Annotated in this window: 45 protein-coding genes and 3 tRNA genes (2 of these 48 running past the window's edge); 30 read left to right on the top strand and 18 right to left on the bottom strand. The window is 74.1% G+C overall.

All coding sequences use genetic code 11. The annotated features are described in order from the left end of the window. The 8 genes from QSK22_RS15435 to QSK22_RS15400 all read left to right on the top strand — a co-directional run. On the top strand, positions 1–7452 hold the 3' portion of the coding sequence (locus tag QSK22_RS15435) for a non-ribosomal peptide synthetase (RefSeq protein WP_285494845.1). 159 nt of this gene lie to the left of the window's left edge; 7452 of the gene's 7611 nt are visible here — the last part of the coding sequence; the start codon falls outside the window, past its left edge; the stop codon is at positions 7450–7452. After that, entirely contained in the window at positions 7446–12092 is a 4647-nt protein-coding gene (locus QSK22_RS15430) for a non-ribosomal peptide synthetase (protein ID WP_285494844.1), read from the top strand. Before QSK22_RS15435 ends, QSK22_RS15430 begins: the two co-directional genes overlap by 7 nt. 8 nt (positions 12093–12100) lie before the next feature. Continuing rightward, entirely contained in the window at positions 12101–12922 is an 822-nt protein-coding gene (locus QSK22_RS15425) for a sulfotransferase domain-containing protein (protein ID WP_285494843.1), read from the top strand. Between the two features lie 31 nt (positions 12923–12953). Further along, positions 12954–14198, top strand: a complete 1245-nt coding sequence (locus tag QSK22_RS15420; RefSeq protein WP_285494842.1) for a cytochrome P450 — start codon at positions 12954–12956, stop codon at positions 14196–14198. An 11-nt stretch (positions 14199–14209) separates the two neighbouring features. Next, positions 14210–15232, top strand: coding sequence for an ABC transporter ATP-binding protein (locus QSK22_RS15415; RefSeq protein WP_285494841.1), 1023 nt, complete (start codon positions 14210–14212; stop codon positions 15230–15232). Continuing rightward, positions 15229–16062 carry an ABC transporter permease gene (locus QSK22_RS15410; RefSeq protein WP_285494840.1) on the top strand — a complete coding sequence of 278 codons (834 nt, stop codon included), beginning with the start codon at positions 15229–15231 and terminating at the stop codon, positions 16060–16062. Before QSK22_RS15415 ends, QSK22_RS15410 begins: the two co-directional genes overlap by 4 nt. 256 nt (positions 16063–16318) lie before the next feature. After that, positions 16319–16933 (top strand): RNA polymerase sigma factor, encoded by a 615-nt coding sequence (locus QSK22_RS15405; protein WP_285494839.1) that lies wholly within the window; start codon positions 16319–16321, stop codon positions 16931–16933. Continuing rightward, positions 16930–18048 (top strand): anti-sigma factor family protein, encoded by a 1119-nt coding sequence (locus QSK22_RS15400; protein ID WP_285494838.1) that lies wholly within the window; start codon positions 16930–16932, stop codon positions 18046–18048. The genes QSK22_RS15405 and QSK22_RS15400 overlap by 4 nt, the downstream gene beginning before the upstream one ends. 142 nt (positions 18049–18190) lie before the next feature. Here QSK22_RS15400 and QSK22_RS15395 read toward each other — a convergent pair whose 3' ends face one another. After that, entirely contained in the window at positions 18191–18886 is a 696-nt protein-coding gene (locus QSK22_RS15395) for an LmbU family transcriptional regulator (RefSeq protein WP_502872314.1), read from the bottom strand. A 9-nt stretch (positions 18887–18895) separates the two neighbouring features. Here QSK22_RS15395 and QSK22_RS15390 point away from each other — a divergent pair, with 9 nt between their 5' ends. The 3 genes from QSK22_RS15390 (at position 18896) to QSK22_RS15380 (ending at position 24045) form a co-directional block, all read left to right on the top strand. Beyond that, positions 18896–19708, top strand: coding sequence for a hypothetical protein (locus tag QSK22_RS15390; protein WP_285494837.1), 813 nt, complete (start codon positions 18896–18898; stop codon positions 19706–19708). Positions 19709–20050: 342 nt separating this feature from the next. Then, positions 20051–22756, top strand: coding sequence for an ATP-binding protein (locus QSK22_RS15385; protein ID WP_285494836.1), 2706 nt, complete (start codon positions 20051–20053; stop codon positions 22754–22756). Positions 22757–23013: 257 nt separating this feature from the next. Next, complete coding sequence (locus tag QSK22_RS15380; RefSeq protein WP_285494835.1) at positions 23014–24045, top strand: ParB/RepB/Spo0J family partition protein; 1032 nt, start codon at positions 23014–23016, stop codon at positions 24043–24045. A 19-nt stretch (positions 24046–24064) separates the two neighbouring features. On the opposite strand, the gene QSK22_RS15375 is transcribed toward QSK22_RS15380, so the two are convergent. After that, entirely contained in the window at positions 24065–24664 is a 600-nt protein-coding gene (locus QSK22_RS15375) for a TetR/AcrR family transcriptional regulator (RefSeq protein ID WP_285494834.1), read from the bottom strand. A gap of 331 nt (positions 24665–24995) precedes the next feature. On the opposite strand from QSK22_RS15375, the gene QSK22_RS15370 reads away from it, so the two are divergent. Together QSK22_RS15370 and QSK22_RS15365 are read left to right on the top strand one after the other, a co-directional pair. Next, positions 24996–25196 (top strand): SDR family oxidoreductase, encoded by a 201-nt coding sequence (locus tag QSK22_RS15370; RefSeq protein WP_285494833.1) that lies wholly within the window; start codon positions 24996–24998, stop codon positions 25194–25196. Between the two features lie 192 nt (positions 25197–25388). Then, on the top strand, positions 25389–26138 hold the full coding sequence (locus QSK22_RS15365; RefSeq protein ID WP_285494832.1) for an SDR family oxidoreductase: 750 nt from the start codon (positions 25389–25391) through the stop codon (positions 26136–26138). A gap of 140 nt (positions 26139–26278) precedes the next feature. Here QSK22_RS15365 and QSK22_RS15360 read toward each other — a convergent pair. The 5 genes from QSK22_RS15360 to QSK22_RS15340 all read right to left on the bottom strand — a co-directional run bounded on the left by QSK22_RS15360 (position 26279) and on the right by QSK22_RS15340 (position 28570). Next, positions 26279–26353, bottom strand: a tRNA-Val gene (locus tag QSK22_RS15360). Between the two features lie 30 nt (positions 26354–26383). Continuing rightward, positions 26384–26454, bottom strand: a tRNA-Cys gene (locus QSK22_RS15355). A 36-nt stretch (positions 26455–26490) separates the two neighbouring features. Further along, a tRNA-Gly gene (locus tag QSK22_RS15350) sits at positions 26491–26563 on the bottom strand. A 43-nt stretch (positions 26564–26606) separates the two neighbouring features. Beyond that, positions 26607–27572, bottom strand: coding sequence for a CHAP domain-containing protein (locus QSK22_RS15345; protein ID WP_285494831.1), 966 nt, complete (start codon positions 27570–27572; stop codon positions 26607–26609). 194 nt (positions 27573–27766) lie between these two features. Then, positions 27767–28570: a universal stress protein gene (locus QSK22_RS15340; RefSeq protein ID WP_285494830.1), complete on the bottom strand. Its 804-nt coding sequence runs from the start codon at positions 28568–28570 to the stop codon at positions 27767–27769. A 162-nt stretch (positions 28571–28732) separates the two neighbouring features. On the opposite strand from QSK22_RS15340, the gene QSK22_RS15335 reads away from it, so the two are divergent. From QSK22_RS15335 to QSK22_RS15325, 3 genes are all read left to right on the top strand, one after another. Beyond that, the gene (locus QSK22_RS15335) at positions 28733–29308 is read left to right on the top strand and encodes a YceI family protein (protein ID WP_285494829.1); all 576 of its coding nucleotides are present in this window, start codon (positions 28733–28735) and stop codon (positions 29306–29308) included. A 312-nt stretch (positions 29309–29620) separates the two neighbouring features. After that, positions 29621–30724 (top strand): LLM class flavin-dependent oxidoreductase, encoded by a 1104-nt coding sequence (locus QSK22_RS15330; RefSeq protein WP_285494828.1) that lies wholly within the window; start codon positions 29621–29623, stop codon positions 30722–30724. Further along, entirely contained in the window at positions 30721–31380 is a 660-nt protein-coding gene (locus QSK22_RS15325) for a CE1759 family FMN reductase (RefSeq protein ID WP_285494827.1), read from the top strand. Before QSK22_RS15330 ends, QSK22_RS15325 begins: the two co-directional genes overlap by 4 nt. Before the next feature lie 35 nt (positions 31381–31415). Here QSK22_RS15325 and QSK22_RS15320 read toward each other — a convergent pair whose 3' ends face one another. Both QSK22_RS15320 and QSK22_RS15315 read right to left on the bottom strand, forming a co-directional pair. Next, a complete protein-coding gene (locus QSK22_RS15320; RefSeq protein WP_285494826.1) occupies positions 31416–31919 on the bottom strand; it encodes a hypothetical protein in 504 nt (167 codons plus the stop codon). 351 nt (positions 31920–32270) lie between these two features. Further along, positions 32271–32447 carry a hypothetical protein gene (locus tag QSK22_RS15315; protein ID WP_285494825.1) on the bottom strand — a complete coding sequence of 59 codons (177 nt, stop codon included), beginning with the start codon at positions 32445–32447 and terminating at the stop codon, positions 32271–32273. 236 nt (positions 32448–32683) lie between these two features. Between QSK22_RS15315 and QSK22_RS15310 the strand changes: the two genes are divergently transcribed. Next, positions 32684–33451, top strand: a complete 768-nt coding sequence (locus QSK22_RS15310; RefSeq protein ID WP_285494824.1) for a bestrophin-like domain — start codon at positions 32684–32686, stop codon at positions 33449–33451. A gap of 892 nt (positions 33452–34343) precedes the next feature. On the opposite strand, the gene QSK22_RS15305 is transcribed toward QSK22_RS15310, so the two are convergent. Further along, positions 34344–34553 (bottom strand): HGxxPAAW family protein, encoded by a 210-nt coding sequence (locus QSK22_RS15305; protein WP_285494823.1) that lies wholly within the window; start codon positions 34551–34553, stop codon positions 34344–34346. Positions 34554–34759: 206 nt separating this feature from the next. On the opposite strand from QSK22_RS15305, the gene QSK22_RS15300 reads away from it, so the two are divergent. From QSK22_RS15300 to QSK22_RS15270, 7 genes are all read left to right on the top strand, one after another. Continuing rightward, positions 34760–36583, top strand: coding sequence for a methylmalonyl-CoA mutase subunit beta (locus QSK22_RS15300; protein ID WP_285494822.1), 1824 nt, complete (start codon positions 34760–34762; stop codon positions 36581–36583). Beyond that, complete coding sequence (gene scpA, locus QSK22_RS15295) at positions 36583–38793, top strand: methylmalonyl-CoA mutase (protein WP_285494820.1); 2211 nt, start codon at positions 36583–36585, stop codon at positions 38791–38793. Before QSK22_RS15300 ends, scpA begins: the two co-directional genes overlap by 1 nt. Continuing rightward, positions 38790–39794 carry a methylmalonyl Co-A mutase-associated GTPase MeaB gene (meaB, locus tag QSK22_RS15290; RefSeq protein ID WP_502872312.1) on the top strand — a complete coding sequence of 335 codons (1005 nt, stop codon included), beginning with the start codon at positions 38790–38792 and terminating at the stop codon, positions 39792–39794. Before scpA ends, meaB begins: the two co-directional genes overlap by 4 nt. 261 nt (positions 39795–40055) lie before the next feature. Then, positions 40056–41024: a GNAT family N-acetyltransferase gene (locus tag QSK22_RS15285; protein ID WP_285494819.1), complete on the top strand. Its 969-nt coding sequence runs from the start codon at positions 40056–40058 to the stop codon at positions 41022–41024. A gap of 66 nt (positions 41025–41090) precedes the next feature. Next, positions 41091–41972, top strand: a complete 882-nt coding sequence (locus tag QSK22_RS15280) for a hypothetical protein (protein ID WP_285494818.1) — start codon at positions 41091–41093, stop codon at positions 41970–41972. Between the two features lie 131 nt (positions 41973–42103). Next, the gene (locus QSK22_RS15275) at positions 42104–42544 is read left to right on the top strand and encodes an HNH endonuclease (RefSeq protein ID WP_285494817.1); all 441 of its coding nucleotides are present in this window, start codon (positions 42104–42106) and stop codon (positions 42542–42544) included. A 1321-nt stretch (positions 42545–43865) separates the two neighbouring features. Further along, entirely contained in the window at positions 43866–44810 is a 945-nt protein-coding gene (locus QSK22_RS15270; protein WP_285494816.1) for a VldE C-terminal domain-containing protein, read from the top strand. Between the two features lie 457 nt (positions 44811–45267). Here QSK22_RS15270 and QSK22_RS15265 read toward each other — a convergent pair whose 3' ends face one another. Continuing rightward, a complete protein-coding gene (locus QSK22_RS15265; protein ID WP_285494815.1) occupies positions 45268–46317 on the bottom strand; it encodes a Gfo/Idh/MocA family oxidoreductase in 1050 nt (349 codons plus the stop codon). Positions 46318–46493: 176 nt separating this feature from the next. On the opposite strand from QSK22_RS15265, the gene QSK22_RS15260 reads away from it, so the two are divergent. The 5 genes from QSK22_RS15260 to QSK22_RS15240 all read left to right on the top strand — a co-directional run bounded on the left by QSK22_RS15260 (position 46494) and on the right by QSK22_RS15240 (position 50602). Then, positions 46494–46739, top strand: a complete 246-nt coding sequence (locus QSK22_RS15260; RefSeq protein WP_285494814.1) for a response regulator — start codon at positions 46494–46496, stop codon at positions 46737–46739. An 80-nt stretch (positions 46740–46819) separates the two neighbouring features. Then, a complete protein-coding gene (locus QSK22_RS15255; protein ID WP_285494813.1) occupies positions 46820–47581 on the top strand; it encodes a hypothetical protein in 762 nt (253 codons plus the stop codon). 155 nt (positions 47582–47736) lie between these two features. Beyond that, the gene (locus QSK22_RS15250) at positions 47737–48996 is read left to right on the top strand and encodes a hypothetical protein (RefSeq protein ID WP_285494812.1); all 1260 of its coding nucleotides are present in this window, start codon (positions 47737–47739) and stop codon (positions 48994–48996) included. Beyond that, on the top strand, positions 48993–49604 hold the full coding sequence (locus tag QSK22_RS15245; RefSeq protein WP_285494811.1) for a hypothetical protein: 612 nt from the start codon (positions 48993–48995) through the stop codon (positions 49602–49604). Before QSK22_RS15250 ends, QSK22_RS15245 begins: the two co-directional genes overlap by 4 nt. Before the next feature lie 134 nt (positions 49605–49738). Next, a complete protein-coding gene (locus QSK22_RS15240; RefSeq protein WP_285494810.1) occupies positions 49739–50602 on the top strand; it encodes an LLM class flavin-dependent oxidoreductase in 864 nt (287 codons plus the stop codon). A 27-nt stretch (positions 50603–50629) separates the two neighbouring features. Here the strand turns inward: QSK22_RS15240 and QSK22_RS15235 are convergent, their stop codons facing one another. From QSK22_RS15235 to QSK22_RS15220, 4 genes are all read right to left on the bottom strand, one after another. Beyond that, positions 50630–51172: an MBL fold metallo-hydrolase gene (locus QSK22_RS15235; protein WP_285494809.1), complete on the bottom strand. Its 543-nt coding sequence runs from the start codon at positions 51170–51172 to the stop codon at positions 50630–50632. A 46-nt stretch (positions 51173–51218) separates the two neighbouring features. Next, positions 51219–52073, bottom strand: coding sequence for a helix-turn-helix domain-containing protein (locus QSK22_RS15230; RefSeq protein WP_285494808.1), 855 nt, complete (start codon positions 52071–52073; stop codon positions 51219–51221). Between the two features lie 41 nt (positions 52074–52114). Then, positions 52115–52894 (bottom strand): hypothetical protein, encoded by a 780-nt coding sequence (locus QSK22_RS15225; protein WP_285494807.1) that lies wholly within the window; start codon positions 52892–52894, stop codon positions 52115–52117. Between the two features lie 155 nt (positions 52895–53049). Beyond that, positions 53050–54456: an aldehyde dehydrogenase family protein gene (locus tag QSK22_RS15220; RefSeq protein ID WP_285494806.1), complete on the bottom strand. Its 1407-nt coding sequence runs from the start codon at positions 54454–54456 to the stop codon at positions 53050–53052. 231 nt (positions 54457–54687) lie between these two features. Here QSK22_RS15220 and QSK22_RS15215 point away from each other — a divergent pair, with 231 nt between their 5' ends. Beyond that, the gene (locus tag QSK22_RS15215) at positions 54688–55131 is read left to right on the top strand and encodes a hypothetical protein (protein ID WP_285494805.1); all 444 of its coding nucleotides are present in this window, start codon (positions 54688–54690) and stop codon (positions 55129–55131) included. 42 nt (positions 55132–55173) lie between these two features. On the opposite strand, the gene QSK22_RS15210 is transcribed toward QSK22_RS15215, so the two are convergent. The 3 genes in view from QSK22_RS15210 to QSK22_RS15200 are tightly spaced (at most 19 nt apart) and all read right to left on the bottom strand, a layout consistent with a single transcriptional unit that may run on beyond the window. Beyond that, the gene (locus tag QSK22_RS15210) at positions 55174–56142 is read right to left on the bottom strand and encodes an ABC transporter ATP-binding protein (RefSeq protein WP_285494804.1); all 969 of its coding nucleotides are present in this window, start codon (positions 56140–56142) and stop codon (positions 55174–55176) included. A gap of 19 nt (positions 56143–56161) precedes the next feature. Beyond that, complete coding sequence (locus tag QSK22_RS15205; protein WP_285494803.1) at positions 56162–56989, bottom strand: ABC transporter permease; 828 nt, start codon at positions 56987–56989, stop codon at positions 56162–56164. Continuing rightward, positions 56982–57671, bottom strand: partial view of an ABC transporter permease gene (locus QSK22_RS15200; RefSeq protein ID WP_285494802.1) — the 3' portion only. The gene runs 99 nt beyond the window's last position; only the last 690 of its 789 coding nucleotides appear in the window; the start codon falls outside the window, past its right edge; it ends in the stop codon at positions 56982–56984. The genes QSK22_RS15205 and QSK22_RS15200 overlap by 8 nt, the downstream gene beginning before the upstream one ends.

The following is a 57671-nucleotide window of genomic DNA, read 5'->3' as shown; positions in this document are numbered from 1 at the left end:
GCCGCAGAACTGCTGCGCCGCCATGGCAACCTGCGCGCCGGCTTCCGCACGCTGCGGTCCGGCGAACCGGTGCAGGTCGTCCCGCGCGGCGTCGAGCTGCCCTGGCAGGAGATCGACCTGAGCGACCGGGCCGGGGCCGCGGCCGACGAAGCGGTCGAGGAGATCCTGACGGCGGACTGGAACCGCCGGTTCGACCTCGCGCGGCCGCCGCTGCTGCGGTTCACCCTGCTGCGGCTCGGCGACCGGCGCCACCGCCTGCTGTTCACCGTGCACCACATCCTGGCCGACGGCTGGTCCACCCAGCTGCTGGTCGGCGAGCTGTTCGAGCTCTACCGGCGCGGCGGCGACGGCACCGGACTGCCCGCGCCCCCGCAGTACCGCGACTACCTGGCCTGGCTGGCCGAACAGGACGAGCAGAAGGCCATGGCCGAGTGGGCGCGGGTGCTGGACGGCGCCGAACCCACCCTCGTCGCGCCCACCGAGGCCCCCCGGCGGCTCGGCCAGGCCGCGGAGATCGAGTTCGAGCTGCCCGCCGACCTCGCCGCCGCGCTGCGCGACCACACCCGCCGGTACGGCCACACCGGCGCCACCCTCGCCCAGGGCGCGTGGGCCGTCGTCTTGGGCCTGCTCACCGGCCGGACCGACGTGGTGTGCGGGGTGACCGCCGCCGGACGGCCGCCCGAGCTGCCGGACGTGGAGGACATGGTCGGCCTGTTCATCAACACCGTGCCGCTGCGGGCCCGGTGGAACCCCGGCGACACCGTGCTGGCCCTGCTGGAGCGGTTGCAGCGCCAGCAGGGCGAACTCCAGCCGTACCAGCATGTCAAGCTGGCCGACCTGCACCGGCTCAACGGGACCCGGCAGCTGTTCGACACCCTCACGGTCTTCCAGAACTACCCCGTCGGCGCGGGACCGGTGCCGCGCGACCTGACCCCGGACCTGCGGCTGACGGCCATGCGCGGCCGGGACGCCACCCACTACCCGCTGACTTTGATCGCCACCCCGGACCGGTTCCGGCTCGGCTACCGGTCCGACCTGTTCGACGAGGCGGCGGTCAGGACGCTCGGCGTGCGCCTGATGCACGTGCTGGGGCAGATGGCCGCCGACCCGGACCGGCCGATCGGCCGCCTGGAACTGCGCACACGAAAGGAGCGCGAGGCGCAGCGGGCCGCCAACGACACCGCCCTCGACGTGCCGGTCGCGACCATCCCCGACCTGTTCGAACGGCAGGCGCGGCGCACCCCCGACGCGGTCGCCGTCGAATGCGACGGCCGCACCGTCACCTACCGGGAACTCGACGAGCGCTCCAACCGGCTCGCCCGCCACCTCATCGCCCTCGGCTGCGGTCCGGAAAGCCGCGTCGCACTCGCGCTGCCCCGCTCGGCGGACCTGATCGTGGCGGTGCTCGGCGTGCTGAAGTCCGGGGCCGCCTACCTGCCCATCGACGTCGCGCACCCCGCCGAACGCATCGCGTTCATACTGGACGACTCGGATGCCGCCCTGCTCGTCACCACCACCGGCTTCCGCAACGCGCCCGAGGGCCTGCCGCGCGTCCTGCTGGACGACCCCGCGACCAGGGAGGCGATCGACGCCCGCGGCGCCGCCGCGGTCACCGACGAGTGCCGCCTGCGGCCCCTCCTGCCCGCCAACGCGGCCTACGTCATCTACACCTCCGGTTCCACCGGCACGCCCAAGGCGGTCGTGGTCCCGCACGCCGGCGTGGCCAACCTCGCCGCGTGGGCGCGCCACGAGTTCGGCCCCGCCGGGCTGGCCCGCACCCTGTTCTCCACCTCGCTCACCTTCGACGTCTCCGTGTTCGAGATCTTCGGGCCGCTGCTGTGCGGCGGCTCCCTGGAGGTGGTCCGCGACCTGCTGAGCCTGGTCGACCGGCCCGGCGTGTGGAACGGCAGCCTCGTCAGCGCCGTCCCGTCCGCCCTGACGCAGGTCATCGGGCAGGGCGAGGTCCGCGCCCGGGCCGGCGCGGTGGTGCTCGCCGGGGAAGGGCTGACCGAACCGGTGGCCCGCGCCGTGCAGGATGCGATGCCCGGCGCCCGCCTCGCCAACATCTACGGCCCCACCGAGGCGACGGTCTACGCGACGGCCTGGTACGCCGACGGCCCGGTGGAGCGGACCCCGCCGATCGGCACGCCGATCGCCAACATGCGCGCCTACGTTCTGGACGCCGCGCTGCGGCCGGTGCCGGCGGGCGCCGTGGGCGAACTGTACGTGGCCGGTGCGGGCCTGGTCCGCGGCTACGGAGGACGCCCCGGGCTGACGGCGGAGCGGTTCGTGGCCTGCCCGTGGGGCGACGGCGAGCGGATGTACCGGACCGGCGACCTCGTCCGCTGGGACGACCAGGGCCGGATCGTCTTCGTCGGCCGCGCCGACGACCAGGTGAAGATCCGCGGCTTCCGGGTGGAGCTCGGCGAGGTGGAGACGGCGCTGGCCCGGCACCCGGCGGTGGCGCGGGCGGCGGCGACCGTCCGCGACGGCCGCCTGGTCGCCTACGTGGTGACCACCGGCCAGGCGCCGGACCTGCGCGAGTACGCCCGGCGGTGGCTGCCCGAGCACATGGTCCCGGCGGCCGTGGTGGAACTGCCCGACCTGCCGCTGAACCCCAACGGGAAGCTGGACCGGCGGGCGCTGCCCGCGCCCGAGTTCGCCGCGTCCGCCACCGGACGCGGCCCCCGCACCCTCCGGGAGGAGCTGCTGTGCGGGCTGTTCGCCGAGGTGCTCGGGCTGCCCCGGGTCGGCGTCGACGACGGCTTCTTCGACCTCGGCGGGGACTCGCTGTCGGCCGTCCGGCTCACCAACCGCGTACGCGGCCTGCTCGGAGCGGAACTGTCGGTGCGGGCCGTCTTCGAGACTCCCACCGTGGCCGGCCTGGCCGCCCGCCTCGACGGCGCGGCCCCTGCCCGGCCCGCGCTGACGCCGCGGCACGGTTCCGGACCGCTGCCGCTGTCCCTGCAGCAGCGCCGCCTGTGGATCCTGCACCGCATGGGCGGCCCGAACGCCGCCTACAACATCGCGATGGCGCTGCGGCTGACCGGTGACCTGGACGTGCCCGCCCTGCGCGCGGCCCTGGCGGACGTCACCGGCCGCCACGAGACGCTCTGCAGCACCTTCACCGAGACCGACGGCGAACCGCGGCAGGACACCGCGCCGGCCGGCCAGGTCCTGACCGTCCGCGACGCGGCCGAGGAAGACCTCCCCGAACAGTTGAGCGCCGCCGCCCGGCACCCCTTCGACCTCGCCGCCGGCGAGCGGCCGTTCCGCGCCGAACTGTTCGTCCTCGGCCCCCGCCGTCACGTGCTGGCGCTGGTCATGCACCACATCGTGGCGGACGGCTGGTCCCTGCGGCCGCTGCTGCAAGACCTCGCCGCGGCCTACGCCGCCCGCAGCGCCGGGCGCGCCCCCGACTGGGAGCCGCTTCCGGTCCGGTACGCCGACTACATTCTCTGGCAGAAGGAACTGCTCGGCGACGCCGAGGACGCCGGCAGCCTCTTCGGCCGCCAGCTCGCCCACTGGACCCGAGCCCTCGCCGACCTGCCCATGGCGCTGCAGCTGCCGACCGACCGGCCGCGCCCGGCGGTGATGAGCCACCGGGGCGACGCCGTCCGCTTCGCGATCCCGGCGCCGCTGCACCGGCGGCTGCTCGACCTCGCCGCCGCCAACGGCGTCACCCTGTTCATGGTCGTCCAGGCCGCCTTCGCGACCCTGCTCACCAGGATGGGCGCGGGAACCGACATCCCCATCGGATCGCCGATCGCCGGCCGCACCGACGAGGCCCTCGACGACCTGGTCGGGTTCTTCGTCAACACCCTCGTGCTGCGCACCGACACCTCCGGTGACCCCGCCTTCCGCGAGCTGCTGACCCGGGTGCGGGAGACCGACCTGGCCGCGTTCGGGAACCAGGACGTGCCGTTCGAGCACCTGGTGGAGGTGCTCCGCCCCGAACGGTCGATGGCGCACCACCCCCTGTTCCAGGTCTCCCTGGCGGTGCAGAACGCTCTCGACGACGTCCACGACTTCGGCGGGGGCGTCCAGGGCCGGCCGGAGCCGATCTCGATGGGCACGGCGAAGTTCGACCTGTCGGTGATGCTCCACGAAGGCCGCACGGCCGACGGCACCGCCGCCGGCCTCGACGGCTACCTGGAATACCGCACCGACCTCTTCGATGAGAGCTCGGTGGTGGGTCTGGTGGAGCGTCTGGTGGGGGTTTTGGAGCAGGCGGTGGGTGACCCCGGCCGTCGTGTGAGTGGTTTTGAGGTGTTGACGGCGGCCGAGGTCGGGTTGCTGGAGCGGGCCGGTGTGGGGGAGGCCGCTGATCTGCTCGGCGGTTCGGTGGTGGATCTGCTCGGTGCCCAGGTGGAGCGGTCGCCGGACGCGGTGGCGGTGGTCGATGGCGACCGGTCGTTGTCGTATGCCGAGTTGGATCGGGCGGCGGGGGTGTTCGCAGCTCGGTTGGCGGCTTTGGGTGTGGGCCGCGGGGATCGCGTGGGTGTGGTGATGGCGCGTTCGGTGGACGTGGTTCCCGTGCTGTTGGGAGTGTGGAAGGCGGGCGCGGCTTACGTTCCGGTCGATGTGGCGTACCCCGCAGAACGTATCGGCTATGTGCTGAACGATGCCGGATGCTCGGCCGTGGTCTGCACGCCGGAGACACGTGATCTGATTCCCGATGGGCTGTCGGCGGTGGTGGTGGATGGGTCGCCGACGGCCGGTGAGCAGACATCGGTTCCGATCGGCGCGGACGACGCGGCGTACGTGATGTACACGTCGGGTTCGTCTGGTGTGCCGAAGGGTGTGGTGGTGCCGCACGGCAGCGTGGCCGCGCTGGTGGTCGCCTCAGGTTGGTCGTGTGCTGATGGTGCGGTGTTGATGCATGCGCCGCATGCGTTCGACGCGTCGTTGTTCGAGGTGTGGGTGCCGTTGGTGCGTGGCGGCCGGGTGGTCGTGGCCCCCGAGGGCGTGGTGGACGGCCGGGTGCTGCGCGAGCAGATCGACACCCACGGCGTGACCGCGGTGCACGTGACAGCCGGCCTGCTGCGTGTGCTGGCACAGGAGTCGCCCGAGTGCTTCACCGGGGTGCGTGAGGTGTTGACCGGTGGCGACGTGGTTCCGGTGCAAGCCGTGGAACGCGTCCTGGAAAAGGTGCCGGGTGTGCGGGTGCGGCATTTGTACGGGCCGACCGAGGCGACGCTGTGCGCCACCTGGCGCGTGGTGGAGCCGGGTGAGGACCTGGGTGAGGTGGTGCCGATCGGTGGGCCGCTGCCGGGCCGCCGGGTGTTCGTCCTGGACGAGGCGTTGCGGCGCGTGCCGGTCGGCGTGGTCGGCGAGCTTTACCTGACCGGAGAAGGGCTGGCGCGCGGCTACTGGAAACGGCCGGCGTTGACCGCCGAGCGGTTCGTGGCGTGCCCGTGGGGCAAGGGGGAGCGGATGTACCGCACCGGGGATCTGGTGCGGTGGACCGCCGACGGCGAGCTGGTGTTCGTGGGCCGCGCCGACGACCAGGTGAAGATCCGCGGCTTCCGGGTCGAGCCCGCCGAGGTGGAGGCCGTCCTGGCATCCCTGCCGGGAGTCGCTGAGGCCGTGGTGGTGGTACGCGGCGACGAGACCGCCCGCCGCCTGGTCGCGTACGCGGTGGGGGAAAGCGCAGGGGTGGACGGCGGCGCCATCCGTGCGCAGTCGGCCGAGCGGCTTCCCGAGTACATGGTTCCGGCGGCCGTGGTCGTGCTGGACGAGCTGCCCGTCACCGCACACGGCAAAGTGGACCGCGACGCGCTGCCGGACCCGGAGTTCACCGCCGGCGGACGCGCCGCCCGCACCCCCCTGGAGCAGCGGCTGTGCGACCTGTTCGCCGACGTGCTCGGCGTCGAACGGGTCGGCGCCGACGACGGCTTCTTCGAACTCGGCGGCGACAGCATCCTGTGCCTGCGGCTCGTCGCCCGCGCCGGCAGGGCCGGAGTGGCCATCACCGCCGCCGACGTGTTCGAGCACCGCACACCGGAGAGACTCGCCGCCGTCGCCACGGTCACGGCGCCGAGCACGGCGGGGGACCGCCGGTCCGCGCCCGCCACGCCGGGCACGCGACGGTTGATGGAGCTGATGGGCGCCCAAGCCCTGGACGGACGCTCCGCCGTCTGGCGGACGGCCGCGGTGCCGCCCGGCCTCGAGATCGGCCAGGTCGCCGCGGCGGTGGAGGCTCTGCTGGTCCGCCATGACGCCCTGCGGACGGCACTGGTCCGCGACGCGGACGGCGAACCGCGCTACGAGGTGCGCGACCCCGGCCGGCGGTTGCGGCGCGTGGACGCGCAGGGCCGCGACGCCCTCGCCCTGGCCGCCGAGGAGGCCGTCGGCGCAGCGGCCAGGCTGGAACCGGGGGCGGGGCGCACCTTCGAGGCGGTATGGCTGGACCGCGGCTCCGCCGAGCCGGGCCTGCTCGTGCTCGTGGCCCACCACCTGGTGGTGGACGAGAAGTCCTGGAGCATCCTGCGGGACGACCTGGCGGCGGCATGGGAGGGCCGCGCCCTCGGCCCGTCGGCGTCCTTCCCCGACTGGGCGCGGATGCTCGCGGAGCGGGCGGCCGACCCGGAGGTGGTCGCGGAACTGGACGCATGGGCCGACCTCCTCGACGGAGCCGTCCGGCTGCCACCGGGCACACCCGGCGCGGACATGCGCACCGCGTCCGCCGCGCTCCCGCCGGACACGGCGGCGGAGCTGCTGACGGACCTGTGCGGCTCGTACCACCTCGAACCCGCGGAAGCCCTCCTGGCCGCCTTCGCGACCGCGTTCTCGCACTGGCGGCGGCTACGCGGCGAACCCGGCGGCCCGCTGGTCGTCGAGACCGAGTCGTGCGGCCGGGCGCGGTTCCGCGGCGACCTGGACGTGTCGGCCGCCGTCGGCCGGTTCACCGGCCCCCATCCCGTCCGGCTCGACGTCGGGGACGTCGACCACGACGAGATCCACGCCGGCGGATCCGCGGCCGGAAGCCTGGTCAAGACGCTCAAGGAGCAGATCAGGGCGGTGCCCGGCGGCGGCCTCGGCTACGGGCTGCTGCGGTACCTCAACTGCGACACCGCCCCGCGGCTGGCGGCGCTGCCGGCCGCGCAGGTCGGGTTCCGCTTCGCCGACCTCACCGGCGGGGGCGGTGACCTCACCGGGCCGCCCGCATGGTCCCTGCAGGCCTGCGCCGCGGTCGGCGGCACGCCCGCCCACCCGGCGGTGACGGTCTCGCTCACCTGGCCGGACGGCCCGTTCGACGAGCCGGGCATGCAAGCGCTGCTGGCCGCCTGGACGCGGACCCTCACCGGTCTGGCCCGGCACGGCGCCCGGCCCGACGCCGGCGGGCACACCCCGTCGGACCTCCCGCTCGTGGAGCTCAGCCAGACCCAGCTCGACGATCTGGAGGCCGAGTTCGAGACGGATCTCAAGGACGGGAACGGGTCATGGTGAACCGTGTCAGGGACGTCTGGCCGCTGACCCCGCTGCAGGAGGGCCTGCAGTTCCACGCCCTCTACGACCAGGACGCACCGGACGTCTACCAGGTGCAGAACTTCTTCGACCTGCGGGGGCGGCTGGACGCGGCGGTGCTGAAGGCCGCCTGGGAGGCGCTGCTGGACCGGCATGCCAGCCTGCGGGCCTGCTTCCGCCAGCCCGCGCGGCTAGACGCGCCGGTGCAGATCATTCCGGACCGGGTGGCGCTGCCGTGGCGCGAACGGGACCTGTCCCACCTGTCCGAGGCGGACGCCGAGGCCGAGGCGGACCGGCTGGCCGCGCAGGAGGCGGCCCGCCGCATCGACCTGACCAGGCCGCCGCTGCTGCGGCTGCTGCTGCTCCGCCTCGCCCCTGAACGGCACCTGCTGGTGATGACGAGCCACCACCTCCTCATGGACGGCTGGTCGCTGTTCGTGCTCAGGCGCGAACTGGCGCAGATCTACGCGGCCGGAGGGGACGCCGGCGGCCTGCCGCCCGCCGCGCCCTTCGCCGACTACCTCGCCTGGCTGGCGCAGCGGGACAAGAACGCCGCGCGTGCGGCGTGGCGGGCGGAACTGGCCGGAGTGGACGAGCCCACCCTGCTGGTGCCGTCCGGCCCCACGGCGCCGACCGTCGACGGCGGCTACCTGGAGAGGACGGCGAGCGCAGAACTCACCCGCGCCCTGGAGGCGCTGGCCAAGTCCGCCGACACCACCCTCAACACGGTGGTGCAGGCGGCATGGGGCGTCGTGCTGGGACGGCTCACCGGCCGCGACGACGTGGTGTTCGGCACCGTGGTCTCCGGCCGCCCGCCCGAGCTGCCCGGGGTGGACGAGATGGTGGGGCTGCTCATCAACAACGTGCCGGTCCGCGTCCGGCTCGACCCGGCGGGCACGGTCGCCGACCTGCTCGCGCGGCTGCGGGCGAGCCAGGCCGCGCTGCTGCCGCACCAGCACCTCGGACTGGCCGAGATCCAGCGCTGCGCCGGTCCCGCGGCCCGGTTCGACACCCTCCTCGCCTACGAGAGCTACCCGCGCGACGACCCGGGCCAGAGCCCCGGCCGCGACGCGCTCGACATCCGGATGAACGGCAGGTCGCTCACGCACTACCCGCTCAGCCTCGCCGTGTTCCCCGGCGAGCGGCTGAGATTCGGCGGCGCCTACCGGACGGACGCGCTCACCGAAGGGTTCGTCGAAGACCTGCTGGAGCGGCTGCTCGACGTGCTCGGCCAGATGTCCGCCGCCCCCGGGCGTCCCGTGGGCGACCTGGACGTGCTGACGCGCGGCGAGGCGGAACTGTTCCGCCGGGCGAACGACACCGGCGCCGCGGCCGGGGCGGGCGTCGTGGTGGACGCGTTCGAGGCCGTGGCCGCCCGCCATGGCGGCCGGGTCGCGGTGGAGGGCGACGGAGCGCGCCTGACATACCGGGAGCTGCGGGAACTGGGCCGGGCGGCGGCGGGCGGCCTGGCGGAACGCGGCGTGACCGCCGAGTCCCGGGTCGGGGTGCTGCTGCCGCGCGGCGTGGACGTCGTAGTGGCCTGGCTGGGTGTGCTGATGGCGGGCGGCGTCTTCGTGCCCCTGGACGCGTCCGCTCCGCCCGACCGGGTGAGGTTCGCCGTGGACGATGCCGGGGTCGGCGTGGTGGTGACGACAGCGGAACTGGCGAGCCTGGTGCCGGCCGGAACGCCGTGGGTTCCGGTGGACGAGCTCAAGACCCGCACGGCGTCCCGCCCGCCGCAGGTCGCCCTGCACCCCGAGAACGCGGCCTACCTGATGTACACCTCCGGGTCGTCGGGCGTGCCCAAGGGCGTGGTCGTCACGCACCGCGACCTGGCCGGGCTGGCGTTGAACGGCGGATGGGGCGACGCGGACGGCGTGCTGTTCCACGCCCCGCACGTGTTCGACGCGTCCCTGTTCGAGGTGTGGGTGCCGCTGCTGCGCGGCGGCCGGGTCGTGGTCGCCCCCGACGGCCAGGTCGATGGCGCGGTGCTGCGCCGGATGAAGGCCGACTTCGGCCTGTCGGCGGTGCATCTGACGGCCGGCCTGTTCCGGGTCCTGGCGGACGAGGACGTCGGCGTGTTCGCCGGACTGACGGAGGTGGCGACCGGAGGCGACGTGGTCCCCGTGCGTGCGGTGGAACGCGTCCTGGAAAAGGTGCCGGGTGTGCGGGTGCGGCATTTGTACGGGCCGACTGAGACGACGTTGTGCGCCACCTGGCGCGTGGTGGAGCCGGGTGAGGACCTGGGTGAGGTGGTGCCGATCGGCGGGCCGCTGCCGGGCCGCCGGGTGTTCGTCTTGGACGAGGCGTTGCGGCGCGTGCCCGTCGGCGTGGTCGGCGAGCTGTACCTGGCCGGAGAAGGGCTTGCGCGCGGCTACTGGAACCGGCCGGCGTTGACGGCCGAGCGGTTCGTGGCGTGCCCGTGGGGCACGGGGGAGCGGATGTACCGCACCGGGGATCTGGTGCGGTGGACCGCCGACGGCGAGCTGGTGTTCGTGGGCCGCGCCGACGACCAGGTCAAGATCCGCGGTTTCCGCGTCGAACCCGCCGAGGTGGAAGTGGTGCTGGCCGCGTGCCCGGGCGTGACCCAGGCCGCGGTCGTGGTGTGGGGCGAGGGCGAAGCGCGGCGCCTCGTGGGCTACGTCGTGGGCGAGGTGGACGGCTCCGCGGTCCGGCGGTTCGTCGCCGACCGGTTACCCGAGTACATGGTCCCGGCCGCCGTCGTCGTGGTGGAGTCCCTGCCTTTGACGGGCAACGGCAAGGTCGACCGGGACGCCTTGCCCGCGCCGGTGTTCGCAAGCGAAGGCGGACGCGCGCCGAGCTCCCCGCAGGAGGAGATCGTGTGCGGGCTGTTCGCCGAGGTGCTGGGCCTGCCCGCGGTCGGCGCCGACGACGGCTTCTTCGACCTCGGCGGAGACTCCCTGCTGGCCAGGCGCCTGGTCGCGCGGCTGCGCACGGCGCTCGGCACCGACATCGGCATCCGCGACCTGTTCACCCGGCCGACCCCGGCGGAGCTCGTCCGGTTCGCGTCCCGCGCCGCGGCCGCCCCGCCGGCGGTCCCGCCGCCGCGCCCGCCCGAGCTGCCGCTGTCCTTCGGCCAGGAGCGGATCTGGTCGGCCGCACGCCGGAGCGGCCTGCGCTTCACCATCCCGCTCGCCGTCCACATGCGCGGACGGCTCGACGTGCCCGCCCTGCGGCTGGCGTTCCAGGACGTGGTGAACCGGCACGAGGCCCTGCGCACGCTGTTCCCCGAAGTCGACGGGGTGCCGCGCCAACAGGTCCTGCCGCCCGGACCGGCCCGGGTGCCGCTGCGCGTGGTGCCGTCGAGCCCGGCCGACTTCGAGGAGCGGCTGGCCGCCGCCGCGCACGACGACCTCGACCCGGCGGCCGAGCCGCCGATCCGGGCGACCCTGTTCCGGCTCGGACCCGACGAGCACGCGCTGCTCATCGTCGCGCACCATCTGATCGCCGACGGCTGGTCGATGGGCGTGCTCGCCGCCGACCTGTCCAAGGCCTACGCGGCGCGGCTGGCCGGGACCGGCCCCCAGTGGCCGCCGCTGCCGGTGCAGTTCGCCGACTACGCCCTGTGGCAGCGGCGGCTCCTCGGCGACCCCGCACCGGACGGCGGCGCCCCGGACGGTGCCGCGGCCGGGGAGCATTTGGCGTTCTGGCGGCGCGTCCTGGCCGACATCCCCGAACGCCTGCCGCTGCCGATCCGGCCTCCCCGCCCGCCCCGGCCGCCGCAGCCGCCGTCGCCGTTCGGGCTGCCGGCACCGCCCGCCCGGCCGCCCCTGCCCGCGCAGCCGGCGCTGCCGGAACCGCCGTCGCCGCCCGCGCTGCCCGCACTGCCGACACCGGCGCCGCCGCAGCCGCGGAGGGCGCCCGAGCCGTCGGCGCCCCGTCCCGTCCCGCGCGGGGACACCGTGCCGCTGCACGTCGCCCCGCAGGTGCACGCCGCGCTCGCCGAACTGGCCCGGCAGGAGCGGGCGACGCTGTTCATGGTTGTCCAGGCCGCCCTGGCGACGCTGCTGCACCGGCTGGGCGCCGGCTGCGACATCCCGATCGGCACCGTGACGGCGGGCCGCACCGACGCCCGGCTCAGCGACGCCATCGGCCTGTTCGCCAACACCCTCGTGCTGCGCACCGACGTGAGCGGCGACCCCGCCTTCGCCGAGCTGGTCCGCCGCGTCCGCGAAGCCGACCTGCGGGCCTTCGCCCACCAGGACCTGCCGCTCGACCCGCTGCTGGACGCGCTGCGGCCCGGCGGCGGCCCCCTGGCCGAGGTCATGCTCGGCGTCGACAACCTGCCCGCACCGCCCTGGCGGCTGCCCCGCCTGCAGACCAGGCCGCTGCTGCCGGTGGACGGGATCCGGGCGGCCGAGTCCGACCTGGCGTTCCACCTGCGCGCGGCCGCCGGCGGCGCGCCGTCCGGCCTGGACGGGGCGCTGTGGTACTCGACCCGCCGCTTCGACCGGCCCGCGGCCGAACTCCTCGCCCGGGGGTTCGTGCAGGTCCTCCGGCAGGTCGCCGCCGACCCGCAGCTGCGCGTGGGCGGCGTCCGCGTCCCGTCCCCGCAGGAGACGGGCACCGAACCGAGTCCCGAGATCCACCCACGACCGTGAGGACACCGATGACCGAGATCGCCTGGATCGCCTCCTACCCCAAGGCCGGGAACACCTGGCTGCGCTTCATGCTGACCGCCTACCTCAACGACGGGCCCGTGACGTCCATCGACCAGCTGCAGACCGCCGTGCCGGACCTGCACAAGATGCTCGGCGGCGGCGAGACCCTCCCCGTGGGCGACGGCGCCGACCGGCTCCTCGCCAAGACCCACTTCCTACCGGACGTCGGCCTCATGCAGCTCTACCGGGAGCAGACCGCCAAGGCGGTCTACCTCATCCGCAACCCGCGCGACGTGATGCTCAGCGCGATGCGCCACATGGGCATCCCCCGCACGGACCTGGCGAGCTGCCGCAGGTTCGCCGAGGACTTCATCGCCAACGAGGGGCACTCCTTCTGGCGCGACCACTTCGGGCAGGGGTCGTGGACGACCAACGTGCGCAGCTGGACCGACCGGGACACGATCCGCACCCACTTCCCGAACATCGAGGTGCTCCCCGTCAAGTACGAGGACATGCGCGCCGACCCGGCCGGATGGCTCCGGCGCATCCTGGAGTTCCTCGACCTGGGGCGGCCGCTCGGCGACGACGTCATCGACAAGGCGGTGGCCAACTCCACCTTCGAGGTGATGCGCGACCTGGAGCGGCGCAGCGCCCTGGACGCCCCCGGGTTCAGCCCGTTCGGCGGGCAGGGCGAGTTCGTCGGCAAGGGCCTGCACAACCAGTCCCTCGACTTCATCGGCCCGGACGTCGAGGCCGCCTACCGGCGGCGGGCCGAGGGCGGCGGCGACTTCGCCGCGTGCCTCCGGGAGTTCGGGTACGAGCGCGGCTGACGCCGCGACACGCATGCCGAAGGGAACCCACATGTCGAAAGCCCCACCCGAAGCCCCCGTCTACGTCCGGCGGGACGGCCTGCGCCCGGTGCCCGAGCTGGACCGCATGCGCGCCGAAGAACCGGTCAGCAGGATCGAGGTGACGCTCGGCCCGGTTCGCTTACCCGCCTGGCTCGTCGCCCGCCACGAGGACGTGCGCACCGTCTTCGGGGACTACACCCGCTTCAGCAGCGCCATGCTGGGCCCGCCGCCCGGCACCGCCGACGACACCGGCGACGGGCCCGGCGAAGGAGGCGGCGAAGGAGGCGGCAAACCCGCGGGCCTGGCCGCCGGCCTGCTGCACAGCGACCCGCCCGAGCACACCCGGCTCCGCAACATCCTCAAGGCCGAGTTCACCATGGCGCAGATGCGGCGGCTGGAGCCTCGCGTCCGGGCGATCATCGATGAGCACTTGGACGCCATCGAGGAGTGGGAAGCGCCCGCCGACCTGATGGAGGCGTTCGCCCGGCCCGTCCCCCTCGCGGTGATCAGCGAGATCCTCGGCATCCCCTACGCCGACGGCGCCGAGTTCCTGCGCCTCAGCAACCCGCATCTGGACTTCGACAAGGACGAGGCCGAACGCACCGCCGCCGTGATGCAGTCGCACGCCATGCTGCGCGACCTGGTCCGCAAGCAGCGCAAGGGGCAGGGCAGCGGCGGCGGGCTGCTGGCCAGGCTGGTCGCCGAGCACGGCGCGGACTTCTCCGACGACGAGCTCGCCGGGATGGCCGCCCTGATCGTCCTGGCGGGCCACGAGAACATGGCGAACATGCTCGGCCTCGGCACCGTGCTGCTGCTCTCCCACCCCGACCAGGCCGCCATCGTCCGCGACAAGCCCGAGGCGGCGGCCGCCGCGGTGGAGGAGATCCTCCGCTACATCTCCGTCGTGCCGACCTCCACCCCGCGCACCGCCGTCCACGACGTCACGCTGTCGGGCCGGCTGGTCCGCGCGGGCGAGCTGCTGGTCTGCTCGCTGGTGTCGGCCAACCGCGACGAGGCCCTCGGCGACGGCCTGGCCGAGTTCGACGTCACCCGGCCGCCGGTGCCGCACCTGGCGTTCGGGCACGGCATCCACCACTGCCTGGGCGCCGGCCTCGCCCGGATGGAGATGCGGCTCGCCTACCCGGCGCTGCTGCGCCGGTTCCCGGACCTGCGGGTGGCGGTGCGCGAGGAGGACCTGGTGTTCCGCGAGCACTCGGTCAGCTTCGGGCTGCGGTCGCTGCCCGTGACCTGGTGACGGGAGGAACGATGCCCACCGAATCTGTGACCACCGGCTCCGCGGCCGCCGACGCCGTGGCCTCCGACGCGGCGGCCGCCGGGCCCGTCCCGCCCGCCGTCCGCGCCGTGGACCTGCGCAAGACCTACCGGGGGCGCAGGCAACCGGTCGAGGCCGTCCGCGGGCTGGACCTGACCGTGCCGCGCGGGGACTTCTTCGGACTGCTGGGCCCCAACGGGGCCGGCAAGTCCACCACGATCGGCATGCTCACGACGCTGGTGCGCCCCACCGGGGGACGCGCGGAGGTCCTCGGCCACGACGTGACGGCCGCCCCCGTCGAGGTCAAACGGCGGATCGGCGTGGTGTCCCAGGGCGGCACCCTGGACCGGGACCTGACCGTCGCGGAGAACCTGGAGTTCCGCGGCCGCTACTTCGGCATGGGCGCCCGCGCGGCGCGCCGCCGCGCCGGGGAGCTGCTGGAGCGGTTCGGCCTCGCCGGCCGCCGCGACGCCATGCCGCACCAGCTGTCCGGCGGGCAGCTGCGCCGCGTCATGATCTGCCGGGCCCTCGTGCACCGGCCCGAGATGCTCTTCCTGGACGAGCCGACCGCCGGACTCGACCCGCAGACCCGGCTCAACCTGTGGGACCTGCTGCGCGAACTGCACGCCGACGGGCACACGCTGCTGCTCACCACGCACTACCTCCAAGAGGCCGAGGCGCTGTGCCGGCACCTCGCCGTGATCGACCGCGGCGAGGTGCTGGCCTGCGACACCGTGGACGGGCTCAAGGCCGCGGTGGAGGCCGAGACCGTGGTCACCGTGACCTACGACGGCCCGGTGCCCGAGCTGTCCGGCGTCCGCGCGCGGCGCGGCGTCGAGCGGGTGGAGCAGGCCGGCGGCAGCGTCCGCGTCTTCACCCGGGACGCCGACGGGCTGCTCGGCGAGCTGGTGGCGCTCGGCGCGGCCGCGGGCGCGACGGTCGCCGACGCGTCGCAGCAGCGGCCGAGCCTGGAGACCGTCTTTTTGACGCTGACCGGACGGGAGTACCGGGAATGACCGCGATCGAGCACGACGCCGGGCCCGCCCGGGCCCTGACCGCCACCGTGGCGCGCGACCTGCGGGTCATGCGCCGCAGCCTGGTGTCCAGCGTCATCCGGATCGTCCTGCAGCCGCTGCTTTTCGCCTTCGTGTTCGCCTACGTCCTGCCGGAGGCCGGGCTCATGGGGCGGGGCACCGTGCCGGGCGACGCGGCGGGGGACACGCCGTTCTCCACCATCCTGGTGCCGGGCCTGGTCGGCTCCACCGTCATCACCCAGTCGCTGATGGCCGTGGTGTTCCCCCTGGTGATGGAGCTGACCCCGCCGTCGTCCATCGAGGACCGGCTGCTGGCCCCGCTGCCCGTCCGGATGATCGCCCTGCAGAAGATCGGCTCGGCGATGGTGCAGGGCCTCATCGGCGGGCTGCTGGTGTTCCCCGCGGTGCTGCTCGTGCACGCCGAGGGCCAGGCGCCCGACGTCCGCGTGGACGACGGGATCCTGCTGGCCGCCGTCGTGCTGCTGGGCGCGCTGACCGCGTCCGCCGCCGGGCTGCTGCTCGGCACGCTGCTCAAACCGCAGCAGACCCAGGTGCTGTTCACCGTCGTCATGCTGCCGGCCATCATGCTCGGCTGCGTCTACTTCCCGTGGGAGGCCCTGGACGAGGTCCGCTGGCTGCAGGCCGTGGTGCTCGCCGACCCCATCGTCTACATGAACGAGGGGCTGCGCGCCGCGCTGACGCCGCAGGTCGCCCACATGCCGACATGGGTGGTCCTGCCGGTCCTCGGCGTCCTCGCAGCGGCCCTGACGGCGCTGTCGGTCCGCGTGTTCACCCGCAAGGTCGCCAAGTAGCACGGCACCGAACGGGCCCCGTCCTCGCCCGCTGTCTGCTCCCGCAGGCGGCGGGCTTTCGCCTTCCCGGGAGCGGCCCGCTGCCGCCCGGGGCCTCGCGTCCGCGGGGCCGGTCGTGTGAGGGTCGGGCCTGACGACGAGACGTCCGCCCCACGCGGTGTTCGCGCGCGCCGGGGCCGAACCGTTCGCCCAATCGCCGCTACCTACAGGGTGACAGCGGGAGTTCCCGGGAGGTGTACCAGTTGGAGGACACACGGTGGAGCCCATCCGATACGACGCCGGACCTCACCTCGTGATGCTCGGGCCCTCCCAGGCGGAGCTGTCCGAGCGAGACGACCGGGAACTCGTCCCGGCGATCGCACGCGGGGACCGCGCCGCACTGGTGGCCCTGTACGAGCGGCACGCGGGGACGGTCCTGTCCCACCTCGTGCTGCTCACCGGCGACCACGGGTTCAGTGAGGAGATTCTGCAGGACACGATGCTGGCCGTCTGGTGCGGCGCCGGACGGTTCCGCGGCGAGTCGTCGGTGCGGTCGTGGATCATCGCGATCGCCCGCCGGCAGTGCCGGGACCGGCAGCGCCGGCGCCGGCCCGGCCTCGTCGCCCAGGAGGCGCTGGCCGACCGCCCGGCCACCGAGCCGGGACCGGAGGAGCAAGCCCTGGACCGGGTGTCGGCCCAGGCGGTGATGGACCGGATCAAAGACCTCGCGCCGCACCACCGCGAGGTCCTCGGCCTGGTCTTCGGGGCCGGCCTGTCGCTCGCCGAGACCGCGGAGGTTCTCGAGATCCCCGTCGGGACGGTCAAGAGCAGGCTGTCCGCGGCGCGGGCCGCACTCATCCGCTCGATGCCCGAAAGGGGGCGCACGTCATGACCAACGCCTCGGCTCACCTGAGCCTCGAAGAGCTCGTCGCCGCGAGCCGTCCGGGTGTGGCGGGGCTCGCCAACCCGCACCTGCAGCAGTGCCCGGACTGCCGGGCCGAGGTGGAGCAGTGGCGCGCGACGGCGCAGGCCGTCCGCCAGGCCGCCCCGATCGCCGCGCCGCCGCCGCACGTCCTGCGGGGCGTGCTCGACGAGATCGACCGGCCGCTGCGCGGCGCGTCCGCCCGGCGCGGCCGGCGCGGGGTGCTGCTGCTGGCGGCGGCGGCCTCGGCGGGCCTGATCGCCGCCGCCGGGTACGGGCTGTGGCCGCAGGGCTCCGGCACCGGCCCGGCCCAGACCCCCGCCTCCTTCGACGCCCAGCAGGTGGCCGCGATGGGCCTGCTGTCCACCGAGTGCCAGAGCCTGAAGGTGGCCGCGGGGACGCTGCGGTCCAAGGACGGCTCGACCCTGGTGGTGGAGACGGCGGAGGGCAAGCAGATCAAGGTCGACGCGTCCGCGGCGTCCAGGGTGACCCGCCAGGTCGCCGGCAGCCTGTCCGACCTGTCCGACGGCACGCGCGTCATGGTGCGCGGCGAGGGCGACGAGGCCGGCAAGACCATCACCGCCGAGACCGTGCTCGTCGCCTCCGCGCAGATGAAGCTGCCCAAGCTGCCCGAGGGCATGGGATCGGGCATCGCCTCGATGATGGCCTCGAACGGCACGGCCATGGGCACCGTCAGCGACGTCGGCTCCGACGGCTTCACCGTGACGGGCACGGGCGGCACCCGCATCCGGGTCGCCGCGTCGGGCTCCACCAGGGTCGTCAAGCAGGAGCAGGCGCGGCTGGACCAGCTGGAGACCGGCAAGTACACCGTCGTCGTCGGAACGCTGAACAGCGACAAGAGCCTGAAGGCCACCACCGTCCAGCAGGACTCGCTGACCAACGGCGCCCGGCCGTCGCTGCGCAACGGGTTCAAGCTGCCCGAGGGGTTCGGCTCCGGCGGCCCCAAGGACCTGCCGAGCCTGCCGGGCAACCTCGGCGACAAGCTGCCCAAGGACCTGTTCTCCGGCCTCGGCTGCGACAGCGAGGCCATCGCCAACACCGCGCTCAACGGGACCACGCTGTGACGCCGAAGGGCGACAACGCGGCCGAGGGTGGGAACGCGGCACCGTCCCCACCCTCGGCCACCGGTCGCGGGGCCGTCCCGGCGCGGCGCACCCGCCGGACGCCGGCCGCCGATCGGGCTCGGAGCGGTCGGGGCGACAGGGCTCAGGCCGATCGGGCGGGGCGCCTGCCCGCGTCACGCGGCCGGGCGCTCCGCGGCCGGGACGCCCGGCCGCAGCCGACCGCCTCGGCCGTCCCGGCAGGCGGCCGAGCGGCGGCGTCCAGGATGCTGATGATCCACTCGTCGAGTTCGCGTCCCTGGTGCGTGGCGGCCGCCCGCCACTGCGAAAGCCGATCGTCGTCGACCGGCAGCCGGACGCGCGCCGGGGCGGCGCCGGCCGCCCCGTGCCGCTTGACCGCCGCCCGCAGCCGGTTGCGCGACCAGCCGTACCGCTCCGCCCTGGCCAGCCACTTCTCCTGCTCCGCGGCGGGCAGCGCGGCGACCTCGGCATGGTGCTGGAAGCTCAGCCGCGGATTGCGCTGCGCGGGCCGGACGCTCCCCGCGACCCAGGCGTAGTTCCGCAGCGTCTGGTAATCGAGGCAGACCGCTTCCAAAGCGTGTTTGTAGCCGTTCGGAAAGCGTTCCTTCCCGTAGTTCAGCCAGTCCCCCAGCCACCAGAGGGACGGCCGCCCCATCCGGTTCATCCGCAGGGCGATGCGCACCCACTCGTCCAGGTCCAGATCCCCGCGAAGGGACAGCGAGGTCCGCTCCGGCGCAGGTTCCCGGCCGGGCGATAAAAGGGGCGGCTGTTCCTGGTCCCCGAGAGCCGGCTTCCGGGCTCTCCGCGACACATGTGTCATGAGCGCTCCTTGGGCACGGCGGAGGAGATCCGCGCCAATTCGTTGCCGTACGCGAATGCTGCCACACCGTATCCGTCAAGAGAAGTGACCGACATCATGGACGGCAATTCGAACGCCGGCCCGCACGCCCTTGCCGGGCCGCCGCGCCCGGTCGCCGGCTGTGACGGCGCGGCCGCACGGAGCACCCGCGCGGCCGCCGCCGTGAATTGCGTCACCCGGAAGATTCATGCGAACCGTCCGCGGACCCGCTGCTACTTACTCGGCGAGGGCGTCGCGCCGGACGTCCACCACCGCGGCAGAAGGAGTCCTGGAGTGCAGAGGCCTCGTATGCGAGTGCTGCCGGCCGTCGCGCTTGCGGCGGCACTGACCGTGTCCGCCTGCGGTGGCTCCTCGGAGAAGCCGGCCGCCGCCAAGTCCGCCAACCGCCAGGACCAGATGCTCGCCTATTCCCGCTGCATGCGCCAGAACGGCGTGCCGGATTTCCCCGATCCGGTGAACGGCCAGCTGCAGATTCCGCTGGACGGGGAAGGGGCGCTGGCGCTCGACAGCCCGCAGATGAAGGCCGCGCGGGAGGCGTGCAAAGGGCTGATGTCCGGGGTGGTCGACACAGAGAGGACGGTGAGCCCGGAGGACCAGCGGCGGGCGATGGAGTTCTCCCGCTGCATGCGTGAGAACGGCGTGCCCAACATGCCGGACCCGGGGCCGGACGGACGGCTCCAGATCAATCCGGACAAGGACGGGGTGGACATCACCTCGCCGCAGTTCCGGGCGGCGTCGCGCGCGTGCCGGAACCTGCGCCCCACAGAGTTCCCCTCGCCGTGATCCGACGTCTCCCGGCGGGTACGTCCCCCCGCGTCACCGGTGCCCGGTCCCCCGGCACCGGGCCCGCCGGGAGACCGCTGCGGCCGGCGCCGACGGATTGACCGGCACCCGCCGGCGAAATGTTCCGGCACGCCATTCATTGCCATGTCAACATGCCATGACTTAGTGTAGCCATCACCTTTACGGACCGAATCGGAAAAGCAACGTCCCTGGGATTCTGGCGCGATCCGGCCATGAGCACACGGGATTCGGCTGGGTAGCATGCCGTCGCATGGACTCTTCTCGGGGGAGTCGAGGGTCCTCGCATTCACCGCACCTGTAGGAGCGCCCAGGGGCACGGGGATGTTACGAGACCTTGTGGAACGCGACAACGAGTATTCGGTCCTGACCGGCATGGTGGACGCCTGCGCGTCCGGCGCCGGGGGAGTGATTTTGATCAGCGGTCCCGCGGCGAGCGGGAAGACCGCGTTGCTGCACCGCCTGGCCGCATATGCCGCCACCGTGGACGCGCAGGTGCTGAGCGCCGCCGCGGCGGCCGGCGAAAGTGAAATGCCGTTCGGCGTGTTCGAACAGCTACTGCTCGACGCGAATCTGTCCGCGCCGCCGAATCCCGCCGATCCGCGGCCGGCCGAGGACGATGTGAGAAGCATGCTTCCCGGACTGGTCCGCATTCTGCTGTCCCGGGCCAGAAAACAGCCGCTGGTGGTCATCGTCGACGATGTCCACCATGCCGACCGCGGCTCGTTGGACGGCGTTCTCTATCTGATCAGGCGACTGGAATCCAGCGGTGTCCTGGTGGTGCTCACCCAGAGCACCAGTTATCTCGGCGACCATCCCGGGCTGCGGGCCGAACTGCCGCACCGGCCGGATTTCCGGCTGCTGCGCCTGGCGATGCTCACCCCCTGCGGGGTGGCCAGGATGGCCGCGGCGGCGATCCCCGAGCGGCGGGCGCGTCCCGACGCGGCGGAGCTGTACCGGCTCAGCGGCGGCAACCCGCTGCTCGTCCGGGCGCTCCTGGACGAGGCGCTGGACGGCCGGACCCGCGGTGCGGCCGGGGACGCCTACCGCCAGGCGGTGACCGTGTGCCTGCACCGGTGCGACCCCGCGCTGCGGCGGACCGCCGAGGCCGTGGCGGTGCTCGGCGGGCGGGCGGGGCGCGCCGAGGTCGCCGAGGTCCTCGGGATCACCCCCGAGGCGGCCGACTCGCGGCTCGCGGGCCTGGCGGAGATGGGCCTGGTCGGCCCCGGAGGGCTGCGGCACCCGGCGGCCCGCGAGGCGGTGCTGCGCGGCCTGGACCCGGACCGCCGCGTCCGGCTGGAGACCCGCGCCGTCTGCGTCCTGCACGAACGCGGCGCCCCCAGCACCGTGCTGGCCCCGCACCTGCTGGTGGCCGAGGACGTGGACGCCGCCTGGGCCGTGCCCGCGCTGCTGGAGGCGGCCGAACGGGCCCTCGCCACCGGCGACGCCGCCCTGGCCCTGGAGTACCTGCGCACGGCCCGGGACGCGGGCCCCGACCCGGTCACCGCCGACGCGATCAAGGCCGCGACGCTGCGGGCCTCCTGGCGGGCCGACCCGGGGTCGGTGTCCCGGCAGCTGCCCGAGCTCACCGCCGCCGCCCTGGCCGGGCGGCTGCCGCCGAGCGACGCCGTCGCGCTCACCGGCTACCTGCTCTGGTTCGGCCAGGTCGAGCAGGCGCTGGCCGTGCTCGACGTCGCGGAGCGGCGGCCGGCCGGCCGCCCCGGCCCGGTGCCGGCCGACATCGTCAGGCCGTGGGCGTCCTGCGGCTTCCCGGGACTGGCGCCGGACGGCCGGAGCGCCGCCGGGAACGTCTCGGACGACCGCCTGCCGCCGGGGGCCGGCGGCGCCCGACGCGCGGCCGCGCTGGCCCGCGCGGTGCTCGGCGGCGCCCCGGACGACGACGTCGCGGTCCGCGCGGAACGCATCCTGCAGAGCGCCCGGCTCCCGGACGGCGAGCTGATGGCGATCGTCACGGCACTGGTGTCGCTGGCGCTGGCCGACCGGCTGGACCGCGCGGCCTTCTGGTGCGACACGCTGGCGCGCACCGCCGCCGGCCACGGGGTGGCGATCTGGCAGGCGCTGATCACGGCGGTCGGCGCATACGTCGACATGAGGCGCGGCCGGACCGCCGAGGCGCAGGAGCGGGCGAGCGCCGCGCTCGCCCTCGTCCCGCCCGAGGGATGGGGCGTCGCCGTCGCGTTGCCCCTGGCCGTGCTGCTCTACACCGGCAGCGTCTCGGGACGCCCCGGCCAGGCCGCGCGGCACCTGGCCGTGCGGGTGCCGGACGCGGCGTTCGACACCCTCGCCGGGCTGCTCTACGTGTGGGCCCGCGGGCACCATCACGCCGCCGCCGGCCGCCCCTACGCCGCGCTCGACGACTTCCACGCCGTCGGCGACCTCATGACCCGGTGGGGGATCGACCTACCCGCGCTGGTGCCCTGGCGCACCGACGCCGCCCGCGTCCACCTGTCGCTCGGGAACCGGCGGCGCGCCCGCGATCTCGCCGAGGAGCAGCTGGCCCGGGTCGGCCCCGCGCCGACCGGGACGCGCGGCGCCACCCTGCGCGTGCTGGCCGCGGCGCTGTCCCCCCGGTGCCGCCTCGGCCCGCTGGAGGAGGCGGTGATGATCCTGGAGGAGCGCGGAGACCGCCTCGAATACGCCCGCGCCCTGGAGGACCTCGGCCGGGCCCGCCACGATCTCGGCGACGAGTCCGCCGGGCGCGGCCTGTCCCGCAGGGCCCGGCGCCTGATGCTCGAGATCGGCGCCGCCGGCGGCGGAGCCGCGGGCGCGCCGGCCGGCGCCGCGCCCGGCCCGCGGGATGGGGCGCGCAACCCCGCGGGCCTCAGCGACGCCGAGCTGAGGGTCGCGGCGCTGGCCGCCCGCGGGCACACCAACCGCCAGATCGCCGCCCGGCTCTACATCACCACCAGCACGGTGGAGCAGCACCTGACCAGGGTCTACCGCAAACTCGACGTGCGCCGCCGCTCCGAACTGCCGGCCAGGCTCGACTCGGCCGCGGGCGTCCCCTAGCCGGAAGGCGGCGGATAGGGGGACGGCATCGCCGGCCGCCGGACCGGCGATAGGGGGGTGTAGGGGTCCTCGCCCGGAGATCGCGGTGTTAGCTTCCGGTGTCCAGAGGGGTCATTTGTTCTTGCGGAAAGTCGGCCCGGGGGACAGGGGATTTCATGGTGAATGCAATTCGGTTGCCTCTCGGTGTGCCGCGAGGTGACTCACGCAATTTCTCGGAAACGTGGAAATCAAGCCGGTGGGGCACCGTCCGGCAGACGGTGGAGACGGTCGACCTGGACGCACTGGCGATGGACGACTCGCCGCGGTGCTCCGGAGTGGTCGCCGAGCACGTGGCGGCGCTGGCCGAGACACCGCATCCGCTGCCGCCCATCATCGTGCACCGGGCGACGATGCGGGTGGTCGACGGCAGGCACCGGCTGCTGGCCGCCCGGATGCGCGGCCGGTCCACGATCGACGTCCGGTTCTACGAGGGGGACGAGGCCGATGCGTTCGTGCTGGCCGTCAAGTCGAACATCGCGCACGGCCTGCCGCTGACGGCGGCGGACCGCAAACGCGCGGCCGCCCGGGTCATCGCCTCGCACCCCCAGTGGTCGGACCGGCTGATCGCGTCCGTCACCGGGCTCGCGCCCGCCACCGTCGCCGACATCCGCCGCAAGAGCGCCGCGGGGTCGGCGGAGCGGGTCCGGATCGGACGGGACGGACGGGTCCGGCCGGTCGACGCGACGGAGGGGCGGCGGCGGGCCGGCGAGCTCATCCTCGCCGACCCGAGCCTGTCGCTGCGGCAGATCGCCCGGGCGGCGGGCATCTCGCCGGAGACGGCGCGCGACGTCCGCAACCGGTTGCGGCGCGGCGAGGACCCGCTGCCCTCCCGGCGCCGCCGCAGGCGCACCGCCTCCGCCCGACCCGACGCCCCGAACCCGAAGCCTGCCGGCGCCGGCGGCGCGGAACCGGCCCGGTCCGAGGCCGCCGATCCCGCTCCGACCGCCGGGCGGGGTGCGCGGATCGACCACCTCCCGGTGCGGGACCGCCTCGTGGCGGTGGAGCGCCTCAGGGCGGATCCGGCGCTGCGGTTCAACGAGGCCGGGCGGGCGCTGCTGCGGCTCCTCGCGGTGCACACGATCAGCGCGGAGGAATGGAACAAGATCGTCGAAGACGTTCCGGCGCACTGCGCGAAGGGGGTGGCCCGAGCGGCCGCCGAGTGCGCCCGTGCGTGGTCGCAGTTCGCCGACCGGCTGGAAGGCACCGCCGACCGGCTGGAAGGCACCATGGCCCGGGGCCGGTCGGCCTGAGCGGAGGCGCGCTCGCGGATCAGGCGCGGAGCGAGTCGATCAGGGCGTCGACGGCGGCGAGCGCGGCGGCCGTGTCCAACCCGGTGCGGGAGATCAGGGAGAAACCCTGGACGGTGAACAGCAGCAGCTGCGCCTGGGCCTCGGGGGCGGCGTCCTTGGTGACCTCGCCCTCGGCCTGGGCGCGCCGCAGGGCGTCGGCGACGATCCGGATGAAGCGGGTGTGGGCGCGGGTCACGATCTCGCGGGCCTCGGCGTCGTGGGGGACGAGTTCGGCGGTGGTGTTGCCGATCATGCACCCCTGCGGAACGCCGACGTCTGAGGCGTACTCCTTCACCCGGGCCGGGGTGGCGAGCACCTCGCGCAGCGCCGGCAGGACCGGCCCGCTCTCCAACGCCGCGGCCAGTCGGCGCTCGTAGGTGTCCCAGTACAACCGGACCGCAGCCAGGTAGAAGCTCCGCTTGTCACCGAAGGCGCCGTACAGGCTCCCCCGCTCGAGGGCGAGCGCGTCGACGAGGTCCTGGACGGAGGTCGCCCCGTAGCCCCGGGACCAGAACAGCATGAGCGCGCGCTCCAGGGCCTGGTCCTTGTCGAATGCGCGGGGCCGCCCCGTCCGTGCCATGCCCCCAGGCTACCGACTTTTTGACCGCCTGCACAAAAGACCGTATGGTGAAGCCCGGGCAACTTCTTGAACGCTCGCACAGAAGTCGCGCGCATGGGCGCGACGACCCGCGGAGGGCAGGGCCACATGAACTTCACCGGCAGGACGGCGCTGGTCACCGGATCGGGCGCCTTCGGCGGGCTCGGGCACGCGACGGCGCGGACCCTCGCCGCCGGCGGGGCGCACGTGATCGTCACCGGCACCGACCCGGACCGCGGCGCCCGGGCCGCGGACGACGCGCGGAGCGCGACCGGCTCCGCCGGCACCGTGCGCTTCGTTCCCGCCGCCTGCCGTGGCGCCCGGCCCGATGACCTCCGCCGAGGCGATGGCGGCCATGGGGTCCGACCTCGGCGGCATGGGCCTGACGACCGCGCTGAAGCGCGCGGGCACCCCGGACGAGGTCGCCGAGGTGATCGCCTTCGTCGCCGGTGACCGGGCCGGCTACGTGACCGGTGCCGTCGTGGCCGCCGACGCAGGCCGGACCGCCATCTGACCGGAACGCGCCGGCCGCCGACACGGCAAAGGCCGTATGGCGTTCTCCGAGATGGCGGGGACGGCCCGTCATCGTTGCCAGAACCACTGTCACCACAACCACTGCCACTGCAACCACTGCCACTGCAACCACTGCCACTGCAACCACTGCCACTGCAACCGCGCGTCTCGGCGCGAGTGAGGAAAGACTCCAATGGGTCGTCTTGCAGGAAAGTACGCACTGATCACGGGCGGGACGGCGGGCATCGGGCTTGAGACCGCCCGCGAGTTCCTCGCCGAGGGAGCGACCGTCGCGATCACCGGCCGTTCGCAGGACCGGCTGGACCAGGCCGCCCGGCAGCTGGACGGCCCGCTGCTGCCCGTCCGCGGCGACGCCGGCGACGTGCCCGGCCAGGCGGAGCTCGCGGCGCGGCTGCGGCAGGAGTGGCCGCGGCTGGACATCCTGATGTGCAACGCCGCCGATGTCACCCACCTGCCCATCGAGGCATGGACCGAAGAGGCGTTCGACAAGCTCGTCGCCACCAACCTCAAGGCACCGTTCTTCCTGATCAAAGCCCTGCTGCCGCTCCTGTCGCAGCAGGCCTCGATCATCCTCGTCGGCTCGGTCTCCGCTTTCATCGGGCACGAGAACGCGGCGGTCTACGGCGCCGCCAAGGCGGGCCTGCTCTCCTTTGCCCGCGGCCTGACCTATGAGCTGAAGGACCGGGGTGTCCGGGTCAACGGACTGAGCCCGGGGCCGACCGTCACCGACACGTTCAAGCCGCTCGGCCCCGAGCGGCAGGCCGCCATCTACGAGGAACTCCGCCGGACGGTTCCCCTCCACCGCCTCGGCACCCCCACCGAGCTGGCGAAGGCAGCCGTCTATCTCGCCTCGGACGAGTCCGCGTACACCGCCGGCACCGTGCTGCGCGTTGACGGCGGCATCGGGGAGCTTGCGTACTGAGCCTGCATCGCGAGCCGCAAGAGACCGGCCGCGATGACACCGGTCGCGGCGCCGGCCGCATCGGGCGACTCCGCCGCCTGCTGCGGCCGGCGCGGGGCTCACTCACCATCGGCGACGGGAAGCAGGCCTGCGGTGATGCATGGTGGGCGATACTGGGATTGAACCAGTGACCTCTACCGTGTCAAGGTAGCGCTCTCCCACTGAGCTAATCGCCCGAGCCCGCGCCTACCTCGACACGGGGGTTGAGGTGGAGACGGGATTCGAACCCGTGTACACGGCTTTGCAGGCCGTTGCCTCGCCTCTCGGCCACTCCACCAGGGAGTTCAGCCCAGCCGCATACAGGGCCTCTCAGAGCGGACGACGGGATTCGAACCCGCGACCCTCACCTTGGCAAGGTGATGCTCTACCAACTGAGCCACGTCCGCCTGCCTTTCCGGGGGGCCTCCCCCCCGGGGCGCAGTGATTACTTTAGCGGAAACTCCGAGTGCTTGCGTACTCGTCGCCGCGGGACAGCTCGGCGTGCAGGGAGCTCCAGAAGGACAGCTCCTCGTCCTCGCGCAGGTGGGCGATGCGGCCCCAGAACTCGCGGTCCTCGGCCTCCTGGGCGGCGGCCGCCGACAGCGCGGGCATCACGGTGGTGCCGGCGTCGGCGGCGTCCAGGTCGGCGGGGGTGATGTCGGCCGGGAGGGCGACCGGGGCGGCCGGGCGGTGGTGCTTGCCGCGCTTGCGCAGCCGCACGGGGGGCGACGAGGGCGCCTTGGCGGCCGCGGTGCGTCCGGCGGCCAGGGCCAGGGTGCCGCACAGGACGAAGGCCAGGACGCCGCCGAGCACCGTCTCCTGAGCCGGGAGGTGGTGGTCGGAGGAGGACGGCTCCTGCTTGCGCGTCTCCGCGCCGGCCGTGGCGGGGGCGCCGTTGAGCTCCTCGACGGACGGCGGGGGAGCGGCGTGCTTGGGGGTGTACTTCTTGCCGACCTTCACCTTGCCGGGGAGGCCGAAGCCGACGACGGTGTCCATGCTGCGGACCTTGCGGGTGAGCTTGTAGCCGTCGGCGTTGGCCTCGATGGTGTGGAGGGTCTTGCCGTCCACCTTCTCCACCAGGCCCACGTGGTCGATCTGGTCGATGTCCTTCGAGCCGCTCCAGTCGAAGAACACCAGGGCGCCGGGTTCGGGCTCGGTGGTCCAGGCGTCGTGCTTGCGGAACCACTTGGCGTGCTGGACGGTGGCGGCGAACTGCCCCGCCTGCTCGGTGACGCCGGCCTTGTCCGCTGCCCAGGCCAGGAACATGTCGCACCAGGGCGCGGTCTTGAAGTAGGCGTCGCCGTCCTCGACGTTCTCGGCGTACCAGTCGCCGTACTTGGTGTAGCCGTCGCCCTTCTCGGTGTATCCGAGCTCGTCCCTGGCGATCTCGAGCAGCTTCTTGCCGATGGGGTCCATGACGCTCCCTGTGCCGCCGGTCTGGCCGGCTGACGGGCCGGGACGCGCGCCCCCGACCCGGTCGACATCCAACACTGGGCTTCAAGGTCACGTGTTGGTCTCGATGGAATGTAGCGAAGGTAAAGAGGTATGGACAAGCGGCGGCGGAAAAACGGTTGATCCGGACTATGTGCCCCTGACCGGGCGGAGTCGGGTCACGTGTAGCCCCTCGGGAGCACCGCCACGGGGCACGGTGCGGCGCGCAGCACCTTCAGCGCGTTCTCGCCGAGGAAGACGCGGTGGGCCGCGGCGTCCTCGCTGCTGGCGCAGACCAGCAGCTCGGCGCGGCTCCAGCCGGCGTCGTGCAGGGCGTCGGCGATGTCGTCCCCCTCGCCCAGCTCGGCCTCGACCGCCTCGGCGGCCAGGCCGGAGGAGCCGCGCGCCAGCCGGATCGCCAGGGCCAGGTCGTCGCGGAGCCGCTCGGCCTCGTCGCCGTCCACGGCGAGGGTGAGCAGCCGCAGCGGGATGCCGAGGGCGGCGGCGACCTGGGCGGCCCGGACGACCGCCTCGTCGCACTGGGGGCGGCGGACGTAGGCGACGGTGATGCGGTCGAGTTCCTCGCGGCGCTCGTATCCGGCGGGGGCCAGCATCACCGCCTCCGTGGCCGAGTGCAGCAGGTGGTCGGCGGTGCTGCCGACCGCGATGCGGCCGCGCGCGCCCCCGGCGGGGGACCCGATGACGATGACGTCGGCGCCGGCCCTGCTGGCCAGGACCGACAGCCCCCGTGCCACGCCCCGGCTCTCGTGGGCGACGAACTCGGCGGGCTGGTCGTCCAGCAGCGCCGCGACCTGTTCCAGGAGCGCGTGGGCCTCGCCGGCGGCGGCGGGGCGGCCGGGCGGATGGACGGCGGCCACGGTGAGCCGTCCGCCGGTGCGCGCCACGACCTCGCGGGCCAGTTGCAAAGCCTCGCGGCCGCCGACGTCCGGGGTGAAGCCGGCCAGCACGTGTTCGCCGATCACACCCGGGTCATTCCCTCGAGCGGCGGCCGGTCACCGAAGCGGCGGTTTCACCCGGTCGCAGAGGGCGCTGAGCAGGGCATTCGCGGACCCGGGAGGGGGCGGGGCACCAAACTTGCGGTACATTCACGTGCTCCGACTGCTTTGTCGCCTTTAGGGGGGTTTGTGGCTCAAGCGACGGAAGCGCCGGACCTGGTCGCCGGAAGGTGGACCATCGATCCGGCGCACTCGGAGGTGACCTTCGCGGTCCGCCATCTCATGACCACCGTCCGCGGCAGCTTCGCCGAGTTCAGCGGCGAGATCCTGGTCCGCCGGGACCCGCTCGCCTCGACCGCCGTCGCCGAGATCGCGCTGGCGTCCGTGGACACCCGCAACGCCGAACGGGACGCGCACGTGCGGTCGGCCGACATCCTGGACGTCGAGACGTACCCGTCCATGACCTTCGTCAGCACCCATGCCGAGCGCGCGCAGGTCGGACGGCGGGCGCGCCTCCCGCGCTACCACGTCGACGGCGACCTGACCATCAGGGGCGTCACGCGGCCGGTGCGGCTGCTCACCGAGTACCACGGCGTGTCCAGCGACCCGTGGGGCGGCACCCGCGCCGGGTTCACCGCCACCACCTCCATCAGCCGCAGCGACTTCGGCATCGAGTTCAACATCCCGCTGCAGGGCGACAAGGTCGTCCTCGGCGACTCCATCGCCGTCGGGCTGGAGATCCAGGCCGTGCTCGCCGACGCCTGATCCGCCCCGGCCCGTGAGCGGCGCGCAGGACCGGCCGTGCGCGCCCCGTCCGGCTGCGTGCGATCTGCCTGCGATATCGAACACCGCTGCCGGGGCGACGGGCCGGGTGGACCGCCGTCCGGCGCGTCCACCCGGCCACCCCCTTCCAGCGTGGCGGCGACCTCCCCGGTCGGTCATGCCGCTCGCCCCCTGGTACGCGCCCGGGCGCCCCCCGGTTCAGCGGCCTGCCCGCCGCCCTACGGGATCATGAAAAGACCGCGCCGCGCGCGCGGTAAGATAGTTGAAAGTTCTATAAAGCTGAGAGGTCGGGGCATGCAGTTCGGGATCTTCAGCGTCGGCGACGTCACGCCCGACCCCACCAACGGCCGGACGCCGACAGAGCACGAGCGGATCAAGGCGATGGTGGCGATCGCCCTGAAGGCCGAGGAGGTCGGCCTGGACGTGTTCGCCACCGGCGAGCACCACAACCCGCCGTTCGTCCCGTCGTCCCCGACCACGATGCTCGGGTACATCGCCGCGCGCACGGAGCGGCTGATCCTGTCGACCGCCACCACGCTGATCACCACCAACGACCCGGTGAAGATCGCCGAGGACTACGCGATGCTCCAGCACCTGGCCGACGGCCGGGTCGACCTGATGCTGGGCCGCGGCAACACCGCGCCCGTGTACCCGTGGTTCGGCAAGGACATCCGCGACGGCATCTCGCTGGCGATCGAGAACTACCACCTGCTGCACCGGCTGTGGCGCGAGGACGTGGTCGACTGGGAGGGGCGCCACCGCACGCCGCTGCAGGGCTTCACCTCCACCCCGCGTCCGCTGGACGGGGTGCCGCCGTTCGTCTGGCACGGCTCCATCCGCAGCCCGGAGATCGCCGAGCAGGCCGCCTACTACGGCGACGGCTTCTTCGCCAACAACATCTTCTGGCCGAAAGAGCACTTCCAGCGGCTGATCGGCCTGTACCGGCGGCGCTACGAGCACTACGGGCACGGCAGCGCCGACCAGGCGATCGTCGGCCTGGGCGGCCAGGTGTTCATGCGCAAGAACTCCCAGGACGCCGTCCGCGAGTTCCGGCCGTACTTCGACAACGCCCCGGTGTACGGGCACGGGCCGTCGCTGGAGGACTTCATGGCCCAGACGCCGCTCACCGTCGGCAGCCCGCAGCAGGTGATCGACCGGACCATGAAGTTCCGCGAGTACTTCGGCGACTACCAGCGGCAGCTGTTCCTGATGGACCATGCGGGCCTGCCGCTCAAGACCGTCCTGGAGCAGCTGGACATCCTGGGGGAGGAGGTCGTCCCGGTGCTGCGCAAGGAGTTCGCCGCGCTGCGTCCCGCGCACGTCCCCGAGGCGCCCACGCACGCGTCCCTCGTCGCCGCGGCCCGCGCCAAGGCCGACGAGGCGGAGGCCGCGCGATGACGGCGCGTCCGGCCGGCGGGCGGACGGTCGCGGTGGTCTCGGCCGGGCTGGGGCAGCCGTCCTCGACGCGGCTGCTGGCGGACCGGCTCGCGGCCGCCGCGACCGCCGCCCTGCGCGACCTCGGCGCCGACACCGAAGTCGTCACGGTGGAGCTGCGCGACCACGCGCACCGGATGGTGGACGCCGCGCTCACCGGGTTCGCGGCGGGTGCGCTGCGCGACGCCGTGGAGACGGTGACCGGCGCCGACGGCCTGGTCGCGGTCACGCCCGTCTTCAACGCCTCCTACAGCGGCCTGTTCAAGATGTTCTTCGACCTGCTGGAGCGCGGTTCGCTGGAGGGCATGCCGGTGCTGATCGGCGCCACCGGCGGCACGGCGCGCCACTCGCTGGTGCTGGAGCACGCCGTCCGGCCGATGTTCGCCTACCTGCGGGCCGCGGTCGCGCCGACGGCCGTCTACGCCGCCTCGCAGGACTGGGGGTCCGGCGGGTCCGACGGCGCGGACGGGCTGACCGAGCGCGTCGCCCGGGCCGGGCGCGAACTGGCGTCGCTGGTCGCCGCGCGTCCGCCGGCGAGGGACCGCCGGGGCGCCGGGGACGCCGACCCGTACGAGGACCCGGTCCCGTTCGAGCGGCTGCTGGCCTCCGGTGGGCAGTGAACGCCCTTCCCGCCAACGCCCTTCCGGATAGGGGATCAGGAGCCGGGGCGGTACGGGACGATTCCGGCCGCGAGCGTTCCCTCGGCGGCGGCGCCGCGCAGCCGGTCCTCGAAGTCGCCCCGGCCGTCCGCGACGCCGATCGTCCCGGCGAGCACCATGAGGTAGCCCAGGACCGCGGCCCGCTCGGCCCACCCGGGCGGCGCAGCGACGTTTTCGGCACGGCAGAACGGCCGCCCGGGAGGGTCGAGCGGGGACCGGACGGTGAACGTGCCGTCGCGGTCGAGCGACGCGCTCCACTCGGGGGCCAGCGGCACGTGCAGGTCGGGCGCGTCCGTGGCGAGGCCGAGACCGCCCCGCAGGCACGCGGCGACCAGCGCGCCGGTCGGCTCCCGGCCGTGCGACCCGGCAGCGGGCGTGCGGTCGGGATCGTCCAGCAGCGCCAGCGGCACCGCCCCGTTCGGCGTGGGCAGCGCGCTCAGCAGCACGTCCAGCCGGAACCCCTCGGTGCCCCGGTGCCCCTCGCCGGGCGTTTCGTTCATCCCTTGCGCTCCGGTTTCGCCGCGTTGCGGGAACGCGACCGAGTTGAGAGGCAGCCGGGCCCGGGGCGGTGCAAGGGGAGTGGCTTTCCCTTGGGGCCCGGCGGCCTCGGTCCCTCTCGTCAGGGATCGCTGCGGGGCCGCGGCCGGGGGCGAGAGGCCGAAACCCCTGGGTGAGGAGAGGGACTATGACCATAACTCCGCAGGTCAGCGGCGTGAAGTGACCTGGTCCTTACAGTTGTTCCCTACTCTTGTCAGGATTCAGACGTGACTAATCGCCATTTGCGGACAAAGATCCATTGGGGGTGACGGGCCGCCGGGGCGCCCGTGCGGCTCGCGGGCCGGCGGCACGGCTCACTCGAAATCGTCCGGGCTGAACTCCTCCGGACGCTGCCCGCGCGGCTCGCCGGGAGAGCCCGCCATCTGCTTCGGCTCCGGCGTGTCGGCCGGCGTCGTCGTCTGCTTCTCCGCGGCGGTCGCCTCGCCGGTGGCGGCGGGCCCGGGTGCGCGGGCGTCCTCGCGTCCCCTCATGATCCGCTCCTGATCCCCCGCTTTTTTCGTGACACTCCGGTGTACCCGTTCGGGGACGGTCCATTCGCGCTGGTCATCACCCTCTGCGGCGCTCCTGTGACTCAAGGCGCACACATCCCTTTCCGTCGCGCCAGTCATTGACCGCGCTCCGACATCTCACCTTCCTCTACCGACAGTGATAGAAGTCACACGCAAGGTCATGAATCGGTTCGGGTGGTGCACGGTGGGAGACGGGGATGCTCTTCTATTTCGCGGCCGGGATATGCGCGATCGGCGTGGTGGTGATCGCGGCACTGCTGTTCCGGCGGCTGGACCGGCTCACCGACGACGCCCAGCCCGACGGCCCCACCGGCGGGCACACCGGGGCGATGCTGTCGGCGCTGTTCCTGCTGGCGTTCGCCATCGCCATCGTCGTGCCGTGGACCACCAGCGACGCCGCCCGCGCCAACACCTGCACCGAGAGCCAGGCGATCGCCGAGGCCTACTGGGCCGCCACCCGGCTGCCCGCCCCGGCCGCCGCGCGCGTCCAGACCGGGCTGCGCGAATACGTCGGCCTGGTGCGGGGCCGCGAGTGGCGGATGATGGCCGACGGGCGGCTCAGCCCGGAGGGCTGGCGGCGCCTGGAGGCCTTGCGGCGCGAGGTCATGACGCTGCCCGCCGCCGACGACCAGGCCGCCGACGACCGTGACGCCGTCGCCGACCGGCTCGAGGAGATCACCGCCGCGCGCCGCCTGCGCGCCATGGACGCCAAGGCCGCCCCGCCGCCGGGCCTGCTGGTCACCACGGTGGGCACCGGCATCGCCGTCGTGCTCTTCCCGTTCCTGGCCGGCGCCCGCCCGCGCGGCATGACCATCGTGCCGCTGGCGCTGATGGCGGCGATGCTCGGCCTGGGCGTCTACCTGACGTTCGACATCCAGCACGCCTTCACCGGCGGCCTGGCCGTGGGCCCCGACGCCTTCACCGACCTGCTGCCTGAACTGGACCGCATCCCGGGAGGCGGCTGACCGTGCGCGCCGCCGCGCTGCTGCTGGCCGGAGCCCTGGCGGCTCTGACGTGCACCGCCGACGCCCGCCCGGCCCGCACCGACGATCGCGCCGCCGTCCCGGCACGTCACCATGGCCGCTGGGCTCCGGCCCGCACCGCCGAGGCCGTGGTCGCCCTCCCCGCGGCGGCGCGGGTCCGGCATCCGCATCCGCCGCACGACCCGCCCGGCCTCGGCGTCTGCATCCAACTCGGCGGCCTGACCGTCCAGGCCGGGATCGGAGACTGGCCATGCCCGCCGCCTCCTGAGCCCCCGAAACCACCCAGGCCGCCGAAACCCCCCAGGCCGCCGAAGCCCGAGCCGCCGGAGCCCGAGCCGCCCGAACCACCTCCGCCGCCGACGCCCTCACCCACCCGGCGCCCGACACCCCCACCGACGGCGACACCGACGGCGACACCGACGGCGACACCGGCACCGACGGCGACACCGACGCCCGTCCCAAGGCGGCCGCGAGCATCATCACCGGCCACCCGACCGGCGTCCGCGACAACGCGGCCACCCCGCCCCGCGGCCGAGCCGCCCGCCGCGGCCGAGCGCCCGTCGCCGACCCCGACCCGGGCGACCCGCCGCGCCGTCCGCCGCGCGCAGCCGCCGCGGCGGAAACGGCCGCTGCCGACGCTGGTGGTCGTCGCGGTCCTGGCCGCCGCGATCGCCTCGGGCGCAGCCTTCGCCTTCGCCCGCTGACCGGCCGGCCACCGCTGCTCGGTCCGTTGCGGGTGACGCCGCGGGGCGTCGCCCGCAGGTACGGGAGCGCCCCCTCATGCGACCGCCCCCGCCCAGCCCGCGAGGCGGGAGGACGGGGGCGGCTCACGTGCCGGCCGGGGCCGGTCGGCGCAGTCCCGTTCGGCGGCCGGTCAGCGGCTGCGGTCGTCGACGACCACGTCGCTCATGATGTCCACGGCGAAGGCGATGATGCCGCCGAGCACCACGATGCCCGCGCCGACGAGGAACACGGGCCAGTTCGGCCCCATGGCGAGCGCGACCCCGCCGACGATGAAACCGATGAAGATCACCGCCACCGCGGCCCACGACTTCGGCCGTCCGGCGTGGCTCCCACTCGACATGCGTCTCTTCTCTCTCAGACCTTCGATCAGGGACGTACTACGACGCTGAACACTAGCAACGCCACGCCCGGAGCGTGCTCCGGGGTGCCTTTCCGCGGCGGCTCCGCGGCGTCCGGTTCCGCCGCGGACACGGCGCCTGCACCCGGAAACGCGCAGGACGCCCCCCGCGCGTTTCCGGGGGTAGGCGCTCGCTTACCATCCAGGGCATGACGGTGCCGCCTGAGGAACTGGAACTGGCCGCCGTCTTCCCCCCGGTCCAGCGGGACCGGTGGCGGGAGATGGTCCGAACGGTGCTGCGCAAGTCCGGCGCCGCCACCGACGAGACGCCCCTGAGCGAGGTCGAGGGCCTGCTCACCCGAGAGTCGTACGACGGCGTGCGCATCGCGCCCCTCTACACCAAGGACGACACCGTCCCGGGGCGCCCCGGGCTGGCGCCGTCCGTGCGCGACGTGCGGCCGGACGGCGAGGGCCTGGCGGGCTGGGACGTGCGGCAGCGGCACGCCCACCCGGACCCCGAGACGACCCGGCGGGCCGTCCTCGCCGACCTGGAGAACGGCGCCACCTCCGTATGGCTGGCGCTGGGCGGCCACGGAGTGCCCGTGGCGGCGCTGCCGGAGGTGCTCCGCGACGTCCACCTGCACCTGGCGCCCGTGGTCCTGGACGCCGGCGCGCAGACCGCCGAAGCCGCCGAGTCCTTCCTCGGGCTCGTGGCCGAACGCGGCCAGGCCGGCGAGGCGCTGGGCAACCTGGGCGCCGACCCGCTGGGGTTGACCGCCCGCACCGGCGTCGCGGCCCCCCTGGAACCCGCGGCGCAGCTGGCGGTGCGGTGCGCCCGCGAGTTCCCGCGCCTGCGGGCGATCACGGTCGACGCGACCGTCTACCACGACGCCGGGGGGAGCGACGCCGAGGAGCTGGGCGGCGCGATGGCCGCCGCCGTCGCCTACCTGCGGTCTCTCACCGACGCCGGACTGGACGTCGGCACCGCCTTCGGGCAGCTGGAGTTCCGCCTGGCCGTCACCGCCGACCAGTTCATGTCCATCGCCAAGCTGCGCGCCGCGCGCCGCCTGTGGACGAGGATCGCGCAGGTGTGCGGGGCGGAGGAGGCCGTGGCGCGGCTGCACGCGGTGACGTCCTCGCCGATGATGACCCGCCGCGACCCGTGGGTGAACATGCTGCGCACCACCGTCGCGGCGTTCGCGGCCGGGGTCGGGGGAGCGGACGCGGTCACCGTCCAGCCGTTCGACGCCCGCCTGGGGCTGCCCGACGACTTCTCCCGGCGCATCGCCCGCAACACCCAGACGCTGCTGCTGGAGGAGTCCAGCCTGGCGCGCGTCGTCGACCCCGCCGGGGGCTCCTGGTACGTCGAACGCCTCACCGAGGACCTGGCGCAGGCCGCCTGGGACTGGTTCACCCGGATCGAGAAGGCCGGGGGGCCGGCCGCCGCCCTGGAGTCGGGCATGGTGGCCGAGCGGCTCGCCGCCACCTGGGAGCGCCGCCGCCGCGACATCGCCCGCCGCAAGGCCCCCCTCACCGGTGTCAGCGAGTTCCCCAACCTGGACGAGGAGCTGCCCGAGCGTGACCCCGCGCCCATCCCCGACGCCCCGGGGGGCGGGCTGCCGGTCGTACGGTACGCCCAGGACTTCGAGGCCCTGCGCGACCGCGCCGACGCGCACGCCGAACGCACCGGGGCCCGCCCCAGGGTGTTCCTTGCGACGCTCGGCCCGGTCGCCGCGCACACCGCGCGCGCCACGTTCGCCGCCAACCTGTTCCAGGCCGGCGGGATCGAGACCGTCGCCGGGCCCCCGGAGGAGTTCGCCGCCAGCGGCACCACCGTGGCGTGCCTGTGCTCCAGCGACGCGCTGTACGAGGAGCGGGCCGCCGACGCCGCGCGGACGCTCAGGGACGCGGGCGCCTTGAAGGTGTGGCTCGCGGGTAAGGGTTCCTTTGACGGGGTGGATGCCAGGATCTTCGCCGGCTGCGACGCCGTGGACGTCCTGGAGACCACCCTCGGCGATCTGGGAGTGAACTGATGATCCCCGACTTCTCCGAGGTCGAGCTCGGCGCCCCCGTCCCCGCCGACGAGGCCGCCAAGCGGTGGCGGGCGGCGGCCGAGGCGACGGGGCAGGACCCCGACGCCCGGCCCTGGGAGACCCCCGAGGGCATCGCCGTCCGGCCGCTCTACACCGCCGACGACCTGGCCGACGTGGACTTCCTCGACACCTACCCCGGCATCGCCCCGTACCTGCGCGGCCCGTACCCCGCCATGTACGCCACCCAGCCGTGGACCATCCGCCAGTACGCGGGGTTCTCCACGGCCGAGGAGTCCAACGCCTTCTACCGCCGCAACCTGGCCGCCGGGCAGAAGGGCCTGTCGGTCGCGTTCGACCTGGCCACCCACCGCGGCTACGACTCCGACCACCCGCGCGTGCAGGGCGACGTCGGCATGGCGGGCGTGGCGATCGACTCCATCTACGACATGCGCCGGCTGTTCGACGGGATCCCCCTCGACCGGATGAGCGTGTCGATGACCATGAACGGCGCGGTGCTGCCGGTGATGGCGCTGTACATCGTCGCCGCCGAGGAGCAGGGGGTGCCGCCCGAGCGGCTCGCCGGGACCATCCAGAACGACATCCTCAAGGAGTTCATGGTCCGCAACACCTACATCTACCCGCCCGGGCCGTCGATGCGGATCATCTCCGACATCTTCGCCTACACCTCCCGGCGGATGCCGAAGTTCAACTCGATCTCGATCTCCGGCTACCACATCCAGGAGGCCGGGGCCACGGCCGACCTGGAGCTGGCCTACACCCTCGCCGACGGGATCGAGTACATCCGCGCCGGGCTGGACGCCGGGCTGGACATCGACGCGTTCGCGCCCCGCCTGTCGTTCTTCTGGGCGATCGGCATGAACTTCTTCATGGAGGTCGCCAAGCTGCGCGCCGCGCGGCTGCTGTGGGCGCGGCTCGTCCGGGACTTCGAGCCGTCCAACCCCAAGTCGCTGAGCCTGCGCACGCACTGCCAGACCTCCGGCTGGTCGCTGACCGCGCAGGACGTGTTCAACAACGTGGCGCGCACCTGCATCGAGGCGATGGCCGCCACCCAGGGCCACACCCAGTCGCTGCACACCAACGCCCTGGACGAGGCGCTGGCGCTGCCCACCGACTTCTCCGCCCGCATCGCCCGCAACACCCAGCTGCTGCTGCAGCAGGAGTCCGGCACCACCCGCACCATCGACCCGTGGGGCGGCAGCGCCTACGTCGAACGCCTCACCCGCGACCTGGCGCTGCGCGCCTGGGGCCACATCCGCGAGGTGGAGGCGGCCGGCGGCATGGCGCGGGCCATCGACGACGGGCTGCCCAAGCTGCGCATCGAGGAGGCCGCCGCCCGCACCCAGGCGCGCATCGACTCCGGCCGCCAGCCGGTCATCGGCGTCAACAAGTACCGCCCCGACGCCGACGAGCACATCGAGGTCCTCAAGGTCGACAACGCCGCGGTGCGCGCCCAGCAGATCGACAAGCTGCGGCGGCTGCGCGAGGAGCGGTCGGCCGAGGAGGTGGACGCCGCCCTGGCCGCCCTGACCCGCGCCGCCGAGGCCGCCGTGCGCGGCGACCGCGGCCCCGGCCTGGAGGGCAACCTGCTCGCCCTGGCCGTCGACGCCGCCCGCGCCAAGGCGACCGTGGGGGAGATCTCCGACGCGCTGGAGCGGGCGTTCGGCCGCCATGCCGCCAACATCCGTACCATTTCCGGCGTGTACCGGGAGGAGGCAGGCCGCGTGAGCGCCATCGAACGGGCCCGCGAGGCGACCGACGCGTTCGCCGCGGCCGAGGGCCGGCGGCCCCGCATCCTGGTCGCCAAGATGGGCCAGGACGGCCACGACCGCGGCCAGAAGGTGATCGCCACCGGCTTCGCCGACCTGGGCTTCGACGTCGACGTGGGCCCGCTGTTCCAGACCCCCGAGGAGGTCGCCCGCCAGGCCGTCGAGGCCGACGTGCACGTCGTCGGCGTCAACTCGCTGGCCGCCGGGCACCTGACGCTGGTGCCCGCGCTGCGCGAGGCGCTGGCCGACCTCGGCCGCGACGACATCATGATCGTCGTGGGCGGGGTCATCCCGCCGCAGGACTTCGACGAGCTGCGCGCCGCGGGCGCGTCGGCGATCTTCCCGCCCGGCACCGTGCTGGCCGAGGCCGCCCTCGACCTGCTCGAGCAGCTGTCGGCACGGCTGGGACACCGGGCGGCGTGAACGGCGACGGGAACCGGCGGCGAGGCCTGCCCGGGCTGGACGAGTACGTCACGGGCGTGCGCAAGGGGTCGCGGGCGTGGATCGCCCGCGCGATCACCCTCGTGGAGTCGACCCGCCCCGACCACCGCGACCTGGCGCAGCGGCTGCTGGTGGAGCTGACCCCGTTCGCCGGCGGCGCCCGCCGGGTCGGCATCACCGGCGTGCCCGGCGTCGGCAAGTCGACGTTCATCGACGCGCTCGGCACCAACCTCACCGGGGCCGGGCACAAGGTCGCCGTGCTGGCCGTCGACCCGTCGTCCACCCGCACGGGCGGCAGCATCCTCGGCGACAAGACGCGCATGCACCGGCTGGCCGCCGACCCGCAGGCGTTCATCCGCCCCTCGCCGACGGCGGGCACGCTCGGCGGCGTCGCCAAGGCCACCCGCGAGGCCATGGTGGTGATGGAGGCCGCCGGGTACGACGTGGTGCTCGTCGAGACGGTCGGGGTCGGGCAGTCCGAGACGACCGTTGCGGAGATGGTCGACTCGTTCCTGTTCCTCACCCTGGCCCGCACCGGCGACCAGCTGCAGGGCATCAAGAAGGGCGTCCTGGAGCTGGCCGACGTCATCGCCGTCAACAAGGCCGACGGCCCGCACGAGATGGAGGCGCGCAAGGCCGCCCGCGAGCTCGCCGGCGCCCTGCGGCTGCTGCGCAGCGACGAACGCGCCCGCGCCGTGCCCGTCCTGACGTGCAGCGCCCGTGAGAACCGCGGCCTGGACGAGATCTGGCGGCACCTGGTCGAGCACCAGGACCGCCTGGCGGCCTCCGGCGAACTGGAGGCCCGCCGGCGACGCCAGCAGGTCGGCTGGACGTGGGAGCTGGTGCACGACCGGCTGCTGACCGAACTGCGCGACCACCCCGCCGTCCGCGCCATCGCCCCCGAACTGGAACGCGAGGTGGCCGAGGGGCGGCTGACCCCTGCCCTGGCCGCCGAGCGCATCCTGTCCGCCTTCACCCGCTGACCGCGCGTCCTCCGCCTGGTCGCGGGGTGCCGTCTTCGCACGGCGCGCCCGGCGGAGGCGTCCTCGGTCGTCGAGGCCGTGCGGGGGATAGGGTTCACCGTCCGGTCCGGATCGCCTCGAACGGCGCCGGCGACCGCGATGCGCGGCAGACGGCCGGGTGTCCGCCGCCCGGGGAGCGGCCGGCGTACCGAACCGCATTCCAAGGGGATGGGTTGGGACGGGCGGGGCCTGCAGCGCTCCGGGATCCGGTACAAAAGGCTGATGGACGTCATCGCGCTCGATGATCCGGCCCAGGGGGAGATCCGGCGCTGGCACGCGGTCCTGGCCGCCGCGCACGCCGCCGACCTGCGCGACGAGCCCGCACCGGACCCCGAGCAGACGGCCGCCCGGCTGCGCGCCCCCGGGCGGCGGCTGTGGGCCGCCGTGGACGGCGGCGAGATGGTCGGCGTCGCCGAACTGCGGCTGCCCGGCGGGCCGGGCGCCGACCGTCCAGCGGAGATCGACATCCAGGTCCGCCCCGACCGGCGCCGCCGCGGCATCGGCACGCGGCTGCTGGCCTTCGCCGCCGAGGGGATGCGCGCCGACGGCCGCACCAGCGTGATCGCCCAGGTCATGGCGGGCACCCCCGCGATCCCCTTCCTGGAGTCGCACGGGTTCGAGTGCGTGCTGACCCTGCGCGGGCTGCTGCTGCGTCTGGACGACGTCCCCGTCCGCCGCGTGGAGCAGCTCGTCGCCTCCGGACCGCCCGGATACCGGCTCGTGCGCTGGCGAGGCGCCGCCCCCGACGAGCACGCGCTCGCGCTGGCCCGCGCCAAGCACGCCATGGCCGACATGTCCGCCTACGAGGGGCTGCCGTGGGACGCCGACCGCGTCCGCGAGATGGCCGAGCTCGTCGCCAAGCGCGGCGACGACCTCTACACCGTCGCCGCCGTCCAGGGCGACGGGATCGCGGGGTTCACCGAGGTGGTGGTCTCCGCGGAGAGCCCGGAACGGGCCGCCCAGTACGACACCGCGGTGGTGCCCGAGCACCGGGGGCGGCGCATCGGCATCTGGGTCAAGGCTGCCATGCTGCAGTGGCTGCGCCGGGAGCGTCCCGAGGTCCGCGAGATCGAGACCGACAACTCCGGCGACAACGTGCACATGCTGGCCGTCAACGAGGAGCTGGGGTTCCGCCGCCAGCGGGAGTCGCGGGAGTACCAGGCCTCCGCCGCCGACCTCCCGTCGCTCTGACCCGGCGGTTATCCACAGAACGGGATTCTGTCGCCTCGTGTCCGGGGGCCGCGCCAGCCTGGACGCATGACTTCGCTCCCCCCGGGACCCCCGGAGACGGTCGCCTCCCGCTTCCTGGTGTCCACCGACGAACCCCTGTCCGCCGACCTGTCCGCTGTCCTGGCCGACACCGGCGGCGGCCCGGCCGCCCTCGCACGTGAACTGCACGCCCGGTCGGTGCTGACGCTGCGCGAACACCGCCCCGAGGCCGGCTGGCTCGCCTGTCTGGGCGGCGCCTCCGGCCGCCTGGAGCGGTTGAAGAAAGCGCGGCACCACCTGCTGGTGCACGTCCGGGGCGCGCCGGACGACGCCCCGCGGTACGCCCAGGCGGCGCGGCAGGCGGCCCGCCTGCTCGCGGCGGCCGCCGGCGGCCTCGTCGTCGACGTCGACTCCTGCCAGGTCGTCCACACCTCGCCGACCGAGCGCGAGCGGTTCGTCCTCGGCGACCAGTGGATCGGGGTGTTCGTCGCCGGCGACCGCAGGCTCGTCCGCGCCGACACCTGGGGCCTGCACCGGTTCGGCCTGCCCGAACTGGTCGCGCGGGACGTCCCGCTCGGCCACCTGCTCACCGCCGTCAATCTCCTGCGCGTCCTGGCCTTCCGGCTGTTCTCCCGGCGCAGCACCGGAACCATGCCGGGCACGCTGCTCGTGGACGGAGCCGACCTGCCGCGTTTCTGGGGCGCCCGCCCGGCCCCCGCCGGACGTTTCATGGTGCGCCTGTCGCCCGCCACCGGCGGCTGCCACGGCTGCGGCTCCGCCCTGGAGGCCGCCGCGACGGGCCGCGGCGCCGACTGGTGGGACGACGGACCCGGACGCGGCCTGCCCAAGCTGCTGTCGGTCCGGCCCGTGCCCGAGCCCGACCCGCCGGAAAATGCGTTGCCCGCCCGCGACCCCGATCGGCACCCTTGACGACATCCGGAAATCCCGGAAACACAGTGAATTCCCGGCCCATTCCTCTGTAGTTCGGTGGCAGAACGCCGCAGCGTCAATGCGGATATCCAGGTTCGTACCCTGGCGGAGGAGCGGCGAGGAGGTGACCGATGACCGTTCTCGTGCTGAATGCCTCGTACGAGCCGCTGCAGCGTGTCAACGTGCGGCACGCCATCCGCATGCTCGTGCGCGGCGTGGCCGTCGTGGAGGAGGCCGAGGAGGACCGCACCATCGGCCCTTTCCCGGTGCCGCGCGTCCTGCGCCTGGTCAAGTACGTGGTCATGCGCTGGCGGCACGGCAGGCGCCCGCCGTGGAGCAAGCGCGGCGTCTATCTGCGCGACCGCGGGCGGTGCGGCTACTGCGGCCGCCGCGGCGACACCATCGACCACGTGGTGCCGCGGTCCCGCGGCGGCGGCGACACCTGGGGGAACACCGTCCTGGCCTGCGGCAGGTGCAACAACCGCAAGGGCGACCGCACCCCCGCCGAGGCCGGAATGCGGCTCCTGGCCGCTCTCCGCACCCCCCGCTGGGACGAACTCGTGGACCTGTGACCAAGGCCCCCGCCCTCGACGGGCGGAGGCCTTGGTCACTCCCCGGGCGGACACCTCCCGACAGAAAGGCACAAGCCCAGGCCTCTCCGCCACTCGCAAGCCTCGAACAGCCATCGACCACACCCCACCCGACAAACCCGTCGCCCCAAAAGCCCACCGCCCCGCAGATTCGCCGGCCCGCGGGTTCGCCGGCCCGCGGGTTCGCTGGCCTGCAGGTTCGTCGGCCCGTAGGTTCGCTGGCCTGCAGGTTCGTCGGCCCGTAGGTTCGCTGGCCTGCAGGTTCGCTGGCCCGTAGGTTCGCTGGCCTGCAGGTTCGCTGGCCTGCAGGTTCACCGGCCCGCGGGTTCGTCGGTCTGCAGGTTCGTCGGTCTGCAGGTTCGTCGGCCCGTAGGTTCGCTGGCCTGCAGGTTCGTCGGCCCGCGGGTTCGTCGGCCCGCGGGTTCGTCGGCCCGCGGGTTCGTCGGCCCGCGGGTTCGTCGGCCCGCGGGTTCGTCGGCCCGCGGGTTCGTCGGTCTGCAGGTTCGCTGGCCCGTAGGTTCGTCGGTCCGTAGGTTCGTCGGTCTGCAGGTTCGCTGGCCCGTAGGTTCGTCGGTCCGTAGGTTCGTCGGCCTGCAGGTTCACCGGCCCGTAGATTCGCTGGCCTGCAGGTTCGCTGGCCCGTAGGTTCGTCGGCCCGAAGGCTCACCGGACCGCAGGTTCACCGGCCCGCCAAGTTCGCCGGACCGCAGGTTCGCCGGACCGCAGGTTCGCCGGACCGCAGGTTCGTCGGCCCGCCGGATTCACCGGCCCGACAAGCCTGCCGGTCCGACGAGTCCGCCGGCGTGATGAGTGCGCCGATCGGTTCTCGTCGGGTGCATTTGCGTTGAACGGTGGCCGGGCTCATGGTGTCGGATACCCCGGCGGTGGTGGTGCGGTGGGCGCGCGTGGGGGCGTCGATGTCGCCGTTCGGCGCGTATCCGGTGTCGGGGGATTCATAACGGGGTTGTTCTGGGTGGTGAGGTGTTTATCACGATGTGCTACCGCGGAGAGGCGGCGAATGTGGAAATCTCTGGCGGAGAGCGGGAACTCCGTGCCGAACACGGCTCTGACCTGGGTAGACGTCAACTTCGGAGGAGTCGGTGATCTTATCGTTATGGGCGCTTTGTAGTTTCTGTGTGACGCTAAGTGTTTGTTGGATGGGGCGGGAGCAATTGGGGGTTTGTGGTAGCGTGCCGCCAATCTTCTGACGGTCTCTAAGGAGAGTTCTGTGGCGGCCCACCATCCCCTCGACCGGAAGCGGCGATCCGGCGGCGGACGGACAGCGGCGCGGCGGTGTCTGGCCGTGGCGTTCGCGCTGGCGGTGACGGCGGCGCTCCCCGCGGCCCCCGGCGTCGCGGCTCCAACGGAGCCGAAGAACTCCACGACCGAACTGGCCAAGCTGCGCAAGCGGGCGGACGCGCTGGCCAAGGAGTACCGGGGCGAGCTGATCACCCTGGAGGAGGCCAAGGAGGCCGCGCAGCAGGCCGCCCAGGACGCCGAGCGGCTGTCCGAGGAGTACCAGACCCGGCGCGGCGACGTCAGTCGCCTGGCCGCCACCTCGTACATGACCGGGCGCATGGACACCATGGCGATGGTGACGGCGGACGACCCGGGCGCCGCCATCCGCGACGCCGCCGTGGTGGAGCACCTGGCCCGCAGCAACGACCTGCGCATCAAGAACCTGCAGACCCTGGCGGCCAAGGCCGAGCAGTCGCGCAAGAACGCCGAAGCCAAGGTGGCGCAGGTCCGCAAAGAGGTGGAGGACCTGGAGTCCCAGCGCGCGCGGGTGAAGAAGCTGCTCGCCAAGTACAAGCCGGAGCAGCCGTCGAGCTCCTCGGGCGGCACCACGGCGGGGCGGCCCGACGGTGCGACCGGCACCAAGTCGCCGATCGTCGGCAACACGATGACCGCCAGGATGCGCACGCTCATGCAGGTCATCGACAGCAAGTTCGGCCCGTTCCCGACGATCGGCTGCTATCGCGGGGGCGACCCGCAGGACCACGGCTCGGGCCGGGCGTGCGACTTCATGGAAAGCACGGCGGGGCGGATGCCGAGCGCGTCCGCGCAGGCGCACGGCGACCGGGTGGCCCAGTTCGTCATCGACAACGCGAGCCGGTACGGGGTCAAGTACGTCATCTGGAAGCAGCGCATCTGGGACACCCGCAGCAGCGGCGGCTGGCGGCAGATGGAGGACCGCGGCAGCATCACCCAGAACCACTACGACCACGTGCACGTCTCGGTGCTCTGACCACCGCGCCGCCCGCCGCTGATCGCTGGCGCCGGCCTGGAGCGTCCGGGCGTGGTACGGGTCGCCGCGGCCTGACCGCTGGGTGGCGTTCGTCGTCCGACGCGCGATGGGCCCGCTGCGCCTCCGCGGGGCCGCTCGAGGCGGGTGGCCGGGGTTTTCGGTCCGGTTGTGGCGTGGCGGAGTCGGTCACCCGGTGCACCGCGCGGTGCGCGGCATCGAGCGGCTGTACGGGGTGCTGGTTGCGGGTGGTGGTTCAACGCGTCTCGGGACGGGGGCGTAACCCGAAGGGCGGGAGGTGGAGCGTCGCCCGGCGCGGTGCTGGGGCTGCTTCAGCGGGCTGCCCGGGCGGGTGGCTCTGGTTCTGGTCTGGTTCCAGTGCGGTGGTGCCGGCCACCCGCGGGGTGACCGGCACCTGGTCAGGGTGACGTTCCGCCGTTCGGCCGGCTCGCCGCGGCGGTTACTTGAGGGAGACGACGCGGGATTCCCGGGCGGCGGTGACGGCCGCTTCGATGATCTCCAGGCCGGTGATCGCGTCGGTGAGGGTGACCGGGGGCGGTGCCTCGCCGCGTAGGGTACGCACCACGTCGGCGTAGAAGTCCTGGTAGGCGCCGGGGTCGGTGGGTTCGGCACGTTCGGCGCCGGGGGTGCCGAGGCGGCCGTACGCCCGCGGCGGGGCCACGCCCCAGTCGGCGTCCAGGGGGGTCAGGCCCCGGTGCAGGGCGTCCTCCTGGACGTCCATGCCGGACACCGTGTAGGCGGCGCGGTCGCCCAGCACGCGGAACCGGGGGCCCAGCTGGGCGGCGGTCGCGCTCATCCACAGGTGGGAGCGCACGCCGTCGTCGTGGGTGAGCGCCACGAACACGTCGTCGGCGGTCGAGGCGTCGCGGCGGCGGACGTCGATCTCCGCGTAGACCTCCCGGGGCCGTCCGAACAGGTGGACCGCCTGGTCGATCAGGTGCGAGCCCAGGTCGTAGAGGATGCCGCCGGCGTCGCGGGGGTCGGTGCTCTCCTTCCAGCCCGGCTTGGGCCGCGGCCGCCAGCGTTCGAACCGCGACTCGAACCGCAGCACATGGCCGAGCGCGCCGGAGCCGACCAGGCGGCGCACGGTGCGGAAGTCGCCGTCCCAGCGCCGGTTGTGGAACGGGATGACCGGCAGGCCGCGGACCGCGCTCAGCGCGGCCAGGGACCGGGCCTCGGCCGCCGACGTCGCCGCGGGCTTGTCCACCACGACGGGGATGCCCGAGGTCAGCGCGGCGCGGGCGAGGGGGACGTGCTGCCGGTTCGGCGTGGCGATCACCACCAGGTCGTAGGTGCCGGTGGACTCCCAGAGCCGGTCGGTGCTGTCGAGCACGCGGGTGTCGGGGTAGCGCGACCGGACCGCCTGCTGACGTCCGGGGTCGCGGGTGACCACGGCCGCCAGCCGCAGCTCCGGGACCGAGGAGATCAACGGGGCGTGGAACACCGCGCCCCCCGTGCCATATCCGACCAGTGCCACCCGAAAAGTCATGGGTCCGATGATTTCGGATGCGCTCCGACCTGCGGCGACCGGGGGTGGCGCACCGCGTGGACCCGAGCGGCGCCCCGGGGGCCGCACGGTTCCCGGAGACGGCGAGAACGAGGGGACGGCGCCGTGACCAAACCTGTGATCATGACGGTCGACGACGATCCGGGGTGTCCCGGGCGGTGGCGCGCGACCTGCGGCGCCGCTACGCCGGGACGTACCGGATCGTGCGGGCCGAGTCGGGGTCCCAGGCGCTGGCGTCGCTGCGCGGGCTGAAGCTGCGCGGCGACGACACGGCGGTGCTGGTGGCCGACCACCGGATGCCGGGGATGACCGGGGTGGAGTTCCCGGAAGAGGTGCTGCCGCCCCTCACCGAACCGGACTCCGCTCCCGACGCCGAGCCGGAGCCCGGCGCCCCGGCCGGCTGAGGCCGCGGCGGCTTATCCCGGCTTTCGGTCTTTCTTGATCGGGTTGTGCCCGACCCGCACAGTCGATCAGGGAGGCACGCATGAGACGTCCCGTTCTGACCGGGATCGCCGCCGCCGCGGTGCTCGCGGCGACCGCCGGACCGGCGGTCGCCGGCACCGCGCCGCCCGACCCCGCGCCCGGCGGCCCGCAGCGGCCGTACGAGCCGGACGTGGACGGTCCGCGCAATCTCGACACGCTGTCGGTGACGGCGACCAAGGGCGCCGGCCGCAGCGTCACGATCGCGTTCGACCGGCACAGCCGCACCGCGTCCGGGCAGGTCCCTGCCGCGGCCCGCCGCTTCGTGTTCCTGTTCGACCGCTCGGTCCGCTTCAACCCGCAGGCGTTCCCGACCTGCGCCCACGAGACGATCGAGGAGAAGGGTGCCGGCGCCTGCCCGCCCGGCTCACGGATCGGCGGCGGCCGCGCCACCTACCTCGACGGCTCCCGCTACGAGGTGCAGGCGTTCAACACCAGGGTCGGGAGGCTGCCCGGCGTGCTCGTGGTGATCCCGGCGGCCGGCGTGATCCTGGAGCAGACCTTCGAACCGGTGTCCGCCCCGTACCGCGGGGACTACCGCTGGGCCCTGGACGAGATCCTGCCGCCCACCCCCACGCCCCCGCAGGACCGGCTGGGCACGTCCCGCTTCGAGCTGTCGTTCGGCGCCACCACGGTGCGCGGCGGCCGGACGGTCGGCTTCGCCGAGACGACCGCGCGCCCGGGCACCAGGCTGCGCTTCGGGCTGTGGAGCGAGTTCGTCACCGGCCAGGTCGTGCTCCCCACCTCCGGGACCCGGCTGTCCTGAGACCCGGCCGTACCGGAGACGGGCCCCGCCGCCGAATTGCCGGATTGCCCGGCGGCGGGGGACGGCCAGTCGATAGGTTCACCCGGTGATCGTCGAACGGGGGAGGTGCCGCTCCTCCGCGCGGCACCCCTCCCGGAAGGAACCACCCGAGAACCATGAACCAACCCCCCGCATGGTGGGCGGCCCTGACCGGCGACCCGGTCGGGGAGCGGCTCGGCATCGACTGGCGCGCCCCCGACCAGTGGGAGCCCGCCGACGCGCACGGCGACGCCGACGGCCGCGAGTCGCCCGGCACCGTGAGCATGGAGCACCTGGACGACGACGATTCGGAGCTGCGCGAGGGGAAGGTGCTGGTGGGCACCGGCCCGGCGGTGCCGCGGCGCGGCATGGGGTACGAGGTCGAGGCCGCCTGGTACCTCGACCCGTCCGAGCCCGACCGGCTGTGGTGCGCGCTCGGCTCGTTCTACCCGGCGTGGCTGTGGATCCCCGTCGAGCCCACCGCGGACGGCGTCGCCGAGGCGCTGGAGGGCGTGTTCCCCCGCCCCGCGCTGCGCCGCGCCGAGCTCACCTCCTTCGCCCGCGGCTTCCTCGGCTTCCGGCACGAGGTGCTGGTGCCCGACGTCTACGACGGCACGTTCGTCGAGATCAACGGCCCGGACCTGGACCGCTACTTCGCGCTCGTGCAGTACGTCGAGCCGCAGTCGTGGGGCGGCGACCACCTGGACGACCCGCTGCCCGACGACGCCGGACCCGTCCGCCCCCTCGACACGCCCGCCGCCGACCGCGGCGGCGCGCACAAGCGGCAGCGGCTCGGCCGCGTCCCGTCGATGACATGGCGGACCCTGCACTCGCGGTCCTACCTGTCGTTCGAGATCCACACGCAGGGCATCGTGTGCGCGGCCGTGCGGTACCGGCCCTCGCCCAAGTCCCACCAGGCGGTGGTGCGGCGGCTCAACGACACGCACGAGGAGGGCTTCCCCCTCGACCTCCCCCTGGACGTGGTGGGCGCGCTCACCGGGTTCGACTACTGCGCCGAGGACGACCTGGTCGACCCCGACGAGATGGAGCTCGACACGCACGTCGGCGGCGCGCTGCGCATCCGGGCGGCGCTGTGGCACGGCGACCTGCGCCGCACCATGCGGCTGCGCGAGTACGCCGGCCGGCCCGAGCCCGGCCTGCGCCGCCACCTGGTGCAGATCGCCGGCTGGTACAACTACCGGTTCCTGCTGCAGGAGCTCGCGCTGAGCGAGACCGACCCACAGCTGCTGGCGCAGATCGAGGAGCGGCTCGACCGGCCCGCCGCGGACGCCTTCAACGTCTTCGCAGACGACTTCGGCGCCGACCCGGTCATGGTGGACGGCGCGGGGAACCCGGTGGAGACCTGGGACGACCCGGACGGGGAGGACGAGGAGTGACCGAGACGTTCGGCTGCGAACGCGGCGCGGTGCCGGCCGACCACGCCGACCGGGAGGCGCTGGAGGCCCTGGCGGCCGCACGCGGCTGGATCCGCGTCGACGAAAGGCCCCCCGGGTTCTTTGAGACGGGCCGGCAGGTCTGGCGCGCCGGCGACGCGGTCCGCGTCGTCTACCTGGAGTCGACCGAGCTGGGCGCCCGGTACGTCGGGGCGGAGGGCGCGGCGGCGGAGCCCGTCGAGGAGGTGTTCGCCGCGGTCGCGGCCGTGCTGCCGACCGTGTCGGCGGACGAGGTCCTGGCGGGGCTGCTGGCCGAGCCCATGCCCGCGCCCCGCGACCTCGTCCGCGGGCTGAACCGCCTGGCGGCGTTCGACCTGCCGGCCGTCGAGTCCGGCGGGCGCCGCCCGGAGGACCCCCGCTACCGGCAGGTCGCCGAGCGGCTGGCCGGCCATCCCGACCGGCAGGTGCGCCGCGCCCTGCTGTCGGCGGCAGCCGGCCTGGCGGCGGTGCGTCCGGAGCTGGCCGAGCCGATCCTGGCCCGCCGCGGTGAGGAGACCGAGCTCGCCCACCTCGTGGACGCCGTCGCCGCGGCCGTCGAGGCCCGCCGCTGAAGGACGGCGGGCGGCCTGCCCGCCGGACCGGATCCGGCCTGTCGGCCTCCTCCGGCCGCGGCCGCCGCGTCGAGCCCACCCGATGCCGGCGACGGCATGGGATGATCACCGGGGGCGCAGAGAGGGGAGCACCGGTGACGGCACCGCGGATCAGCACGGTGATGTGGCCGACCGAGTCGTGGCCGGAGGCGGGCCGGACATGGCGGCGCGCCGAGGAGCTGGGGTTCACGACCGCGTGGGTGTACGACCATGTCGCCTGGCGCGGCACCACCCCGTGGCACGACGCGTACACGACGCTGGCGGCCGCCGCGGCCGTCACCTCCCGCATCCGGCTCGGCACCCTCGTCACCTCGCCGAACTTCCGGCATCCCGTGCCCGCCGCGCACGCGATCAAGACGATCGACCACATCAGCGGGGGACGGCTCACCGTCGGCATCGGCGCGGGCGGCGGCAACCGCCGGTCCGACGCGGGCATCCTCGGCGGCCCCGACTGGTCGCCGCAGGAGCGCGCGTCCCGGTTCGAGGAGTGGGTGCGGCTGCTCGACCTGGTGCTGCGCGGCCCGGAGACCACCTTCACCGGCACCTTCTACTCGGCGCGGGAGGTGCTGACCGAGCCCGGCTGCGTGCAGCGGCCCCGGGTGCCGTTCGCGATCGCCGCCACCGGCCCGCGCGGCATGCGGCTGGCCGCCCGGTACGGCGCCATGTGGGTCACCACCGCGGGCGGCGCCGAGGACCCGCGCGCGACCGTGCGCGACCAGCTCGCCCGCCTGGACGAGGCGTGCGCCGCCGAGGGACGCGACCCCGCCGGGCTGCGGCGGCTGTTCGTGACCGGCTTCACCGGCGAGCCGTGGCTGCGGTCGCCGCAGGCGTTCGCAGACCTCGCCGGGGTCTACGCCGAGCTCGGCTTCACCGACATCGCCGTGCACTGGCCCCGCCCCGGCACCGACTGGGACGCCGACATGGAGGTCTTCGAGGCCGTGGCCGCCCATGGCGGGTGAAGTCGCCAGGGCGCGGCATCGCGGCCGTCACAGGTGGTACCGGCCGCCCTCCACGCCCCACTCGCCGAACGGGGGAGCCCTGCCCGAGTCCATCGCCGCGCACGCCTGCTCGTCCAGGTGGACGAAGACGAGCCTGCGCACCGACAGCCGCCGTGCCGCCTCGACGGTCCGCCGCATTGCGGGCGTCCCGGCGAAGACCAGGTCGGCGTCCTCGGCCCACAGCGGCAGCCCCCGGCATTCGGGCGCCCAGACCGCCGTGCGGCGGCCCGCCGCTATCCGGTAGCCGACCGGCGCGTCCCCGGCGAGCGGCAGCGGCTCCACGCGCAGCGCCCCGTGCCTGAACGACGCGACGGACGGGCGCGGCATGCCGCTGTCGGCGGCGATCCGGCACAGCCGGAGGTAGCCGGGGCCGTCCCGGCGGCGCACCAGCCACGCCTGGACGGTCTCCGGCGGCTCCGAACCCGGACCGCCGTCGAACCCGACGTGCGTGCGCCCGTACTCGACCAGCAGCCCGGCGGGCGCGAACCGCGGCGACCCCGCCGTGCCGACCCCGAGCAGCACCAGACGCACACTCCGATCGTCGCCCCGGCCGCCGCCGCGGGGGAACCATGCCCGGTCAGGGGTTGGGGATGGCGGTGGTCAGGGGCACGGCGGCGGTCCGCGCGGCGAGCAGCTCGGTGGGGGTGCAGCCCGCCAGGGCGCGGAACTCGCGGATGAGGTGGGGCTGGTCGTAGTAGCCGCAGGCGTGGGCGACGTCGGCCCAGGGGCGCCGCGGGCGGCGGATCATCATGCACAGGGCGCGGTGGAAGCGCAGGACCCGGCTCATCACCTTGGGCGGCAGGCCGACCTGCTGCTTGAACCGGTCGTTGAGGTGCTTGCGGCTCCACCCGACCTCGTCGGCGAGGTCGGCCACCGGGACGGCGCCGCCGGACGCGGCGAGCAGGTCGAAGGCGCGGCGCACCTCGGGGGCGGGGGACGGGCCGGCGTCCAGGCGGCGCAGCAGCAGCCCGTCCAGCAGGTCGAACCGGTCGGCCCAGGCGGGGGTCTCGGCGAGTCGGCCGACGAACGGCGCCGTGCCCGGGCCCAGCAGGTCGGCCAGCTCGACGGCCGCGTTGGTCAGCCGCGCCATGGGGACGCCGAACAGCGTGTAGGCGCCGAGCGGGGTGATGTTGAGCTGGACGCCGCGCAGCCGGCCCGCATGCCGGTAGGCGCCGTGGCCGTCCTGCATGCCCGCCGCGAACGAGGTGTGGCCGCCGGACCCGTCGCCGGGCACGTCCAGCTCCAGCGGCGCGCCCAGGTTGACGATCACGACGGCGGTGGGCAGGGGGAGGGTCCGCACGGTGCCGGGGCCGGAACCGTAGTCCCAGAAGCCCTCGTACCGGCGGAGGAACGGGCGCAGCACCGGGTGGGGCGGCGCAAAGACGCGCCGCCATCCGCCGGCGTCCTCGACGACGACCTGCCTGCCCTGCACGGCGCCATTGTCGCATCCGCCCCCGGCGATCCGCCCGGCGGCTACTCGTAGACCTGCCCGCAGACGGCGATGCGGGCCAGGTCCGCCCAGGACATGGAGGTCAGGGGGCGCACGTACGAGCGGGCCGGCGGGTCGCCGGAGCCGGCGGGCAGCGGGACGCGGGCGCCGTCGGCGGCGTCCCAGCCGCCGAGGCTTCCGGCGACCGCGCACTCCAGGTAGGTCGCCAGGTCGAAGTTGTACCAGCGGGCCGGGGTGGCGCGGCGGCCGCCGCCGGGCGGGCGCGGCGCGTCCACGCCGAAGCGGGCGTGCGGGCCGGGCGGCGCGGCCAGGAAGTCCTCCAGGTCGGCGAGCTGGGACAGGATGACGCGTTCCCAGTCGGCGTGGCCGCGCGGTTCGCCGCCCGGCAGCGACAGGTCCGCGGTGCTCCACGCCGGGTCGTAGTCGGGCGGCGGGGTGGTGGCCGCGGCGGAGAACATGGCCGCGACCTCGTCGGGGGAGAGGGACTCGCGGTCGCTGAGCGGGGTGCTGACCTTCCACAGCGCCCGCAGGAACGCCGGCAGCGACCAGGACGCCGCGCGTGCCTCCTGCCCCAGGTGCAAAAAGTGCAGGTACAGGTCGCGGTTGGTGCGCACGGCCGGCCCGGGCGGGCCGGACACCCGGTACACCCGCCCGTCCGGCGTGCCGCTCTGCAGGGCCAGCACCTGCGCCAGGGCCGCTATCCGCGAGTCGTGGGCGGCGACGCGGAACTCGCTGCCGTCGTCGTCCTGGCGCATGACGTCCCACGTCTGCATGCGGCCCTCCACCTGCTCGGCGTCGTTCACATCCCGGGCAGAGAGTCTCGCATCCGGGCAGGTACCCACCAGGTATCGAAAGGTCACTATCTTGCAGCGAAACCCTGTTCACCGCATAGGCGGATGAAACGGTGCGAGGCCCCCGGTGCGCCCGGGAGCCCCGCACGCGCGGCGCCGTCGCAGGGTCAGCGCTTGGCGCGGTGGATCACCTGGATCTCGGTGAACCCGTACAGGCCCCACGGGCCGTTCTCCACGCCCACGCCGCTCCACTTGAACCCGCCGAACGGCTGGTGGGGGGCGAGCGCCAGGTGCGTGTTGACCCAGGCGGTGCCGCACTCCAGCCGGGCGGCGACGTCGGCGGCGCGGTCGGGGTCGGCGCCCCACACCGAGCCGGACAGGCCGAAGTGGGTGCCGTTGGCGCGGGCGATCGCCTCGTCCAGGTCGCGGTACTTCACCACCGGCAGCGCCGGGCCGAACTGCTCCTCGTCCACGATGCGGGTGCCGTCGGACAGGTCGGCCAGGATGGTCGGCTCGAAGAAGTAGCCGGGCCCGTCGACCGGGCGGCCGCCCGCCGCGGCGCGCGCGCCGCCCGACAGCGCGTCGGCGACCAGCTCCTTGACCCGCTCGTACTGCGGCGCGTTGTTGACCGGGCCGTACTCGACGCCCTCGGCCATGCCGTCGCCGACCTTGGCGGCGCGGGCCTTGGCGGCCAGCGCCTCCACCACGTCGTCGTAGAGGCTCTCGGGCGCGTACACCCGCTTGATCGCCGAGCAGACCTGGCCGTTGTTGGCGAACGCCGCGCCGAACAGCCGGTCGGCGACGGTGGCCGGGTCGGCGTCGTCGAGCAGGATCGCCGGGTCGTTGCCGCCCAGCTCCAGGGTGACCCGCTTGAGGTCGGGCGCGGCGGACGCCGCCACCCGCTTGCCGGTGGCCACGCTGCCGGTGAAGCTGATCTTGCGGGGCGTCGGGTGCGCGGTCATCCAGGCGCCCAGCTCGTCGCCGCCGGTCACCACGTTGACCACGCCGGGCGGCAGCACGTCCCGCAGCAGCTCGCCGAGCCGCAGGCTGGACAGCGGCGTGAACGGGGACGGCTTGAGCACCACGGTGTTGCCGGCCAGCAGGGCGGGCGCCAGCTTCCAGATCGCCAGCAGCAGCGGGAAGTTCCACGGGGTGATGGCGGCCACCACGCCCAGCGGGCGGCGCACCACCTCCACCAGCGCGTTGTCGTCGTCCTGGATCACCTCGCGGGGCAGCTCCAGGTCGGCGAAGTACTTCAGCCACACCCCGGCGCCGAGCACCTCGGTGGTGGCGTCCTTGAGCGGCTTGCCCTGCTCCAGGGTGATGATCCGGCCGAGCTCCTCCGACCGGGCGAACAGCAGGTCCGCGGCGGCATGCAGCGCCTTGCGGCGGGCCGCCTCGTCGCCGCGCCAGCCCGGCAGCGCGGCCTGCGCGGCGGCCATGGCCCGGTCGAGCTGCTCGCGCGTGCAGTCCGGGGCCTGCGCGGCCACCTCGCCCGTGGCGGGATTGACCACCCCGAACGTGTCCGGCGCGGAGACGGCCTCGCCGTCGATCGTCATGGTGTAGTCGGACACCCTGGGTCCTCCTTGGCAGCGGTACCGAATGAGGTTCAGTATCGCTTTCCGCGGTGCCGCGGGCCAGCCCGGGGCGGGCCCCGCGCGCGGATGCCGGATTTCGGACATGGTCCGGCGGGGGCGGCAGAGGCGGAACCGGTGCGCGTTACGGATGTGCGTGATGTGATGGAACGGTACGGGCGTCCACCGGCCCGCCGCCCCCCGCGGGCCGTGCGAAGGATGTGATGTGCGATGCGCCATGCGTTCGGACTGCTGCTCGGCGTCGTGCTCACCCCGGCGCTGCTGTACGGCGCGGCCTGGGGATACGCGCAGGCCGCCCGGTCGTTCGACGTGGCCGGGCAGGAGATCACCGACCGCACCCGCATCCACGGGTCCTTCGCCCTGCTGGCCGCGGTCGGCCTGGTGGCGGGCGTGATCATCGTCGCGCGCTGGGCCTCGCCGCTGGTGTCGCTCGTCCCGGCCCTGGTGCTGCTCGGCCTGTCGGCCTACTTCCTCCTCGACCCGGGGAGCGCCCTCGACCTGCCGAGCCGCGTCCCGCCGGCGGGCGAACTGGACGCCGGCCTGCGCAACCTGCTCGGCTCGGGCCTGTACGCGATGCTCGGCTTCGCCCTGCTGGCGCCCACCTGGGCGCCGCGCCGCTGGTCGAGCCGCCCCGACGACGTCCCCCCGTACTGACGACCCCGGGCACCGGCGACCCCGGGCACCGACGGCCGGGCCCTACCGGCCGGCGGCGCGGTCGTCGCGCGCCCGGCCGTAGAGCCGGGTCACCAGCTCCTCGATGTCGGTCTCCCGCAGCGCGATGTCCACCACCTCGAACCGCTCGGCGACCGCCGCCACCACGGCCGCCGCGTTCGCCTCGCGCGGCAGCCGCAGCCACTGCCGCGGCCCGTCCACCCGCACCGCCTGCACCCCGGGCAGCGCGATCGGCGGCGCGGGACGGGCCAGGTCCACCACGAGCTGCCGGTCGGCGCCGACGGCGTCGCGCAGCCCCGCCAGGCCGCCGTCGTAGGCCAGCCGCCCCCGGTCGACGATCATGACGCGGCGGCACAGCCGCTCGATGTCGCCCAGGTCGTGCGTGGTGAGCAGGACCGTGGTGCCGCGCTCGGTGTTCAGCCGCTCCAGGAAGGCGCGCACCGTCGCCTTGCTCACCACGTCCAGCCCGATCGTCGGCTCGTCCAGCACCAGCAGCCGCGGATCGTGCAGCAGCGCGGCCGCCAGGTCGCCGCGCATCCGCTGCCCCAGGCTGAGCTGCCGCACCGGGGTGTCCAGGAACGGCTCCAGCTCCAGCAGCGCGCTCAGCTCGGCCAGCCGGGACCGGAACGCCGCCGCCTCCACCCGGTACAGGTGCCGGACGAGGGTGAGGCTGTCGCGCAGCGGCAGGTCCCACCACAGCGTGGTGCGCTGCCCGAACACCACGCCCAGCCGCCGGGCCAGCGCGGTGCGCTGCCGCGACGGGTCCAGCCCGCACACCCGCACCGTGCCCGACGACGGGCTCAGGATGCCCGTCAGCATCTTGATGGTGGTCGACTTGCCCGCGCCGTTGGGCCCCAGGTAGCCGACGAACTCGCCCGGCTCGACGCGGAACGACACGCCGTCCACCGCCCGCACCCGCGTCCGGCTCCACCGGAACCGGCCCGTCCTGCGGCGCACGGTGAACGACTTGGTGACGCCCTCGACCTCGATCATGCGCCTTCGGCTCCCCCGGTCAGCTTCCCGTCGATCGGTAGCGGCGCAGCCCGGTCCGCCACGCCGCCGCCGCCGGCGCGCACAGCAGCAGCGCGACCAGCGGGGAGGCGAACCGGAACGCCGCGGGCAGCCCGAGCGGGTCGGGCCGGTCCAGCACGTACAGCGCGGGCTGCCAGTTCACGAACGCCAGCGGCACCGCGAATGTGACGCCGCGGACGAAGTCGCGCGCGAACACGGTCGGCGGATACTGGGTGAGGAACGCCCCGCCGTAGGTCACCGCCTTGGTGGCGCCGTGCCCCTCGATCAGCCAGAACTGCACCGACGCCGTCAGCACCCACAGCCCCGCGAAGATCGCGACGCCGGACGCCACCAGCACCGGCACCATGGCGACCCGGCCGGGCGTCCAGTCCGCCTCCAGCCGGGGCGGCACCAGGGCGAGCACCGCGATCCCCGGCAGCAGCTTGCCCAGCCGGCGCGGCGAGAAGTCCTCCGTGGCGATCTGGATCAGCGGGCTGACGGGACGAACCAGCATCGTGTCCAGCGTCCCCATCCGGATGTGCCGGCCCAGCCGCTCGGCGGTGCCCAGCAGCACGTCCGCCACGGCGAACGACAGCGTGCTCGTGCCGTACAGGAACAGCACCTCGGGCGCGGTGTACCCGGCGATGCGCGTCGCGTGCGCGAACATCAGCATGATCGCCACCATGTCCAGCGCGCTCACCACCGCCGTGGCCAGGGCCAGCAGCAGCATCGACACCGGGTACTGCGCGGCCGCGCGCAGCCACGTCCAGGCCAGCAGGGCGTACACGCGGACGCCGAGGCCGTGCCCCGGCGGCGCGCCGTCACCCACCGTGGACCACCAGCCTTCGCCGCGCCGCCGCGGTGAGCAGCCGGCCCGCGGCCAGCAGCACCGCCGCCCACCCCGCCTGGAAGGCCAGCGCCGCCGCCAGGTCCGCCCCGGTGCGCTTGCCGAGGAACACGTCGGCGGGCACCTGCACCAGCGCCGCCCACGGCAGCGCCCGCGCGACCTCGCCCAGCAGGCCGGGGAACGCCACCAGCGGCAGGATCATCCCGGAGAAGAACAGCGACATCACCAGCGCCACCGCGGCCGGCCCCCGGTCGTCGTGCAGCCAGAACACCGCCAGCGCCACCAGGTAGCGCAGCCCGAACCCCACGACCACCGCCAGCACCAGCGACACCGCGAACGCCGCCGCGCCGGACGGGCCGGGCAGCCGCAGCGGGAAGACCAGCGCGCCCACCGCCGGCGGCAGCCCGCCGCGCAGCAGCAGCGCTCCCGCCGCGCGGCCCAGGTCGTCGGCCAGCCACCAGCCCTGCAGGCCCACCGGCCGGTACAGGTCGATCGCCACGTCGCCGTCCCGGATCCGCCGGGTCAGCTCCATGCCGCCGAAGATCTGCACCGGGCCGATCAGCGCCTGGGTCAGGAAGCAGAACGTGACCGCGTCGGCGACGTCGTAGCCGCCCAGCGCGGGACGCTCGCGCCACAGCGCCACCAGGATCCAGGCGCGCATGAA

Source organism: Actinomadura sp. NBRC 104425 (genome assembly GCF_030269545.1).
Classification (GTDB): Bacteria; Actinomycetota; Actinomycetes; order Streptosporangiales; family Streptosporangiaceae; genus Spirillospora; species Spirillospora keratinilytica.
Note: the sequence above shows the minus strand (reverse complement) of the source record. Positions and strands in the feature narration are given on the sequence as shown.

Bases quoted from the DNA above. Each gene is read 5' to 3' on its own strand.
- QSK22_RS15385 (WP_285494836.1), top strand. From the start codon at position 20,051: ATGTTACGAGACCTTGTGGAACGCGACAACGAGTATTCGGTCCTGACC.
- QSK22_RS15210 (WP_285494804.1), bottom strand. From the start codon at position 56,142: ATGATCGAGGTCGAGGGCGTCACCAAGTCGTTCACCGTGCGCCGCAGG.
- QSK22_RS15400 (WP_285494838.1), top strand. From the start codon at position 16,930: ATGACCAACGCCTCGGCTCACCTGAGCCTCGAAGAGCTCGTCGCCGCG.
- QSK22_RS15310 (WP_285494824.1), top strand. From the start codon at position 32,684: ATGCTCTTCTATTTCGCGGCCGGGATATGCGCGATCGGCGTGGTGGTG.
- scpA (WP_285494820.1), top strand. From the start codon at position 36,583: ATGATCCCCGACTTCTCCGAGGTCGAGCTCGGCGCCCCCGTCCCCGCC.
- QSK22_RS15285 (WP_285494819.1), top strand. From the start codon at position 40,056: ATGGACGTCATCGCGCTCGATGATCCGGCCCAGGGGGAGATCCGGCGC.
- QSK22_RS15320 (WP_285494826.1), bottom strand. From the start codon at position 31,919: ATGAACGAAACGCCCGGCGAGGGGCACCGGGGCACCGAGGGGTTCCGG.
- QSK22_RS15420 (WP_285494842.1), top strand. From the start codon at position 12,954: ATGTCGAAAGCCCCACCCGAAGCCCCCGTCTACGTCCGGCGGGACGGC.
- QSK22_RS15425 (WP_285494843.1), top strand. From the start codon at position 12,101: ATGACCGAGATCGCCTGGATCGCCTCCTACCCCAAGGCCGGGAACACC.
- QSK22_RS15280 (WP_285494818.1), top strand. From the start codon at position 41,091: ATGACTTCGCTCCCCCCGGGACCCCCGGAGACGGTCGCCTCCCGCTTC.
- QSK22_RS15410 (WP_285494840.1), top strand. From the start codon at position 15,229: ATGACCGCGATCGAGCACGACGCCGGGCCCGCCCGGGCCCTGACCGCC.
- QSK22_RS15375 (WP_285494834.1), bottom strand. From the start codon at position 24,664: ATGGCACGGACGGGGCGGCCCCGCGCATTCGACAAGGACCAGGCCCTG.
- QSK22_RS15365 (WP_285494832.1), top strand. From the start codon at position 25,389: ATGGGTCGTCTTGCAGGAAAGTACGCACTGATCACGGGCGGGACGGCG.
- QSK22_RS15430 (WP_285494844.1), top strand. From the start codon at position 7,446: ATGGTGAACCGTGTCAGGGACGTCTGGCCGCTGACCCCGCTGCAGGAG.
- QSK22_RS15325 (WP_285494827.1), top strand. From the start codon at position 30,721: ATGACGGCGCGTCCGGCCGGCGGGCGGACGGTCGCGGTGGTCTCGGCC.
- QSK22_RS15250 (WP_285494812.1), top strand. From the start codon at position 47,737: ATGAACCAACCCCCCGCATGGTGGGCGGCCCTGACCGGCGACCCGGTC.
- QSK22_RS15345 (WP_285494831.1), bottom strand. From the start codon at position 27,572: ATGGACCCCATCGGCAAGAAGCTGCTCGAGATCGCCAGGGACGAGCTC.
- QSK22_RS15330 (WP_285494828.1), top strand. From the start codon at position 29,621: ATGCAGTTCGGGATCTTCAGCGTCGGCGACGTCACGCCCGACCCCACC.
- QSK22_RS15265 (WP_285494815.1), bottom strand. From the start codon at position 46,317: ATGACTTTTCGGGTGGCACTGGTCGGATATGGCACGGGGGGCGCGGTG.
- QSK22_RS15275 (WP_285494817.1), top strand. From the start codon at position 42,104: ATGACCGTTCTCGTGCTGAATGCCTCGTACGAGCCGCTGCAGCGTGTC.
- QSK22_RS15215 (WP_285494805.1), top strand. From the start codon at position 54,688: ATGCGCCATGCGTTCGGACTGCTGCTCGGCGTCGTGCTCACCCCGGCG.
- QSK22_RS15395 (WP_502872314.1), bottom strand. From the start codon at position 18,886: ATGACACATGTGTCGCGGAGAGCCCGGAAGCCGGCTCTCGGGGACCAG.
- QSK22_RS15315 (WP_285494825.1), bottom strand. From the start codon at position 32,447: ATGAGGGGACGCGAGGACGCCCGCGCACCCGGGCCCGCCGCCACCGGC.
- QSK22_RS15415 (WP_285494841.1), top strand. From the start codon at position 14,210: ATGCCCACCGAATCTGTGACCACCGGCTCCGCGGCCGCCGACGCCGTG.
- QSK22_RS15255 (WP_285494813.1), top strand. From the start codon at position 46,820: ATGAGACGTCCCGTTCTGACCGGGATCGCCGCCGCCGCGGTGCTCGCG.
- QSK22_RS15305 (WP_285494823.1), bottom strand. From the start codon at position 34,553: ATGTCGAGTGGGAGCCACGCCGGACGGCCGAAGTCGTGGGCCGCGGTG.
- QSK22_RS15300 (WP_285494822.1), top strand. From the start codon at position 34,760: ATGACGGTGCCGCCTGAGGAACTGGAACTGGCCGCCGTCTTCCCCCCG.